Raw genomic sequence first — 57671 nt, 5'->3', positions numbered from 1 at the left:
AGTGCTGCGCTAAAGAAGCCATGGGAGTGAGGGATACAGGGCCCCATTGAGTAGCACTTGCAGCCTGCGTACCCGCAACCTGCTGAGATCCTATCGCATTAATATCTTTAACTTCATGCCCCCTCAGTTCTGCCAACACACGCTGAAACACTGACGAGTCAGATTTCAAATGCTCAAAATCCCCAGAGAAAGTTGCCAGCGTTGAATCCTGCGTAAATACGCCGCTCATTTTCAAGGATTCGCCACTCATGCCCACAGGCTGAGTACGACTTCCTGCAAGAGCCATAGATGAGGTCATCCCTGAACTAAATAGCGTTCCTCTTTGATCTGTGGCTGAGAGCCCAATTAAAGACGCTGGAGTTCGACCTATCGGATCCGCTTTAACAGTTTCCGCAGGAAAAATCACAGGAACAAACGGCGCGACAGCAGTCGGTGAAACGAGACTGTTCTGAGGCGTAGCGGCTAAGCCATCTTGACTAATAGGTGCTGAGTTAATCTCAGTATTTAACAGTGACGGAGATACTCCTGGTACAACAGGAGCAGCAACTGATACAACAGAAGAAGCAACGGGTGCAAAAGGCACTGAGTCAGAAAAATCACTATTAATATATTGATTTAAAAAGGTATCAGCATCATTGCCTAGAGCTTTTTCTGCACTCGGAGTCCACATAGCACTCTCTAGCGGAAGAGATTCCGCAGGCAATCCTATAGGGAATGCCAACAAGGTAAATGACTCAGATTTATCTTGATCAACTGCACTTGTCACTTTAGTCGTCAAGCTGGTATTTGTGCCAACAGGACGAGTTGAAAGAAGATCAGAGATCATCCAAAGCTCCACTTACTTGTGTTAATTGATAGGCTGCTAAACCTGGTTGTTGCGCCTTAAAGCGGCCCATTTCAGCGGCTAATTCATCACGAGCCAAGATCAACTCTTGCAGCACTTGGGAATGAACCCGCTTTAATTCTGCACGTGCCAATTTCTGCTCAATATCATGAGTCTCACCTGCCTGTTGCAGGGCTTTGATCAAAGCGATGTTCACTTTTCGGACGCTTTCCCAATCCTGAGCATCTGCATATTGGCGTAAAGCATTCGCAAAACGCGCCCACTGCTTAATTGAGATTTGTCCATCCTTCTCTGACATTGGTAATCACCTGAGTCACTGGAACTAGCGCTTCAGCACTGTTTTCGACACTGGCGCTGACAAGCTGACGGCTACAAAAGTCATAGAGACGATGTAAGCTCACGGCAACCTCACCACCATTTTCAAGGTCAAGCATAGAGTCCAAGCCATGCACGATATTAAGGCACTTATGGATACTCATTCCTTTCGCCTCAAACCTTTGGTATTCCATATGGCCAGCGGTCCGCTCTAGTTCTTCCAATAAACCATCAAGTAGCATACGCACCATGTCATGGGTTGTTGCTGCCGCTACTTGTGCATCTAAAGCGGTTTGCTTGTAGGCATTAAATGGATCGTACTCATTTAACATTTTTTACTGCTTCCTATGAAAACAACTGACTTGCAGAATTAAACTGGTTAATGGTGGATTCCATTGCCGTAAACTGGGTTAAATAAATCTGATACTTTTGATTCATTTGATAGTTATGGCGATCCATACTGTCATTCACACTTTTAATCTGCTTATTTAACGCTTCTTGTTTTTGATCGATATAGCCATTGAACTGCGTAAAAGGCTTTAATGTTTTCTCAACATTCTTGACGTAGCTACCTTCACCCGTAAACATGGCTTGCACTTTTTCGGGATCACTTTTAAAACTGTCAGTTAGCTTAGCATCATCAATTTTTAGTTTTCCGTCTCGTCCAATCTCAATCCCGATATCAGACAAACGCATGCCGTTAGCAGCCGTTGCAAATACAGAATCACGTAATTTAGACTGGAGAAGGCGAATAGAGGTATCCCCCTTCAACACACCAATTTGCGCTTCACTCACAGCGGTAGTTTTGTCTTCTTTATCTTTATCTTTATCCGAAGAACTCGAATCAGAGGTTTTAACGCCCATAGAACGGGTAAGTTGGTTGATTTGTGTCATTAAAGAATTAAATGAATCGACAAAATCTTTAACCGTTTTCTTATTCGCTTCAAAATCGTCTGTGACTTTAATCATGCTGCTTTCACCAGCCGCATGCACCTTGACTAATTCGAGGCTGACACCATCAACAACATTTTCTAGATAGTTACTGCTGCTGGTAATACTGATACCGTTTAATGTGAGTTCCGCATCTTGTGCTGCACGACGTTCTGTCATGCCCCAATCGGCACCGTTAAACTCTACCTTCACTTGATTCGCGACACCCGATTCCTTTGAAGACAGCATAAATTCGATTTGGTTACCTGTGCGCACTAATGACGCTTGTACACCAGGATTACCCACTTGTTTATTGATCACATCGCGTAACTGAGACACAGAAATAGCCGCACCGCCATTAACCGTTGCCAAATCAATTTCCATACGCTTAGTCGGATCACTACCGACTTGAATACTGATAATACCCGACGTTGGCAACAATTCACTTTCAGAGGAATAGGCTTTAGTCAGTTGATGTGCTTGCGCAAGTTTATGCACGCTCAAATCATAGTTGCCCTTTGGCGCATCAGATTTAACTGTAGCGGTCGCATTCTCGCCCGTAACCGTAGCAATTTTGCCTTTAGTTGCATTGCCACCCATTTCACTCAACTTAGTGGCCATTTTCTTCATATTATTTTCAAGCAACGTATAGGCATCTAACTGTGTTTTACTGGCAGTTAGCTTGCCTTTGTAAAGCGTATCTTTACCTGCGCGGTCTGCGCCAATCAGTTGCTGAGCAAATTGTGCTGCATTCATACCTGAAATCATGACTACCTCCACTCGTTCTACAGCAAAACGCATGCCAAAAACAAGCTGCTGTTTTTAAAGACATTTAAATAATTAACTGGCCCGAACACAGCTAAAAACTTCCGCATAAACACTTAAACAGGAAAACTATCTTCCACTTTGTGTTATCGAAAATTACCCACTAAAACATGAACCTTATAGGTTTCAATCTCGGGTTTAGCGACTACCGACCAATACATAAACCGTGGCTAAAATAAAAATGCCAGTCAGCGCAACTAACTGGCATTTTAGCTGTGACCAATGACATCACTTACCCAATAACATTAACGCAATAGACCCATCACTAAGCCAGTATTTTGGTTAGCTGAAGAAAGTACTGTTGTACCCGCCTGAACTAATAATTGGTTGCGCGTCATATTGGCAGATTCAACCGCGAAATCGGCATCCATAATACGGCCTGCAGCGGCTTTGGTATTTTCAGTTACGCTGGCAAGGTTAGCCGCTGTATGGCCAAGACGGTTAATGTTGGCACCTAAGGTTGAACGTTTAGTGCCAACTGCAGAAATAAAATCATCCACTAACTTAATTGCATCATTCGGGGTGCCTTCTAAATCGCCAGCTTTAAGAGCCGTAATGTCTGCCGTAAGCGCTGTAAGTTTAACGTTCAGAATTTCATCTTTACCTGCACCGATCTGGAAAGTTACATCTGTAAGCTTGGTAAAAAGGTCATTACCTGCATAAGTCGTTTTGGTAGCAATACGCTCGATCTCATCATTTAGCTCTTTAAACTCATCATTCAATGCTTTCAAATCATCAGTTGAGTTAACACCGTTTGATGCTTGAGTAGCCAATTCTTTCTGGCGATTGGCAATGGTCGTTAATTCTTCTAACGCACCATCAGCGGTTTGCAGCATAGAGGTCGCATCAGAAATATTGCGTGATGCTGTTTCCATACCTTTTACGTTAGCGCTCATGCGGTTTGCAATTTGCAACCCCGCAGCATCATCAGATGCGCTATTGATACGTAAACCCGTAGACAAACGCTCCATAGCATTAGTCAATAAGTTATTGCTTTTGTTAACAGCACCTTGAGCAACAATTGAAGCGTAATTAGTATGAACACCTAACATATCAGTTCTCCTGAAAAATAACGGTTATCTTGGCGATGCCTGAATCTCAGCATCGATCCATAACTAATTAAGGCGACAGCAACAGCACACAACTAAAACTTATTTAAAAATAGATGGGATCACCTCTATAAAAACAGACTGAAATGGCATGCTCAAAACGCCATAAAAAATGCCAGCAAGCTAAGCTCACTGGCATTAAAACTAACACTGACTAATTTAATAAAATTAGCGCAGTAACCCCATGACTAAACCTGTATTTTGGTTAGCTGAAGACAGTACTGTTGTACCCGCTTGAACTAATAATTGGTTACGGGTCATATTGGCAGATTCAACCGCGAAATCGGCATCCATAATACGGCCTGCAGCGGCTTTGGTATTTTCAGTTACGCTGGCAAGGTTAGCCGCTGTATGGCCAAGACGGTTAATGTTGGCGCCTAGTGTAGAACGTTCTGTACCCACTTTGGCTAAGAAAGTATCAACAGCGGTAATTGCAGCAGTAGCACCAGTGGTTAAGTCACCTGTTACAGTTGTTGAAATAGCGCCTAACTTCACATTCAGTGTTTCTGCTATTCCAGCACCAATCTGGAAGTCAACACCTTTAATAAGTACGCCATCAGTCGCATCTTTAAACAGGTTATTACCCGCATAGGTTGTGTTTTCAACAATGCGTGTAATTTCATCGTTTAACTGTACAAATTCATCATTCAGCGCAGTTAAATCATCAGCAGAATTCACACCGTTCGCCGCTTGAGTGGCCAATTCTTTTTGGCGGTTAGCAATGGTCGTTAATTCTTCTAATGCACCATCGGCGGTTTGCAGCATAGAGGTTGCATCAGAAATATTGCGTGAAGCCGTTTCCATGCCTTTTACGTTAGCACTCATGCGGTTAGCAATTTGCAAACCCGCAGCATCATCAGATGCGCTATTGATACGTAAACCCGTCGACAAACGCTCCATGGCGTTAGTTAGTAAGTTATTGCTTTTGTTAACAGCACCTTGTGCAACAATTGAAGCGTAATTAGTGTGAACACCTAACATATCAGTTCTCCTGAAAAATAACGGTTATCTTGGCGATGCCTGAATCTCAGCATCGCTCCATAACTAACTAAGGCGACAGCAACAGCACACAACTAAAACCTATTTAAAAATAGATGGGATCACCACTATAAAAGCAGACTTAAATAGCATGTACAAAACGCCATAAAAAATGCCAGTAAGCTAAGCTCACTGGCATTAAAACTAAACTGACTGGCTTAACTGTAATTAGCGCAGTAGACCCATGACTAAGCCTGTATTTTGGTTAGCAGAAGACAGAACCGTTGTACCCGCTTGGACTAATAATTGGTTGCGCGTCATATTGGCTGATTCAACCGCGAAATCGGCATCCATAATACGGCCTGCAGCGGCTTTGGTATTTTCAGTTACGCTGGCAAGGTTAGCCGCAGTATGGCCAAGACGGTTAATGTTGGCACCTAAGGTTGAACGGGCAGTACCAACTTTAGATAAGAAAGTATCTACAGCACCAATAGCGGTATTTGCTGCAGTAGCTAAGTCACCAGTAACAGTTTTATCAATAGCGGCTAATTTAACATCCATTGTTTCTAATGTCCCAGCACCAATTTGGAATTTAACTCCAGTACCCTTTACTAGCACACCATCTGTAGCTTCAAATAGTTTATTACCCGCATACGTTGTATTGTCAATAATACGGGTGATTTCTGAGTTCAACTCTTTAAACTCATCATTCAATGCTTTCAAATCATCAGTTGAGTTAACACCGTTAGATGCTTGAGTAGCCAATTCTTTCTGGCGATTAGCAATGGTCGTTAATTCTTCTAACGCACCATCAGCGGTTTGCAGCATAGAGGTCGCATCAGAAATATTGCGTGAAGCCGTTTCCATGCCTTTTACGTTAGCACTCATGCGGTTAGCAATTTGCAAACCCGCAGCATCATCAGATGCGCTATTGATACGTAAACCAGTCGATAAACGCTCCATGGCGTTAGTTAGTAGGTTATTGCTTTTGTTAACAGCACCTTGTGCAACAATTGAAGCGTAATTAGTATGAACACCTAACATATGTAGTTCTCCAGAAAATAACGAGCATTTGGGGTAGACCTGAACTCAGGGATAACTAACTAAGGCGACGGCAACAGCACACAACTAAAATAAAATCGATATTTAAAAATAGAGTGTATGGCACTGTAAAAACTAGACTGAAATGGCATGTTCAAAACACCATAAAAAATGCCAGCAAGCTACGCTCACTGGCATTAAAACTAACACTGACTAGCTGACTAATTAATTGTAATTAGCGCAGTAACCCCATGACTAAACCCGTATTTTGGTTAGCTGAAGACAGTACTGTTGTACCCGCTTGAACTAATAATTGGTTGCGCGTCATATTGGCAGATTCAACCGCAAAATCGGCATCCATAATACGGCCTGCGGCGGCTTTGGTATTTTCAGTCACACTGGCAAGGTTAGCTGCAGTATGTCCAAGACGGTTAATGTTAGCACCTAAGGTAGAGCGGGCCGTGCCCACTTCTTTAATATATGTATCAACGGCTGTTATTGCCGCTGTCGCATTCGCCGCTGAAGTTAGATCACCACCAACATCCGCAGGTTTTGCAATTAAAACATCTAAGGTTTCAGTAGTACCAGCACCAATTTGGAATTTAACACCAGTACCAGTACTTAATGTGGCGAATAAATCATTACCCGCATAGGTAGTCTTGCCCATGATACGAGTTGACTCTTTAATCAACGCCTGAAACTCATCATCCAATGCTTTCAAATCAGCTGTCGAGTTCACACCGTTCGCCGCTTGAGTGGCCAATTCTTTTTGGCGGTTAGCAATGGTCGTCAACTCTTCTAACGCACCATCAGCAGTTTGCAGCATAGAGGTCGCATCGGAGATATTACGTGAAGCCGTTTCCATACCTTTAACGTTAGCGCTCATGCGGTTAGCAATTTGCAGACCCGCAGCATCGTCAGATGCGCTATTGATACGTAAACCCGTCGACAAACGCTCCATGGCGTTAGTTAGTAGGTTATTGCTTTTGTTAACAGCACCTTGTGCAACAATTGAAGCGTAATTAGTATGAACGCCTAGCATATGTAGTTCTCCAGAAAATAACGAGCATTTGGGTTAGACCTGAGTTCAGGGATAACTAACTAAAGCGACCGCACAAGCGCTTAACTAAAACCGATTTAAAAATAGAGTACATGAACACTGTAAAAAAATCAGACTGAAATGGCATGCTCAAAACGCCATAAAAAATGCCAGCAAGCTAAACTCACTGGCATTAAAACGAAACTGAGTGACTTAACTGGAATTAGCGTAGTAACCCCATGACTAAACCCGTATTTTGGTTAGCTGAAGATAGTACCGTTGTACCTGCTTGAACTAATAATTGGTTGCGGGTCATATTGGCAGATTCAACCGCGAAATCGGCATCCATAATACGGCCAGCAGCGGCTTTAGTATTTTCAGTCACGCTAGCTAAGTTAGCTGAGGTATGACCTAAACGGTTAATGTTTGCACCTAAGGTAGAACGGGCAGTACCTACTGCCTTAATATACGCATCAACATCGGTTATTGCTTGAGTTGATTTAGCCGTATCTTTTAAATCGCCAGCAACTGCAGTAGGCTTAGCACTGGTTACAGTTAACGTTTCTGTAGTGCCTGCACCAATTTGAAACTGAACTCCCCCCTCCAACTTAGTAAATAAATCATTACCTGCATAAGTTGTATTAGTCATGATACGAGCCGACTCTTTAATCAACTCTTGGAATTCAGCATCAAGTGCTAACCTATCAGCATCAGAGTTAACGCCGTTCGCCGCTTGGGTCGCCAATTCTTTCTGACGGTTGGCAATAATAGTTAATTCTTCTAACGCACCATCAGCAGTTTGCAGCATAGAGGTCGCATCAGAAATATTGCGTGAAGCCGTTTCCATACCTTTTACGTTAGCACTCATGCGGTTAGCAATTTGCAGACCAGCAGCATCATCAGATGCACTATTAATACGTAAACCAGTCGACAAACGCTCCATAGCATTAGTTAAAAGGTTATTGCTTTTATTTACAGCACCCTGCGCAACGATTGAAGCGTAATTAGTATGAACACCTAACATAGTAGTTCTCCAGAAAATAACGATTGTTTTGGTTAGGCCTGAATACAGGCATAACTAATTAAGGCGACATGAAAAGCTCTTCACTGAAGCCAAATAGCTTATTTTCAAAAATTAAATAATCACACTTAGGGTTCGCTTCAAAAATTAGAGCAGCAGAGCGCTAACCTGTTCGCGGTTCGTATTTCCCTGCGCCATCAAAGATGTCACTTGATAGGCAAAAGGATAGGGTTGCATAAATTTATGCAAATGCTGGAGTTCAAATTTGGGCTGACTAGATGCGGTCAATTGCTTAACCTTCACCAGCAGTAAACGGTGGGATGCTTTAATATCATCAATTTGCACTGTGACTTTTTTATCTACCTTTGACACTTTAGCCAATGTCATTTTTAACTTTTCAATATCCGTAAAATTCCATTCACGGGGATCCTGCCAACTAAATTTCTCTTCTAATGGTATATTCCTCGGCTCACCCGCTGGCAACCTTTGCCCTTCGCCGACCATTAAAATCCCCCCATTGAGCTTCATCCAAGTCTCATGCGGTGCTGTAAACACTGTGTCATTGGTCGATAAGCGGTCGATACTTATCCCAATCGAAGCTAAAACAGGCTCTATGATATCTTGTAGCTCTAAGCGATTTTTATTGGCAGGCAAAAGCAAATGCAATGTTTGCTTCTCTGTAAAAAGCGTAATCCGCTCATCGCGATTCTTGGGTGATGTGAGATCGACTCGTCGGAACCTAAAAAAATGCAATGCCGCAGGCTGGGATGCTGAAATCAAATTCAAGTGATGATCGAGTAAACGCTTTCCTTGGTAATAAGGCCTAATCTCGATTAATTGTCTTCGACACTCTTCCGCTTTATGTAATGCATCTTCAACAACCGAACTTTTACTGAACAAGCAGGTTTGTAGCTGTTTGTTTAGTTGACCTAGGATACTTTTGGCTGAAATCAAGCTCTGTAACACCACTTGCGATGCACTAATATTATGTTGCTCTTGAGTCACCTTGGCCCAACGTCCATAGGCTTCCAATCTATGCTTAGGTATGGGCCTCGCTTTCGGTGCACTGCGGGGCACACCTGATATCGGAGCAACATAATGAGACGTTACCGTCTGACTTTGACGTAACTGACTAAGTGACTCACCTATCCCTTTGATCATTTAACTCATTACCTACATATGATTGAAAAGGGACAGCTGGCTTATCTGTACAAAAGTTTGCTGGGTAATTTTTAATGCGGTTAATTTGACATTGAACTCGGCAGTGGCAGCGGCATAATCGAGCTCCTGCGTTTCACCTATCACTTGTTTACTAAACAACACCATTTCTTCATGGGAGCTTTTAACTAACGCGAGATTATTTTGCTTGCCACCGAAATCGGTAATAGCTACACCTATGCTATCTAAGGTTTCACTTAACGCTGTTTGTATTCCACTCGCGGCCGCACTAAAAGCAGGATCGCTTGGTGATAAGCTTGGATCATTTAATACGTTAATATAGTCCATTGCTTGATTCAAAATATCTTGACCAGCATTGGAGAACAAGACTTTTTCGGCGGTGACATTAGCCGTAGTCCATGAAGAGCTAGACGTTTGTACCGTTCTCTCGCTAGCATCACCTTGATAGACGTATCGCCCAGCCGCATCCTTAACTACCGCAGCTTTCTCAATCGCATTACCGGAAAAGAGATAATTACCCGACTCATCAGTGGCGTTAATATTATCCACTAACCCCTTTAAGAGTTCTTCCATTTCAGAAGCATAGGATGCTCTATCCTCTTTCGAGAGATTCGAGCTATTAGTCGCAATACTGATTTCTTTCATCCGCTGCTGCGTCTCAACCATGCTGGATAAATATGTTTCAGCACGGCTCATATTGGTACTTAAGGAATCGATATTTTTAACATATTGCTGTACTAGTGCTAAATCACGTTGGTTATCCATTACCCGAACAACACCAATAGGATCATCCGAAGGCGATAGTATTGAAACACCTTTAGAGAGCATTTGATTCAAACGTGCCACATCATAGGTCGTGTTCTGCAAACTGTTTAAATTGTTAGTGTATAAATTTTGCATTGTTACACGCATGAATAAAGTCCTTAAAAGCTACTAAGCATAGTTTGAAACAGTTGATCTGCGGTGGAAATCACCTTAGCATTCGCCATATATGACTGCTGATAGATGATCAAATTAATCCCTTCTTCATCGGGATTCACACCACTGGTACTCGCCCATTGGGACTGCGCATCTTTTTGCAAATCTACACTGGTTTTAGCAAATGAAATCGCTTGGCGAGAAGCAGAACCTAACTGGCCAACCTTGCTGGAGAAGGATTCCGCTAAGCTTGTATTACTGCCAAGGCTAGTAAAACTCAGTTCTTTATTCGCAAGCTGTACTAAAGCTTTTAAATTTGCGTTATCGCCTTGGGTACCATCTTTACCAAAGGCAAGTTTATCAGGCGTAAAACCGGCCGTTAGAGATAAGCTTCCTCCTGGGTTATTAGCTTGATAAGTAAATAAATCCTGTGACGGTGTCGCACCATTTAAGTCAGTGCCAGAAGCAAGAATAGAATTAAACTCGGTCGCTAACATTACCGCTAATTCATCTATGTACTGTTGCGAATCCGCGAGCTGCACATCACGGTACGTAAGCAAGGCACCTAAACTGCCACCAGCGGTTTCATCAACATTAAACTGGCTAGCACCAAATTGGATAGTCACCAAATCGTTCTTAGGATTGGTGGGATCGGGATTACTCGTTAACTTAGCAGCAGTATTTCCCGTCAATAGCGGCTCACCTCGGGCCAGCGAGATATTGACCATGCCTTGGCTATCTTCAACAACCCGAATATCTAAAATCGCAGCTAAGTCATCAATCGCAGCATCTCGACTATCTTGCAGTGCAGGGGGGATCGTTCCTGTCACACTTGCCGCCTGAATGTCACGGTTGAAACTGGCAATAATATTAAGTTGTGAGTTGATCTCTTTAACGGATGAACCAAGCTGTCCATTGATCTGATTACGTTGCGAATCAATATTGTCGTTGATTGCATTCACTCTTTGGGCAACGGCTTTAGCCTCATTAAGTACACCTTGTCGATAGGCAATGAGATTAGGTTGTTCCATAGATGAATTGAGGGCGGCGAATAATTGATCTAGGCCTTTTGAGATATTATTCCCTTCGGCACCAAATACTTGTTCAGCCTGACGCAAATAACTACTTTGCACTTTAGAAAAACCAACAGCACTCGTGGTTTGCCATAACTGCGCGACTTCGTATTGATCAGAGATCCGTCTAACACCATCAACAAACACGCCCGCGCCGGAGCCATAAGCACCGCCACCAACCGAACTTAACATCACCTGCTGACGTGAATAGCCTGCAACCATAGCATTAGCAACGTTATTTGAGGTTGCATTCAATGCGGCCATGCTTGCCAATAAGCCAGACTTACCAATGTTCAACATGCTCATTTAAAATCCTTCACAACGGGCCGCATAATAAGTGCAGGCTGCATCGCTGTTGTTGTCATCTGTTGAGGATCAAAGGCGACCGGATCTTTCTCAGACTGAAATGAACGTGATAGCTGCTTAGTCATCACGTCAGCCAAGCCCATACCATTGACTTGGCTTAAACGACTTGCCAATTCCGCATCATGTAAATCTTGATAAAGGCCATTATTGCTTTTGGAGGTTAAAGGATTATCTTCATCGGCCATAGCGTCGGTGGCTGAGCGCATTTGCTTAAGTACCGTTTGCAGGAACTGCGCCTCAAATTGTTGACTGACTAATTTAAGTGCACCTTGCTCGCCATTCGCCTTAATCAAATCATCAGCATTCAGCTTATTTAAGTAACCGCCCGTATTTTCAACTTTCATTAAATCACCACCAAATCAGCTTCTAAAGAGCCCGCTTCCGCCAAAGCTTCTAGAATTGCCATCAAGTCCATTGGTGTCGCACCTAAGCTATTTACGGCACGCACGATTTCTTCAATTGCTGTGCCCTCGGGCCAAACAAACATACGTTTGTTACCTTGCTCGACCAATACTTGGCTATCATTAGTCACCACGGTTTCCCCTGCGGCATTACCAAGATAAGCGCCATTAGGCTGGCTCACGTTTTCACGTTCAACAATAGTCACTGTCAGATTGCCATGGCTCACAGCGGCTTTACGAACCACAACATCTCCCCCTAATACCACTGTCCCCGTACGGCTATTAAACACGATTCTAGGTGAACGTCGGCCTTGGTCAATCTTGAGTTCTTCAAGCATTGACATAAAAGTCACACGCTCTCGATTCGACTTAGGCGCGTGTATCAGGACCTTGGCATGATCTTGCGCACGCGCAACATCGGGTCCAAATAGTTCGTTAACAGCCCGTTCGATATTTCGGGCGGTTTTAAAGTTGGGATCCTTAAGGTTTAATATGATGTCTTCATTATCACTAAAGTTACTTTTGATTGGTGCCTCAAGTAAGGCACCATTGGGGATAGTGCCAACAGTTGGCACATTCACAGTCACAGATGATCCATTACGACCGGCGGCAGAAATACCGCCAACAACTAAGTTGCCCTGCGCTACCGCGTAAACCTCACCATCGACAGCCCTAAGAGGCGTCATTAATAAGGTTCCGCCCTGAAGACTTTTTGCATCACCAAGGGATGAAACCGTCACATCTAAGGATTGTCCTGGGCTCGCCAGAGAAGTAATAGTCGCATGCACAGCAACGGCGGCGACGTTCTTTAACTTAGGATCGGTTTTATCATCAATCTGTACACCAAACTGTTTAAGCATATTGACGACAGATTGACTGGTAAATTTAACTTGAGAGCGGTCACCCGTCCCATTTAACCCGACGACTAAGCCATAACCCACGAGTTGGTTATCACGCAGACCTTGCACATCGACAATATCCATCAAGTAGCGGCTTTGCTCTTCCGCTTGCAGTGTACCAGTAGCCAAAAGTAACAATAATAAACAACGTAGCATCAAAATATCCTTTGCTAGAGCGGGAACCATGGACTATTGAAATAGCGAGAAGCCCATCCCATAGCATTACTGTCAGCAATAGCGCCTTGACCACCATAGATAATTCGGGCATCGGCAATACGTTGCGACGATATCGTATTGTCATTACCTATATCATCAGCACGTATAATGCCAAGTAAGCGTAAATACTCATCGCCCTGATTCAATCGCAGCCATTTTTCACCACGTATCAACAAGGTACCATTAGGTAAAACCTTAGAAACAGTTACAGTGATTGAACCTGATAACTGGTTTTGCTGTGTACTTGAGCCTGCACCATTAAACCCTCTCGAAAAAGAGGTTTTACCGTCAGCATTGGCCGTTTTATCACCAATATTGCCCGCAAGTCCCATACCCATATCTTGTTCTTTGTTGGTCTTGGTATCCGCTTTCTTACTCGAATAGGTTTTTTCATCTAACGCGACGGTTAAAATATCGCCCTCACGGAAAGCACGTTTATCCTTAAAAAGTGTCAACATGAAACCGGGACGATAAAGACTGCCATCCTTTGCATCTGGCAGGCTGTAGTCAATCTCAGGCGGTGCCCACTCTTTAGTGCCAGGTTTAGTCTCCTTATCTGGAATATGCGACATACAACCCGATAACAGTGCAAACCATAAAAACCATAACCAACGCATGATTGCCTCTCTAAACCGATTGATTGAGGAACTTGAGCATATCGTCTGAGGCTGACACAACTTTGGCATTCATCTCATATGCTCTCTGCGTGGAAATCATTTCGACCATTTCTTCCACCACGTTGACGTTTGCGCCCTCTAGCGCACCCTGTCTTAAAGCACCTAAAGCTTGATCACCCGCCACACCTTCAACCGCCACACCCGATGCAGCAGTTTCACGGTAAAGGTTGTCACCGCGAGCTTCTAACCCTGCTGGATTAGTAAAGTTAACAAGCGTGATTTGACCTAAATCTTGAGGTTCAGCTTCACCCGCCATTTTCGCTGTGACTACACCATCGTTGGCAATAGTAACGGTTAGCGCATCTTCAGGGATCACGATATTGGGCACTAAAGGTAAACCTTGTGATGTGACCATCATGCCTTCGCTGCTGCGATAAAACTGACCGTCACGGGTATAAGCAAGATCGCCATTTGGCTCTTCTACTTGGAAAAAACCATGACCTTCGATCGCTAAATCCAACTGCTGACTGGTATTTTGCATATCCCCAGTAGTGAATATTTTTTGAGTACCAACGACTCTCGTTCCTGCACCTAATTGCAGACCCGATGGCAAATTATTCAGTGCATCAACCTGTCCACCTGGCTGACGTTGAACCTGATAAAACAGATCATTAAACGCAACACGGTCACGCTTAAAACCAGTGGTATTCACGTTTGCCAAGTTGTTGGCAATCGCAGTCATTTTCGTATCTTGTGCTGTTAGGCCGGTTTTACTTACCCATAACGCTGATTGCATACCAATAATCCTTAAACATTGCCCAGCAGACGATTACCAGCCTCGGCCAGCTTTTCTGCACTTTTCATTAACTTAACTTGAATCTCAAATTGACGACTCAAATCCATAGATGCAATAAGCTCTGACACGGCCTGCACGTTACTCGACTCAAGGAAGCCACTATCCACTAACACACCTTCATCTTGTGGCACTGCTTGGCCATCACGACGATAGAGCAACCCATCTTGCCCCTTTTGCATTAAGGCAAAGTCAGGATTCACTAGCTTTAATCGGCCCACTTCCTCAATGATCCCGCCTTCGGAGGGTAAAACACTGACGGTGCCGTCTTCACCCACAAAGACATCTTTATGCTCAGGCAGCGCTATCGGCCCATCAACGCCTAATACAGGTCGGCCATCGATAGTCAGTTGCCCCTCGGCATTTGTCTCGATTGCGCCCGAACGGGTATAAGCTTCTGCACCGTCAACAGCCACACTGAACAAGCCACGATCGCGGATCGCTAAATCCAATGAACGGCCCGTAGGATTGATCACCCCACTTTGCTGGCTAAAACCACTACTCTCAGTCTGTGCCATAACCCTTGTGTTCAAACTATTACCTTGAACAGCTAAAGGCACGGCATTCACGCGCTCAAGGTCTGCTTTAAATCCTGCAGTTTCAGCGTTAGCCAAGTTATTCGCGCGAATACTTTGCGCCTCAAGAATACGAACTGCACCACTGGCGGCGGTATAAAGCATCTTCTCCATGTCAGTGTCTCTTCTTAAATGGCATTAAGTAATGCTTGTTGCATAGTCGAGTTCACATCGAGAACTTTGGCGTTAGATTGATAATTACGTTGTGCCGACATGAGGTTAACCATTTCAGCGGTTGTATCCACATTCGAGCCCTCTAAATACCCCCCCGTTACAGTGCCCATAGTGCCTGTAGATGGCGCCCCCATAATCGCTTGCCCAGCGGTATTTGTAGCCACCCAAGCATTGTTACTCACGGCCGATAAACCGTTGGGATTACTAAAGTTTGCGAGGACGACCTGACCCTGTAATTGATCTTGGCCGTTAGTATAAGTGCCATACAACATGCCATTGTCATCCAGACGCACGCCTTTCAATTCACCCGAGGTGTAACCGTCTTGAGATAAACTCGAGTTGTTGTATTTGGCGGCATACTGAGTGCTTTTATCAAAATTGATATCAAATTTAAGCGGTGATGCCCCATTACCCAATGTAAGGTCGAAGGTATCCTTTGTCGTAGTTGGATCTAAAATGCCTTTTGAATCAAATTTTAATGTTGTTTGGTCTGGCAGAAGAGTCCCATCCAAGGTGTAATTAACCGTCCACTCATTCGGCGCTGTTTTTACATAATACTGAGTCACCACATGCTCTGTACCCAAAGAGTCGTAGACACTGGTGGTACCAATAGAGTGATAACTATCAATATTTTTAGGATCAAATGGCACGGCTGGGACAGCTGGAGGAATAACATCGACTCTCGCATCGAGATTTGAAACCATGCTGACATTCGTTGTGGCTTTGGCCGCTAAAGAAGCCGTTTGTACCTGTAAATCACCCGCATTACCTGTTTGCAATCTTCCCGTCGCATTCACAGAATATCCCTGTAAACGATTACCGACTGGATCGGTTATAAAGCCTTGATTGTCCTTATGGAACATCCCTGCTCTAGCATACATGGCGCCGCCATCATTCCCCTTGAGAACAAAAAAGCCTTCGCCTTGGATCCCCATATCAAGCTGACGCCCGGTATAAGTTAAGCTGCCACCTTTAGAGAAGTTTTGGCTCGTTGACATCACGCCAACGCCACCCGCCTGACCACCATTATAAATTGATGCAAATTCACTACGGCCACCGCGAAATCCACTCGTCGATGCGTTAGCAATGTTATTACTGATAGTGTTGAGATCTTGAGTCGTCGCCTGTAAACCACTTAAAGCTATGTTAAATGACATCTTAATATCCTATAAAAATAATTTACGAAACTTCAGAAATATTGAGCACAGAAACAACTCCAACACCATGGCCCATTTCAGCCATCATCATGCCGGATGCACTGGAGAAATGGATTCTCTCGATCGGTGCCTTAATATACGTTGGCGCAACTAAACTATTTTCACCTAGTGTCGCCTTAGCTTTGATTTCATATTGGCCTGCAGACAACCCCAGCTCAGCAGGATCGATAGAGAACCGAACATCACCAACATCCTGAGCACCGAGTTGAATAGTGCTAACGACCTGACCTTGTGCATCGATAATTTCAAGATCTAAGCCTTCAGCTGCATTCTCTAAATACACTTTGCCTTCAACCGCTTCACCATCGAGCTGAAACTCAGACGCCGGCACCATGGCATTCTTACCAATTAAAGATGCCGACTGCACTATGCCCAAATTTTCCATCATGACCATTTGGTTTGACTGATTTTTCCGCATGCCCTCTAAGCTTTCGACCTGCGAAAACTGCGCTAATTGAGAGATATACTCAGCACTGTTAAGCGGTTTGGTGGGATCTTGGTTCTTGATTTGCGCGATCATTAAGGTCATGAATTCATTTTTTAATGATGCAGCATCATTCCCAGGTGCCGCTAATGCACCTGCAGGATTCTGAACTGAGTTGTTACCAGAGCGGGCCAATTCCATTGCTATTTATTCCCTAGCTGCAATAAACCTTGCTGCATAGAGCGCGCACGATTCATGATTTCAACACTGGTTTCAAATGAACGACTTGCCGCCATCATGTCGGCCATTTCTTCAATCGTGTTCACGTTGGAGTAGGCGACATATCCTTGTTCATTGGCAAAGGGATGATTAGGCTCATAGCGCATATCTAATGGAGCATCCGCCTGCACTATGTCGCTCACCTCAATCGAGGCACCGATTGCGCCTTGTTGAGTAGAATCATAAATAGTCGCAAATACAGGCTTTAAGGCTCGATAGGCCGACTCAGGGTTTTCAGCGGCAGTTCCAGCGTTAGCTAAGTTACTCGCGACCGTATTTAAACGTATGGTCTGAGCATTCATGCCAGCACCCGCTATTTGATAAATATCGCCAAATGACATACAGGCTCCTAACGACCTTCAATAGCAGACTTTAGACCGGCTATTTTCATGTTTAAAAATGTCAAACTCGTTTGATAATCCATCGCATTCTGTGAATATCTTGCCTGTTCCTTACCGAGTTCCACGGTATTATCATCGGCAGAATTTTGATAAGGCATGCGATAAGCGAGGCTGTACTCTTGATTCATCTGCATGCCTGCTTCAACTTGCTTCATGGCCGCTTTGAAATCCAAATCCCTCGCTTTGTACCCCGGTGTTTCGGCATTGATTAAATTACTCGCTAATACCTTGCTTCTCTCCACTCTAAAATCGAGTGTCTGAGGATGTATTCCTAATGCTTTATCAAGGTTGATAGCCATCTCAACTCCTAGTACTGTATGCGCAATTAATTTAGATGGTCGAGCAGCTTACAATTAGCATGCCAATATACTTACTCATATAAAACAGTTGGTTAAATGAAATCGCTATTGATATACGGAAAGTTCTTTTCCCTCACTTTCTTACTGAGCATAGGGTTACTTCCGCTCAATGTGCACGCGAAAGGGAAGATCACGGCGACAGAACAAATATCTCAGCAAATGACAAACTCCGTAGCCGCAGAGATAGCTAAGTGGCAACAATCGCAAGAGATAAAAAAAGTCAGCAAAAAAATCACACTGCACATTCCTTCCAGCACTGCCAAGCTAAAAACGTGTAGCACAGCGCTCCAAGTCGAGGCTGCTAAAGGGCTCCCATTCGGTCGGATCCAACGAAAAATAAGCTGTGCCTCTGAAGGCTGGTCACTCTATGTTCGGGCCAAGGTTGCTCTCAGCGCCTACATTCCTGTTGCCAACAAAACGCTTAAGAGAGATGAAGTTGTCACATCAGAAAATCTACAATGGCAAATGCTGCCCTTAACTGCGTCAGATCAAGACATTATTACTGATGAAAAACACATTTTAGGGCAAGCGGTTGCCAGAAAAATAATCAAAAACAAACCCATAAGAGCAAGCAATTTAAGTGCACCAGAACTCGTGAGCATAGGAGATGAAGTGATTATTGAAGCAGTCAGTGCCACCTTTTATGCCAATATGATTGGGATTGCTATGGATGCGGGTAAACAAGGTGATGCCATTAGAGTGAGGAATAGTAGTTCAGGGAAAATCATTACCGCCTACCCCATAGCTAAGGGGAGAGTTGAAACCCGTTTTTAACATTCAGGTCACCTGAGGATAAATTTAAAAATTTATTTTAGATTTATCCTATTTAGGTCGCCTATATCTAATATCTAGCCATTTATGACGATGAACATCTATGGAAATTAATAAAATTAGTAGTGCCTTGAGCACTGAGTTCAGCACGAGTAAGAGCGCTAATACGCCCAGAAAGCCCGTTGAATCAGAAAATCTATCAACGCCAACACGACAAGATATTAGTCACGACTGGCAATTGTTAGAACAAACCCAGAAAGAGTTACATACCATCTCCGACGTTGACACAGATAAAGTTGCTGCTATACGTCAGGCTTTAAGTAATGGCAGCTTTGAGCTGAGCTTAGATAAAATTGCAGATAAGATATTGATACAGCATGGATAATAGTCAAGTAAATAAGCGCGAACTTGTTCAAAGTTTAATTCGCGATATTCGTCAAGATCTTGAGGGATATAGTCAATTAAAATCAATGCTTAAGCACCAACGTGAATTAATGCAACGCAGGGATAATGATGCGCTCTTAGCCCATAACGAGCGTCAAACTGCACTGTGTAACAAGTTAGCTTTGAGAGCCAAACAGCGAAGCGAAAATCTCGCGACACTAGGTTTTAATAGTGACAATAGTGGCATGAGACGCTTAATCACGGCGCTACCTGATCACCTAAGACCGCAAATAAAAATGTCGTGGGACAACTTACAGCTCTTAGTGAAAGATAGCCAAACAGCCAATGAAACCAACGGCAGATTACTCGTAATACAGCAAGAAACGATTAACCGTATCCTGAATCAAGATGGCCAACACCATGAAATTGATTACGGTGCCAAACGCTAGTCAAACTGAATTATTGAGAGTTACCAAAGCCCTCGCTCATGGGACATAGTTTAAAAGGTGGCTCTCAGCTGTAATGACACAGCGCCTATTGGCCTTTATTCTTGTAATAGAAACCCGCCATATCATCAACAACAGCCTGTTCACGGCGCGCCACTTGTGCTTGCTCTTGTATATGTGTTTGTTTTTCAAGCCACTTCAAACCTTGCTGACGCCCTAATTGCTTACGCCATAGGCGATCAATGCGCAGTTGTTCCTGTTGTAGAAAAACCTCCTTTTGAGCTAACTTCACCCGCATAGGCTCTAACACTTGCGCCATACTTGCGGAATTTTGCCAGAGCAAAACATTTGAGCCCTCTTTCGCACCACGATAAGTCAATATCATTTGGGTTAAGGCTTGATTTTGTTGTTGATTTAGTTGGACGCTTAGGCTGGAATCATCGCGTTTTTGCCCTAGCTGCGCTAATTTCTTTTCAGCTTGAACACGTAACTTAGAGAGATGACGCTGGCTCATATCCCATAACTCCCATCAACTGTTCCAATTGCACTAAACTTTCAGCCAAATTGACTTTACTGTGTGTAGTCTGGCGTAAAAATCGTGCCATTTCTGGATACACTCGCACAGCAAGATCCATTTCAGGATCTTGGCCCGCTTGGTAGCCACCTAAAGGTAATAAGTCTCTGACCTCATTGTAACGACTCAAAAGATGTCTAAAGATCTGACTCTGTTCAATACTGCTAGAGGTCGCTATGTGCATGGCTAAGCGACTCACAGACGCATTAAGATCAATCGCAGGGAAATGTCCTTGCTCGGCCAATTTACGACTTAGCACTATATGGCCATCTAAAATAGCTCTCGCTGCATCTGCAACAGGATCCTGCTGATCATCGCCCTCGGCCAATACGGTATAAAACGCGGTTAGCGTTCCTGTCGGATGCTCACCATTGCCCGCCATTTCCACCAGTCTAGGTAACTGTGCAAATGCCGATGGCGGATAGCCTTTGGTTGCTGGAGGCTCACCTAAACTCAAGGCGATTTCACGCTGTGCCTGAGCATAACGAGTCAATGAGTCGACTAATAGCAACACTTGCTTACCTTGATCTCTAAAAGCACAGGCAATGGAGTGGGATAACCGCATTGCACGTAATCGCATGAGCGGTGTGGTATCTGCAGGGGCTGCAATAATCACAGCCCGTTTACGCCCTTCTTCACCGAGTGTTTCTTCAATAAACTCCCTGACCTCACGGCCACGCTCACCAATTAAGCCAACCACCACGACATCTGCTTCAGTAAAACGAGTCATCATGCCTAATAACACACTCTTACCCACACCAGAGCCCGCAAAGAGCCCGAGTCGCTGGCCTCTACCAATGGGCAACAAACTATTGATAGCGCGAATACCGACATCTAGCGGCTGCCGAATAGGCTGGCGCAGCAAAGGGTTGTAACTCGTGTGAGATTGCGGGACTTGTGAAACACCGGTTAAATCACCCAATAAGTCGAGTGGTTGTCCAAGTCCATCAAGCACCCTGCCAAGCAAACCATCACCAATAGCAATTGTTTGCTCATCCGTAATAGGCAGCACTCTGGCACCTGGCATCAAGCCCTGTGTAGGCTCAATCGGCATAAGGCACAATACGTCCCGATGAAAGCCAACGACTTCAGCCTCAATTAAACGACCATTTCGCCCTTCAATCTGGCAACGATCCCCCATGCCAAGCTGACAGCCAACAGCCTCAAGCAATAGACCATTGACTCGAATGAGACGTCCATAAACCCTTGCAACTGGAACCTGAGGCCAATCGTCATGAAATACATCAGACTCCAATCTCAGCCTCATTCAACTTGGTTTCAACCTGCTTCATGCAAGCATCGAGTCGTGTCTCGACTGAAGCATCTGCATCGGATTTATCACTCACAATTCGACAACTGCCCGCTGAAATACTGCTATCAGCGATGAGATTCCAGCCACGGATTTTATCTTCCGAGAGCTCTTTTAATTTAGTCACGGCACTCGGCTCTAAATGGATTTTGATATCCGCTTGATCATCGGGCAACGCACTCAAGGTTTCTTCAACGAGTTTAAGTATTTGTTGTGGCTGCAGGGTTAGCTCGCAGCGAATCACTTGTTGTGACACTCGGCGTACTAATTCAAGGATCAAATTTTGCTGTTCACGAACCTGCTTTGCATGACCGTCTTCGAGTAGTTCTCTCAAGGCACCTAGCGGTACAAGTAAACTGTTGAGCTGCTCATCGATGGATGCTCTACCCGCTGACTGCCCATCTAACCGACCTTGATGAAAACCAGCTGCATGTCCAGCAATGCGTCCTTCTTCTATGCCAGCCTCATAACCCGCACTCTTACCTTGAATAACACCTTCGTCATAACCCTCATCGAATGCTTGTTGATAACTTTGAAAATCACTGCCCGCATCGGAATTTGATTCAACCGCATCGTGTAATGCAGGAAAACGATAACGACGAGCGAGATTGGTATTTAGACGCCAACGAGAATGCTTGTTTTCCATTAAACAACGACCTGTTCTTCAAATAGCTGCAATTCAATTTCACCTTCTTGCATTAATTGCTTCGCCAGTTCCATTATCTCTTTACGCGCCCCACTCGCTCGGCTAACAGGTACACCACCTAACGCTTCTATTTGCGTTTCAATCGCTGACGACATACGTTTAGGCAAGGCATTGAGCAAGGCATCTTTTAATTCAAAATCAATGCCTTTTAATGCTAACGATAGGGTTTCAGAAGGTACTTGTCCTAATAAGGTCTGCAACGTTTCTTGCTTTTGTCGCCCAAGAATAATGAAATCAAACATATTATCGGTGACATCGATCGCCATCTGCTTATCATGGAGTTTGATCATTTCCATCAGTTGTTCTCTATCGCCTTCGAAGCGATTGAGGATATCGGCAACCTGTTTGACACCCGCCACTTGCGTGTGACTTTTCTCCATTGCCATCAACATACAACGCTCAACCAGTTCTCGCAGTTCCTCAACAACGTTGCGGTCTAATTCGCCAAGTTGCGCGATACGAACGAGCACCTCATCTTGGCTATCAGTGGGCAACATTTTCAGAATTTTAGCGGCACTTTCTGGTGGTAATAATCCCAACAATACCGCTTGCAACTGGCAGTGCTCATGGGTGATTTCACGGGCAAGTAATTGTGGGTCAACCCATTCGAGACGCTTAACGAGCACTTTAATCTCATCACCATAAATACTATCGATAAGACTTTTAGAGACTCTGTCTCCCAAAGCGATATCGAGCGTCTTTTGCAAATAGGACCGTGAGGCTCTGGCGATACCCGATTGTTCTTTATAGCGTTGGAAAAAACGGCTGAGTACTGCCTCGGCTTCTTGCTGGGTAATACTCGATAACCGCGCCATTTTATGGCTTAAGTGTTGCACATCGTTACGATCCAAATGCGCCATGACCATGGCAGCACCTTCTTCTCCCATACTCAGTAATAACATGGCCGCTTGGGCGTAATTGTCCATCTTAATTTCGATTGAATTATTCACCGTCTTTATCGCCTATCCAATGAGCTATCACTTCTGCAACACGCGCGGGTTCTTTGTTTGCGAGCAAGGCTAAATGCTCCATTTTAACGGTCAAAGGTGAGCCGGGCTCGGGTAAACCTTGACTGCCTAGCCAGTCGGCACTCGGTAACTGATGTGCTTGATTTGGTAAAGTATCGGCGGAATGCCCATCGAGTGCAGCAGCGGAAGCGGCACTTAATGCAACGGGCTCAATTCTAGGCGCGGTAATTTGAGCGGTTCGGGTCAAGTGCTTAACCAGCGGCCTTAATACGAACAAAATAAGTCCAAAGCCAAGGATGCCGCCTATGATGTAGCGTAAATAAGCTTGGTAATTTTCTGATTGCCACCAAGGTGACGGCGTAAATTCGGCAGCGACGGTTGGGGTAAACTCAAAGGCATTAATGGTAAAACTATCACCTCTCGCCGCCGAAAAGCCGATGGCATCCTTAACCATATTGCCAAACTTAACCAGTTGGGCCTCTTCATTAAATGCTCCTTGACCCGTAGCACTATTAATAAGCACTGAAACTGAGAGGTTTTCGAGCTGCATTTGTTGATAACGAACATGACGCACAGAACGACCCACGTCATATTGACGACTTTCTTCCTGCTTCAAATTACGGGTCTTATCATTCGTCGCCTCTTTGCCTGCTTGGGGTGGCTTATTACTTAAAGCTCCGGGAATTCCCGCGGCAATACTATTACTTGAATCATCGACACTCGTACGCTCTTGAGTCACGACATTTTGCGGATCGAGTGACTCCTTAGTTTCTTCCACCTGATTGAAGTTTACTTTTGCAGTCACCCGCACTTGGAAATTATCTTGACCAAGCACAGGCTCGAGCATAGAGGCGGCATTAGCCACTAAGCTATTCTCAAGTTCACGCGTGTACTGTAACTGCTTGTTTCTAGACTGGCTAAGGTCTTGATTGCCTGAAATGTTCTCACTTAAATATCGACCATCTTGATCGACAACTTTGATATTACTGGCCGTTAGTCCAGTCACACTGCCAGCAACCAAATTAACAATAGCCTCAACTTGTGTTTCAGAGAGTCGAGTATTCGGGTCTAGCTGTAGCATGACGGAAGCCGTCGGCAGTTCAGGCTCCTGACGGATAAACAGAGTTTGTTTAGGTATCGCCAAATGAACTCTTGCGGCACGGACCGACTTTAACGACATGATAGTGCGAGCTAATTCACCTTCTAAACTATGGCGATACTTAGCTTGTTCCATAAATTGACTCGTGCCGAGCGCGGTATTGTCGAGTGCCTCCATACCCGAAGGTACTTTCGCTTTTACCCCTTTTGCGGCCAAAAGCATACGCGCATTACCGACTTGCTCTTCTGCAACGAGGACTGCCCCAGTATTAGCCTCGAGGCGATAATCAATGCCTTCTGCATCCAAGACATTTAACACTTGAGAGGTATCGACATTTTCTTGGCTGCCATATAAAGGTCGATACCCTGCAGTAGCAGTCCATAACATCAACACTATGACACTAGCGACAACCACCGCAAGTAAAGCTAAGGCGATAACTTGACGATCACCACGGTTAAAACGATGCCATTTTTGGGTCATGCCAGCAATGAATCCTGACGAAGATTCAGTCCCGGTAATATCCTGACCTGATTGAACAAAAGTGGTAGACATTCACACAATTCCTTAAATAGGCATCTTCATTACATCGTCAAATGCTTGCACAAGACGATTACGAATTTGGAGCATAGTCGCAAAGGACAAACTGGCTTTTTGCGAAGCCACCATAGCACCGACGAGGTCATCACTCTTACCACTATCGACTGCAGCCATCGCCATAGAGGATTGGTTCTGATCTTGGTTAACGGCAGAAACTTTACTTTTAATTAACTCAGTGAATGAGCCATAAGCCATACCATTGTCGGCTGGATTTGAAGTGATGTTGATCGCACCTTTAGCCACTTCACGATGAATATTTAAGGTTTCCATCAACATACTTGAGCTACCAATCGCTCCATTAGACATATTTCATTCCTATTTACTTTTTGATTGCTCTACGCTGCTTGATCTAATAACGTTTCGATATCAATCCCTGCTTCTCGCATTTGTACGAGACGATATCTTAAGGCTCTAGTCGTCATCCCTAGCGCCTGAGCACTTAACGTGCGTTGTCCATTAAAACGTTTAAGTACATCAATAATATATTGAAATTCTGCCTGTTGTTTTGAAGCTTTAAGCCCTTCTGTCGCGCCCAAAGGCTCTAACTCGAGCGTTTCTTCTTGAATGTTTAATCCAAGTTCAGCAACTTGAATTGCCTGACCTCTGCGCATCACTAATGCACGCTGAATACAATTTTCGAGCTCTCTAACATTTCCCGGCCAATCATAGGTCACAAGCACTTGCCTTGCGTGCTCACTGAAATAGCAGCGACTTGCGTTATCAGACTGACCATATAAACCTAAAAAATGCTCAGCTAAAGGGAGGATGTCAGCCTTACGTTCTCTTAAAGGCGCGATTTTTAAAGGCAACACATCTAAGCGGTAGAACAGATCTTCCCTAAAATGACCAAACTCAACGGCCTGTCTTAAGTCGCGATTGGTAGAAGCAATGATCCTGATATCCAGTGGAATAACATGCTGCCCACCGAGTCTTTCGACTTCACGCTCCTGTAACACCCGAAGTAATTTTGCCTGTAACGGCAAGGGCATTTCACCAATTTCATCGAGTAATAAAGTGCCGCCATTTGCCTGCTCAAATTTGCCTGCTTTATCGCAAATAGCGCCAGTAAAGGCGCCTTTAACATGACCAAATAAGACAGATTCAAGAATACTTTCAGGGATGGCGGCACAGTTAATCGCAACGAAAGGCTTATGAGAACGAGAAGAATGGCGATGAATATAACGAGCAAGCGGCTCCTTGCCGGTACCACTTTCACCCAATAATAAAACACTGGCCTCAGTAGTTGCAGCCCTATGGGCCAACATCAATAATTGCCGACTAACAGCAGCCGATACAACCAAACTAGAATCAGGTAACTCTAAACGGCGTAAACGTTGAATTGAGGCTAGCAGTTGCTCGGTTTCTACAGGAATTAATAGATAATCTTGTACACCAGCACGCATTGCCGCCGCGGCCAACTCACCTTGTTCTGGCGCTAATAACGCGACAATATTACGGCAAGGAAAACGGGCAAGATAAGACTTTACATCACACGGGCGACAATCTGATAAGTTAACGACTGTGAGCCAAGGCGATTGCATTGCATCATTCCACAGATAAAAATCTTCCTGTGCTATCGAGCATGCAAGTTCAGCAGATATGTTTAATCCTTCAATCCGTATACTTAGGCCACCCACTCGCCAACTCCCTCTCGTTTACAGTACATTAAATAACACCTTTATTTAGACCGATTAAGTATCTGTGCATGAATGTATATAAAAGCTATTACCGCTAATGCGCTATCATCTCGATAGAATGAGAGACTAATTACTAAGCCTCTTAAACAAATCAAGAAAAGACGAAACACAGGCTGAGGAAGAAAAACTTCCGCAACAGATATAAAAGCACGGACAAGACTCGTCACTCGATAACTAACATTCGCAACCCATAAAGGAATACCACTGTTTTAAATCAGGCAGAGATGTGTTCTTGCACAATTATCAATAGAAAATGTGACCACCAGCAACATTTAATGCGCCATATTCAAAAAATAAGCTCCCATCAATTTAAATTGCAGTAAAACACTTGGAAATATAAATATTACCTGTAAAAAAGTGATACATATAACTTAGGACTGACTTATACCAAATATATTTGTAAAATAACATATCATAATGATAAAAATACAACGCCGTTAGTTTTCATTATGATGAGAAACTTGGGGACTACGCCTTTTGGTTAAATAAAGTGCAGACCGATAATTACAAAAAACGATAAAAATCAAAAACAAAAACAAAACCCATACAAATCCATCATTAATGGTAAACATGTAAGCGCTAGCATTAATACCTTTACGCCAGAATATCGACAAACGTCAAAATAACACCTGCCCGACTATTTATTGACGCTGAAATATAAGACTAAAAAGCATTAATATCTTCTTATACAATCTCAAAATAAACATTTTATTTACAAACTCCGTTGGCCTAGAATTCTATTCACATATATTTCAGCTTTTCTTATAATTATTATTGAATACTTTAGCGTTATTACCTTATCATCCTCGTCGTTTAAAACAGCTTTCAACCTTATGATCATGTGATAGGACGCTTAACTGTTTTAAGAAATTCATTAATCCTTAACGATAAAGAAATAAAAAATTAGGCTCTCTGTTTGTGTATGTTTTTCATACACCAACTGAATCGCGGAGGTCGCCAAGCAGTATTCTAGCGGGAAAAATACGTTTAATAGGAAGTAAAATGAAGACGACAGCGAAAGCTAGGCTTATAAAATCAAATTCTGATGAAATAATTAGACCTATTATGCTAGTTCAAGAAAAGCTAGCAAGAACGCGATTATTGCAACAGCTAGAAAAGCTACATCGTCCACTTATCGATGCCATAAATAATATCCTATCTCCGCTACTAAGACAGGGTCATCCCGCTGTTTCAGGGTCAACGTTAACAGAACCTAGAACACCTGTCGTTCCAGAACATTGCTATGCATGGTTTGTATTAAAACATCATCAAAATACCCTCGGTTATTGGAGAATTGATCGCTGTACGCTCGATCAATTGGCGAGTAATTATTACGGTAATACCTCAACACCATTAAGTTCTCCTTTGAGAACCCCCAGCCAATCTGAATTTAGGTTAGCCAAAAAGTTGCTACTTTCCGTGGTGGTGGAGCTACCTAATAGCACGATCGTAACCAATAATCTTGAAGTTGAGCTTATAAAAGGCCATATGCCACTCGCAGTATCGGCAGTATGGTCGTTCAATTTTACCAATGGCCCACTAACCCCTCCAATGCTCTTTTGCTTAACTGAGCATTTACTGGGGCATCTGGCCGAACAGCCTAAGAAATCTGAAGTATCTGCGGATTTACCCGCAAAACTAGCCGTCTGGCTAAAAAGTCTCCCCATAAAAATGCAGCTGACATTAGGGCAACATAGCATCCCGGTGCAATCACTCAGTCAGCTAAAAACTGGAGATATTTTACCCATTAATTTATATCCAAAAACGTTGTTATCAATCGGAAACACGACTCTATTCCATGCCTCTGTGCATAGTCATGAAGGACAAATGGTAGCGAAATTGACTCAAGATGTTTATCAAAATGAGGAGCAGGACATTGGCTGAACAATCTATTTTATCGGATGATGATTTTCTATTAGAGGACGATATTTTCTCTGAAAACGCATTTTCAAAACCAGATAACCGTAAGGTGAAAAAAAATAATAACTTTTTCCAACAACTTCCCGTACAGGTCACCCTTGAACTCGCCAGCGCTGAGATGTCTTTGGGTGAGTTAAATCGGATGGGTGAAGGTGATGTTATTGCACTCGACCGTATGGTGGGTGAGCCGCTGGATATTAGGGTCAATGGAGCCTTACTCGGAAGAGGTGAAGTTGTAGAAGTGGCGGGCAGATATGGCGTACGTTTGCTGGAAATAGAGAGCATTACTCTCGATGGGACAAGTAACGAATGATAGTTCGGGTATTGTTACTGGCGATTCTATTGTTTGCTCCCCAAGCCCTCGCATCGGAAGGACTGACCTTATTCACACTGGATAGCGCTCAAGACAGTCAAGCAGTTAACATTAAACTCGAAATTTTAGCGCTCATGACGGCCATTAGTTTCTTGCCCATCATGCTGATGATGCTAACCAGTTTTACTCGTATTATCATTGTATTAGCAATTCTCCGACAAGCTCTCGGACTACAACAAAGTCCCCCAAACCGAGTGCTTGTTGGGATAGCATTAGTACTCACTATCTTTATTATGCGCCCAGTGGGAGACAAAATTTATAAGGAAGCTTATTTGCCCTATGACCAAGGTAAGATCGAATTGATGGAGGCTGTCTCAATAGCCAAAATCCCTTTAACTCGATTTATGCTGGCGCAGACAAGAGAAACTGATCTTGAGCAAATGCTGAAAATAGCTAACGAACCCACACACATGAAAGCAGCAGAGGAAGTCCCCTTTTTTGTCCTTATGCCCGCATTTGTACTGAGTGAACTCAAAACAGCTTTCCAAATTGGCTTCTTACTTTTCTTACCTTTCTTAGTTATCGACTTGGTTGTCGCAAGTGTCCTCATGTCTATGGGGATGATGATGTTGTCACCGTTAATTATTTCTCTCCCATTTAAACTGATGGTTTTTGTATTAGTCGATGGTTGGGCTATGACGGTAAGCACCTTAACCGCAAGTTTTGGGTAGCTAGATGGACATCAATGAACTGACCTCGCTCTTTGCTGACTCAATGTTTCTCGTCATCATCATGGTTTCTGTGTTGGTGACACCGGGACTCATTCTAGGCTTAATCGTTGCGGTATTTCAGGCTGCGACACAGGTCAATGAACAAACCTTGAGTTTTCTGCCAAGGCTTATCATTACTCTACTTATGGTTCTGTTTTCAGGCCATTGGCTCATACAACAGCTAAGTGATTTATTTGACAGGCTGTTTATGAATATTCCTCATATTATCGGTTGATATGCTTTCCCTCACCTCAACCGAACTCAGCATGTTAATCGGCAGCCTTTGGTGGCCATTCTGCCGGATCATGGGGGCATTTATGATAATGCCCTTGTTAGGTAATTCTTATGTGCCTGCAACAGTAAGAATTTTTCTTGCCTTAAGTATTGCAGCGCTTATTGCACCTATGCTGCCACCCGTTCCCGCTGTCGATGCGCTCTCGCTTGGATCATTATTTTTAGCCATAGAACAACTACTGATTGGATTTATGCTCGCGCTATTTTTAACCATTTTAATCCATGTGATGACCATGCTTGGCACTATTATGTCGATGCAGATGGGTCTAGCGATGGCGGTGATGAACGATCCTGCTAATGGCGACACCAACCCCATTCTCAGTGAATGGTTACAAATCTTTGGTACCTTGATTTTTCTGGCTCTTGACGGTCATTTAGTCGGGCTCAACATCATTGTTGATAGCTTTCGTTTATGGCCAATTGGGAATGGGATTTTTGACTTACCGCTAATGGGATTGGTTAGTCGAATGGGCTGGCTATTTGCTGCATCGCTGATGCTCGCCATACCCGCAGTACTCGCTATGTTAATGGTTAACATCACTTTTGGTGTATTAAGCCGCGCTGCGCCGTCATTAAACATCTTCTCGCTCGGGTTTCCCATGACCTTATTGATGGGCTTGATTTGCGTCTTCCTTTCGTTAAGCGGCATTCCAACTCGTTACAGTGATCTGTGCTTAGACGCATTAACTGCAATGTACCAATTTATCGGAGGGATCTCATGAGTAAAACGCCCCAAGAAGATAAAACAGAAGAAGCTACACCGCAGAAAAAGCGCAAAGCGAGAGAAGAAGGCCAAGTTCCACGATCTAAAGATCTTGCCTCCGCAGCACTGGTTGTTGGTTGCTCTGCCATGCTGACCAGTAATGCGGATTGGTTTGCGACGAGAGTCAGTGGATTAGCTAAATACAATATGCTGCTCACCCGAGCAGAGTTAGATCAACCAGACATCATGATGCGCCATCTTGGCGCCAGCCTAGTCGAAATGCTAAGCATCTTAGGGCCACTATTCATCATGGTTGCTCTGTTGGCCGCAGTTGCAGGAGCCTTACCTGGGGGGCCGATATTTAATTTTGGAAATGCTAATTTTAAGTACAGTCGTATCGATCCTCTTGCCGGTGTCGGAAGAATATTTTCCGCTCAATCTCTTGTTGAGTTACTCAAATCATGCCTAAAGATTGTGTTACTGATCGGAATTATGTTGGTTTTCTTGAATGGTCACTTACAAGAACTACTTAGCTACAATCAACGCCCTATTGATGAAGCAGTTCGTGATGGCATCAATCTACTGTCGCAAGGCATGTTTTATCTTGGTACTGGGCTGCTCGTGATCGCCTTTATTGATGTGCCTTACCAATATTGGCATAACAGCAAAGAATTACGTATGTCACGTCAAGAAGTAAAAGACGAGCATACCCAGCAAGAAGGTAAGCCAGAGATTAAAGCTAAAATCCGCCAAATACAGCAACGAATGGCTCGCTCTCGGGCAGATACCACCATTCCAAAAGCGGATGTTCTCTTGGTTAATCCTACTCACTATGCCGTGGCATTAAAATACAATCCTGACTTAGCGGATGCGCCTTACGTCATCACTAAAGGCACCGAAGAACTCGCCCTCTATATGCGAGAACTCGCTAAAAAACATGATATTGAAATTATTGATATCCCACCGCTCACGCGGGCTATTTATCATTCAACGCAAGTCGATCAACAAATACCCAGTGCCCTTTTTATCGCCATAGCGCACGTATTAAGTTATGTCATGCAAATAAAAGCATCTCGTAAGGGCTTACAGCAGAAACCTGACCCTTTACCACATTTTTTTATTCCCCCTAATTTACGTCACGATTAAAGGATTGCTTAACCTATGAATTGGCTTTCTCGCACCTTTTCAGGAAATTACAGCTATATCGGCATTCCCGTCATGCTGCTCGCTATTCTGGCAATGGTGATTTTACCGCTGCCTGCATGGCTACTGGACATTTTGTTTACATTTAACATCGTCCTTGCCGTCATGGTGCTGCTGGTGAGCGTATCGATCAGACGACCGTTAGAGTTTTCTGTATTCCCAACCTTATTGCTCCTTGCGACCTTAATGCGTTTAACCTTAAACGTTGCATCGACGCGCGTAGTACTCATTGAAGGTCATGAAGGAGGCGATGCTGCGGGTAAAGTGATCCAAGCCTTCGGTGAAGTCGTCATTGGCGGAAACTATGTCGTCGGTGCTGTTATCTTCTTAATTCTAATGATTATTAACTTTGTTGTAATCACTAAGGGTGGCGAGCGGATTTCTGAAGTATCGGCGCGATTTACATTGGATGCCCTACCGGGTAAACAGATGGCGATCGATGCCGATCTCAATGCTGGCACACTCACACACGAACAAGCCAGCCTACGTCGCCAAGATGTCGCCAGAGAAGCAGACTTTTATGGTTCCATGGATGGAGCCTCAAAATTTGTGAGAGGGGATGCCATCGCAGGACTCTTGATCTTAGCCATCAACATTATTGGCGGGATCAGCATAGGCATCTTTATGCATGATCTGGGTGCTACAGAAGCCTTTAAAACCTATGCGTTATTAACCATTGGTGATGGTCTAGTTGCACAAATTCCATCATTACTACTCGCCACTGCTGCCGCAATTATTGTGACTAGGGTATCTGATGCAGAAGAAATGCCGACCCAATTGAGTCGACAGTTACTGGCTAACCCGAGAACCTTAGCCACTGCAGCCATTGTGATGGCGATTCTCGGTATCACCCCAGGCATGCCAGCACTGGTATTTTTATCTTTTGCAATACTACTAGGCTTTGCTGCGTGGAAACAAAACCAGAATAAGGCCTCCTTTACTGAAGAGAAAACTGAAGAACTCATAGAAACTAGCCTGACAGAACCTTCAGCGCCAAGCTGGGAATCCCTGCCTTTTACCGACATCATCGAAGTACGATTAGGCTATAGATTGGTTCATCTAGTCGAAAAAACGAAAGGAGCAGAATTACAAAAACGCCTAACAGGGATCAGACGTACCCTTTCAGAACAAATCGGATTTCTGCTATCGGAAGTGAGAGTGCGCGACAATTTAGCCTTGGCACCACATGCATACCAAATTAACTTTATGGGCACTCAAGTGGCTATCGCCGAATTAGAGCCTGATCTACTGTTAGCAATAAAAAGTGGTCCTGTATACGGCAAAATTGATGGGATTTTAACTAAGGAACCCGCTTACCAAATGGATGCGATTTGGATTACGCCTGAACTAAAAGCCAAAGCACTCAATTTAGGTTATTCGGTCGTCGATAATGCCACGATCATTGCCACTCATGTCAGTAAATTATTACGTGAGTCTCTGCCTGAATTATTGCAACATGATGATATTATGCAATTAACTGACAGGCTCAGTAAGCAAGCCCCCAAACTGGCGGAATCACTCAGTACCTGTTTAACCCCCATTCAGTTACTCAAAGTTTTCCGCTTGTTACTCAAAGAGCAAGTGCCGCTAAAAGACATACGCACCATAGCAACGACCTTACTGGAATGCAGCGAGCAAACCAAAGATCCCGTTCTACTCGCCGCCGATGTGCGCTGCGCTTTACGCAATAGTATTTTGCATCAAATCGCAGGCAGCAGTCCGCAGTTGAATGTACTCACTCTGACCGCAGAATTAGAACAGACTTTAATGACAGCGTTAAATCAATCGCAGCAACAGGGCCGAGTAGCATTGGATAGTTTCCCTATCGAACCTAATCTACTGGCGCAGCTACAACAAAGAATGCCCCAATTACTCGCGGAGACAAAAGAGAAAGGCTATAACCCTATCCTACTTGTTTCTCCACAACTCAGGCCTTTCCTCGCGCGTTATGCATTAGCCTTCGCCCGTGGACTTCATGTTTTATCCTATAATGAAGTCCCTGAAACAAAAGAACTTATGATTGCGGGACAACTCGGGTAATCAAACGCATTAAGCCCTATCGCTTTATTAAGTTTTCATTGTGCAAGAAGCATCAATGACAGAATGCTAACCAGCGTTCGACATTGGTGCCACATGCACTTAGCACTATTTTACGCAGTCAGGATGAAAAGATTGGAAGCTGAACTTAGCGCTTAATAAACGTTAGCATTTCGGTATGACCCGACATTGCGCTTATCACTTCATTCATTTTTACATCGGTATGTTAATCACATTTTCACAATAGTATGAGCTGCATCAGGTGCTAGGAGACAAATGTCCTCTGGCATTCCCTCTTCCCTCCCTATAATCCACGCCATGACTTCGTAACTCGGTGCTTGAGCCTCTGGTTTTGGCTGCATGGCGGCACCGTTTCCTCTCAGGAGCTAGCTAATGAACATACTCGTGCTAAACGGGCACCCCAACTTAACCCAGTCTGTGGCCAATGCCAGCATACTTGCCCTTGAGGCTGAGCAACTGGGCTGGCATATCAATTCAGTGGCTCAGTTTGATGGGGATATAGCCACGGAGCAGCGACTGTTGCTTGATGCCGATGTGATTGTGGTGCAATTCCCGCTCTATTGGAGCACCTACCCCGCCGTGCTCAAACATTGGATTGATGAGGTATTTACCTATGGTTTTGCCTTTAGCCCTAATGGTAGCCAGCTCCAAGGTAAACCTGTCCTGTTTTCTATCACTGCGGGGGCGACTGAGGACTCCTACAGCGAAACAGGCTTTAACTTTTTACCCTTTAACGTATACCAACAAGCTTACGAACACCCATTTCGCGCAGCCGCTGTCGAGATTATCGATACCATTATTAGCTTTGAGATGAACTCCACTGCCGCCGAAGGTGGTAACAAATCCAACACCCTTTCCCTTGCAAAGGCCCACGCTGAGCGTGTGATTGCAGCCATTAATTCATATAAGGACCACTCAGTATGATCCAGTCCATCCTCGGCATTTTTGTACTCTTAGGCGTAGGTTTGCTGTTTTCTGACAACCGCCGTTTGATCAGCTGGCGTGCCGTTATCGGTGCGTTTGGCATTATCATCGCGCTAGCTTTTTTTGTACTGGCAACCGAGATTGGTGCCGATGTGCTGCTGGCCGTATCGAATACCGTAGGCAAAGTCTTTGGTTATGGTACTGAAGGGATTAAATTTGCCTTTGGCAGCTTAGTTAATTTCAGCGTTGAAGGCATAGGTTTTGTCTGGGCGTTACAGGTATTACCGCAAATCATCTTTACTGCCGCACTCACCTCTTTGCTGTACTACTTAGGCATTATGCAGTGGTTTGTTTTAATTATTGGCGGCAGCTTGCAAAAGGTGCTCGGCACGTCACGGGCGGAGTCAATGAATGCGGCGGGCAATATTATTCTCGGTCAAACCGAAGCACCGTTACTGATCAAGCCCTACCACCGCGTTCTCACCCGCGCGCAAATTTTTGCGGTAATGGTCGGTGGATTGTCTTCGATTGCAGGCTCCATTTTAGCGGGCCTTGCGGGGATGGGCGTTGCACTTAACTATCTGATTATGGCTTGCTTTATGTCAGCTCCAGCGGGGTTGATGTTCGCTAAGTTGCTTATCCCAGAAACCGAGCCAACCGTTAATGAAGTGCCAGAATTACCCGATGATGAAAAGCCCAGTAGCTTTATTGATGCCATAGCCAAAGGCGCTATTGCTGGAATGGGAATCGCTGCCATCGTCGGCGCAGTCATTATTGCCTGTATTGGCCTCATGGCCTTGTTGAACGGCGGATTGGGCGCAATTGGTGAACTGTTTGGCATGCCAACCTTAACCGTGGATATGATCCTCGGCACCTTATTTGCGCCAGTGGCATGGTTGATTGGTATTCCTTGGGCCGAAGCAAGCACTGCAGGCGCCTTCCTTGGCCAAAAAATCGCCATGAACGAGTTTGTTGCCTTCGCCAATATGGGCAATGTGGAACTCTCTGCACGTAGCAATGCCATTATGACCATTGCCCTTTGCGGCTTTGCCAATATCGGCTCAGTGGCCATGGTGTGTGGCGCCCTGAGTCAAATGATACCGCAACGCGCGGGGCTGATTGGTCAACTCGGGATGAAAGTACTGCTAGCGGCGACGTTAGCAAACTTGATGAATGCTGCAATTGTCAGTTTGTTTATCTAAGTTTTCCCTTCGCGGTAGCCCGATACCATTCGGGGCTACCGCCAAGCTAAGTAATTGATAAAGGTCAACAATGAGTATTCAACCCCATATTCTCGTCGCGCCCCATCAAGTCAGTGAAAAAGCCGTCGTCTGCGGCGAACCCAATCGAGTCAACCGCATCGCGGCGCATCTAACGGATGTCGAATCCTTGGCGGATAACCGCGAGTTTCGACTGATGCGTGGCCGTTATGGCGACACTATAATCACCGTTTGCAGCACAGGTATTGGTGCTCCCTCGGCGATCATTGCCCTTGAGGAACTGTATCAATGCGGTGTTAAACAACTTATCCGCATCGGCTCCGCCGGTGCGCTACAACCGCAGATAGCGATAGGTGATGTGATTATTGCCGAGGCTGCAGTGCGTGATGATGGCGGCTCTGCCAGCTATGTAAAGCCCAGCTTTCCGGCTTGCGCCAATCATCGTTTGGTCGGCAAACTGCAAGCATACTGCGCGCAGTATCATATTATTGCCCATAGCGGCGTAGTGCGCTCCCACGACAGTTTTTATACCGATCAAGAACAGGAGCTCTGCCACTATTGGCATCGCCAAGGCGTGCTCGGGGCCGATATGGAAACCGCTGCGTTATTCACCGTCGGCCGACTGCGCCAACTTGAAGTGGCAGCGATACTAACCAACGTAGTGCTATTTGAGCAGGATGTTAAAGCAGGAGTTAATGACTATGTTGCATCGTCCAAAGCAAGCGCCCAAGGTGAGCAACATGCCATTTTAGCCGCACTCAACGCACTGTGTGATTAGAGCTTGTTGAGGTTAATAGCAGTAAGCCTTGCCGATAAATGCATCCAGATAACGACCAAGTCATCCTCTTAATGGCGCAGCCAATGCGCCATCATTCTCACTAAAGTTCACATTCAACACCGACCTGTCATAACACACGTTTGCAGCGTCACAACAACGGCGACACACAATGCGAACGACCATCTACCGCCGCCAAAGTGCCAGCCCTCACGCAGGGATTTACATATTTTATGATCGAATGAGTATCAATCTTGCAGCGAAATGCGTACCTTAATCGCATCAATATCCACAACTATCATCAACATGCAGTTACATCCTGAACTCTCTAGCCGCTTTGGCGACACATTAAGCGAGCAGCGCGAACTCTTTAAGCAGGCCTTATTTCAGTGCCAAACGGCCAGCCGCCAATTTGCCCCCGGTGATATCATGTTGCAACAGGGGCAAAATGTGCGTGAGCTTTATGTCGTGTCCGTAGGAAAAGTCGCCATGTATACTAGCGCCCATAATGGTCGGCGCTTTCAGTTAGGTGAGCTAAATTGTGATCAGCATATTTTTGGCGAAATTGAGTTTTTTACCAAACTGCCCTGCCAGTGGACAGTGATGGCCGAAGATCAGATGGAAGCCGAGGTAATTTGTGCCGCCAAACTGCAGCAATGCGTAGTCACTCAACCGCAACTAGCGCTCTTTTTTGCCTCAGCGCTGGCATGGGATTATCAAGACTCAATGGCAATCTACACCAACCGCCTATTGCACCCCATCGCCGTCAATATCGCCCTCGATCTGCTACAACGCAGTCAAAACAATATCGCCCTCGGAGCCTTTAACAAAGTCGAGCAAGAAGCCGAACGCTTTGGCACCAGCAGTCGCGTCTACCGCCGCGCACTCAACTCCCTCATTGAACTCGGCCTTGTCGAAAAACGCGATCAGCAGGTGCATATTATCGACCCAAAGGCGCTAGTAACTTTTATTGCGGAGTAGATCAAAAGAATGCTGCATCAAGCATAGGGCTATGCAGGGATTCATAGGCAAACCACCCAATTTGCATCAGCTTTGCCATCGACAAACTGCATCAATCAGCACATTTATCGTTAAGGGCGATAAATCCAATCCTAAATATGGAGAGCCATAATCCGAGCGGGTGGAGCTAAAAAATGTTAGATTTTGATAATAAATGAATCAGACTTGCCTAATCTGGTTCACGCCCTGAACACCGTCATTTTGCGTTAGCTTTGGGCTAACACGTTTTATGCCCTGTCGTTAGCGGCCAAGTTAAGTTGTCAGTACCGCGGCGTCGTAGTGATAGTGGGTTGTGCCCTCATCACAGCGCTCGCGTATCAGCAGGCCCCGCCCGTCATAGTCGAACTAGTGGCGGTCAATATGTTATCCACCAATTCAAAACCTGACACACCCATTGTTAAGTAATTGGGGTACTCAGAAACAGGAATACGCCTAATCTCTTCCTCGCCTTTATACAAACCGCCTGCATAATTAAATATTTTCAACCTTTCTTTTTCTTCAGTTAAATTAACATGGTCAATTATTTTCCACATCCCGTTACTAATATTTTGGTTTCCAGTAAATAAAACTTGTGTTTTTTTGCCGAATTTTTCAACACAGATGGGAGATAAAAGATCATCATTGACAAATGAATTATCATTTTGAATAGAAAGCACGCAAAAAGAAATTATATTTTTAAACTTCTTTTTTGGTGAAAAAACAACCTGACAAATGGCATGGTTACTATTGCTTAGAGGGATAACAAAAATGTCACCTTCTCTATATTTTATTTTCATAAACCATAATCGGGTAGCCGGAGGTATCTAGCCTCCAGCCCCCACACCACCCTGCATGCGGCTCCGCACAGGGCGGTTCATTTAGAACGCCTAACTCACTTTCTGGTTAGGATAATGAACTGCAATCCATCCATCTCTCAGTGAACATAAACCTGCTTTCTTGAGATACTCATTACTCAGCGCTTGCTGTATCCCTGGTGTTTTCGAGCTTCGCCACGGCCCTTTGCTTGTAATTCCACAAGCAACGGCCGCTTGGATCCTGACGCCACGTTTGAGTAAGTTTTGTACCTTAGTCCGTGGCTTTCGCCATTGACGCCAGTAGCACATACGCACTCGACGACGGATCCAGTGGTCTACATCGACACACTCTTGGTAAGCGTTGGCTATGCCAAAGTAGTTGATCCAGCCTTGCATGTATTGCCGCACTTTAAACAATTGATAGCTCATGCTCACGCCCCAATTGCGGTTTGTCAGTCGCCTTATGTTTTGTTTGAAGATGTGCAGTGTTTTGACATGCCACTGGATCTTTCCGCGGTTAAAGGTAAACCCTAGGAACTTGCTTTGATCGACCTTAACCACTTGGCTTTTCTGCTCATTAACGGCCAGTTTTAGCTTAGTGGCAAGATAGCGAGTAATACTCTTGAGGACACGTTCACCCGCTCGTTGAGACTTGACCAAGATGATAAAGTCATCCGCGTAGCGGGCAAAGTGATGCCCTCTGCTTTCCAGCTCTTTATCCAGACTATCCAACATGATGTTTGATAGTAATGGTGAGAGTGGGCCGCCCTGAGGTACACCTTCGAAGCTTGCTTCAAATTGGTCGTTGATCATCACGCCTGCACGCAGGTATTTACCAATAAGCGCCAGCAGACGCTTATCCTGTACCTTGATCCTCAATTGAGTCATCAACAGGTCGTGATTTACTCGATCAAAGAACTTGGACAGATCAACATCGACGGCAAATTTGCGCTTCTGTTTGATGATATCTCTGACTTGCAAGACCGCTTGTTTGGCATTCCTATTCGGTCTAAAGCCGAAGCTATTAGCCGAGAAGAAAGGGTCAAACAACGGCGTGAGAATTTGAGCAATAGCTTGTTGTATCACACGGTCAATGACGTTAGGGATACCCAGTTTGCGTTTACCGCCATCGGGTTTGTCGATCTCTACGCGTCTGACTGCTGAGGGTTGATATTCACCTAACTCAAGTTGAGATTTACACTGTTGCCAACCGCCTTGTTGCATCCAAAGCGGGAAGGTTTCGATAGTCATGCCATCGATGCCAGCCGCGCCTTTATTGGCTTTCACTTGGCGCCATGCTCGATGTAAATTCTCAGGCTGGAGCAGTTGTTGAAATAAATCGCTGTTGAAGGCCGGTTGCATATCAATACGCTGCCGATAGTAATCGTCTGGCGACGTAGTGGGTATCGACAAGTTTGACAAGACTCCTCCTTCTTCTAAATGTTCAGGCCTTCACCATGTACCCACAACGCTAACGCGGGGTATGTTATCCCATCCATTACGATGGGCGTTAGGCTACTATGCCGTCTGCTGACTTCTGCTTAATCACATGCCGAGTTGCCCCGTCATGCGCTATCGGTTTTCATCTGGTTCGCTCTTTTCTGTCGATGACACTGAAAAGCCAAGGCACTTGTAAACCACATTTACGGTGGCCATTAGATCACGTGGTTTCGTCGTCTTGTGCCAACTCACCTCTAGCCTACGCCTCATATGATGTTCTTGTTCATCAGCTCGCAAATTTGCTAGCGGCTTCCTTCAGACCAATCCTCGCGGATAAGCCCTTGCCATTCGCTAGTAGTTAACGTTTAATTACAGGATGTTATTGAACGGTGACCTTCCTACAGAGGACTTTCACCTCATTAGTTCATGCCCATGCTGGGCGTACACAAAGCACTGCTACGGAAAATTTACTCGCTAGCGCTCGCAAAATTCCGCAGAGTGCAGCGTTATCTCCATAGAAATTTTAATCCGAAACTAATGGATTTGAGTAAAAAATCTAACTCACTTATGTCCAAAAATGAGCTAGTGAATCACTCTACACCAGACTGATTCACGTCAACCGCTAAAACCCGCCCTCGCGCCTCGTTTTTGGCTCTTTGAGGGCGGTTTTTCCCCCTTAAGATGAATCAAATCTCCAGAGAATTGATTCAACGCCAACTTGATAAGGTTACAAGGCCAAAATAACGGGCTAGATATCTGGGCTTCCTGTTGCTTGTAGCTCAGAACAATCAGATAGCCTTCCTTCTATTTGACTCCATTTATGTGACTGGTACTGCAAAACCTGACTATTTCAGTCAGGATTAGTTGCCACAAAATAAAGCTGCAAATAATATGAATGTAACTTTATTGCTGCTCTGGAGCTACTCATGTCTGCTACTTCTGTCTCAAAAGATGCACAACTCCCACCCCATGGGCTTAATTCTCAACACAATCGTTGGCTAGAACGAAAAATTGGTGAGCTAGTGGCAGAAGACTTTCGCCGCGCACATGTGTTTAGTCAATTTGGTATCGATTTTTGTTGTGGCGGGGGTAAATCACTGGCGGTCGCCTGTGAGCGTGCAGATGTAGATCCCGCAAAAGTGGTTGCTGCGCTGAATGCCGCAACACTTACCGGTAGCAAAGAAGATGAATTAAATCAATTACCCTTAGATCAACTTATCGAATATATAGAATCAACGCACCATCAATACGTGCGCGAAAAAGCCCCTTTATTGGTCGAATATTCCGAGAAAATGATTCGCGCTCACGGTGAGCACTATGCCGAAATCGTTCCCTTTGCGGGTTGGGTACGAGCCTTAGTTGAAGACTTAATGCCGCATTTAATGAAGGAAGAAAAAATACTGTTTCCGGCGATCCGCGCCATGAGTCATGGAGAGCAGGTTGAGGCTTGCTTTGGCCATATTGGCAACCCCATCAATGCGATGCAACATGAGCATGAAGAAGTCGGTTTGATTTTACAAAAATTACACGAGCTCACTAACGACTTCACACCACCTGAATATGCGTGCACTACATGGCGTGTTTGTTATGCCACTCTGGCGGAATTTGAGGCGGACTTACATCAGCATATTCACTTAGAAAACAATATTCTATTTCCTAAGGCATTGGGTCTCACCCAATAATTGATTAAATGTTTATCCCGTAGCGGCTCCAAATTACAGATTTTCCGCTTAACCTTGAGGCCAGACCTAAGTCTGGCCTTTCAATTATTGACGTGCTACAACAAGTCATGTGTCGCTGACGGATAAGCTGCCATGACATTTCAATCATTTGCACTCGATGATATTGCCAATTTGCACGAATCGGCCCAAGTAGAATTTAAACTCGCAGGTGGCCGCGATGGCCAAGGTCAATTACCCGAAGACATTTGGGCTACTTATAGCTCTTTTGCCAACACTTTGGGTGGCGAGATCATCCTAGGTGTGCGGGAAGAGCGTGGCCATTTCAGTATTGAAGGCATTCCCAACCCCCTTCCCGTCTTGCAAGAATTTTGGGAAATCCTTGATGACCCGAGTCGCACGAGTCACAATCTTTTAGCGATCTCGGATGTACAGATTATTGAAATTATGAACAAAAAACTCATTCGTATCCGCGTACCGCTGGCGCCTGAGCAGCTAAAACCTATCTACGTAGGCAGCGATCCTTACACTGGAAGTTATTTTAGGGTGGGAGATGCCGACATGCACGCGAGCCGTCGGCAAGTCAATCTACTGCTACGCCGCGCCCATCTTTGCATGAAGCAACTCAAGGCACGTTAATCCAGTAAATCTAACATCCTGTTATTACGTTAAAAACCTGCTAATAGATAGCCGCCCATGGCCGCAATCGCTACGCCAGTAACGCGCATTAAATTGCGTTGCCCTGTCATCCGCTGCATTCCAAGGCCTATCATTACGCCGCCTAAATGGATGACTGCTGTACCAAATAAAAACCCTAGGGCATACAGGACTGGGCTAGCCAATTCCGGCATTTCAGCGCCGTGGGCATGCCCGTGGAAAATCGCGAATACGCCCACAAAGGCCATGGCGAATAACAGCGGAATTTGACGATCGAAGGCGATAGCAAGACCGAGCAACAACACTGAGAGGGCAATACCTATTTCGACAAAGGGAACGGCAATCGCATATAAACCTAAAATCCCGCCCACTAACATAAAGGTGACAAATGCTAAGGGTACAGTCCAAATCGCGCGGCCACCGAGCTGGGTGCTCAACATGCCCACACTCAACATAGCCAGCAAGTGATCGAAGCCCAATACGGGATGATTAAAACCCGACATGAAACCGCCACCTGAATGGATCTCATGGGCCGATACCGGCGCGATCCAACATAAAGTGAGCAGTAATAACAACCCGATACGCGCCATAAAATAGCCTTAGTCAGTGACTTTAGTGATATAAAACTTAACTTTAGTGCAAATTTGGCTGGCAAACCTTGATCTCAATCACCCAAAGATACAGATTAAAAATGCACGCTAAGTTAGTTTACGTCGATAGCCAATACTTTTGTCAAAGCGTCGAGGGAGGCTATTTCTAAATGGGGCAACAAGGCGGCTATCGGTAAGGAATCGACTCGACCAAAACTGGGATTTAGCCACACAGACTGACACCCCGCCAATCGAGCACCACGAACGTCGGCATTCATACTGTCGCCAACATGCAGTAAATGTTGCGGTGCAATGTTTAATCGCGAGCAGGCCAATTCGAACATGTCTTTAGCGGGTTTCATATGCACGCCATTACCTGGATGCAACACAAACTCGAAGGCATCACCTAAACCAATCCGCTCGGCATCCACATTGCCATTGGTGATCCCGACTAATCTAAAATGCTGCGATAAGCGCTTGAGTAATAAGAGCACTTCGTCAGACACTTGAAAATGGCTGCGATAAAAATAAAAGCATGCTAATCCTTGCTCGGCGCCGCGTTCGGCTTCAGTCGACGAATACCCTAATTGTATTAGACCTTGGCGAAGCGTAGCTAAACGTGCTGCGCTGGTGTCGTGGGCGAGCTCACGATTTTGTTGCAAAAGTTGCAGTTTTAGCCTGCGCCAATCATGGGGTTGCCACGCCTGCGATAATGGATAAGTCTGCAACAGAAACGTCGCCAGCTCAGCCTCGGCATTTAAAATATGCGGCAGATTGTCGTACAAGGTATCGTCGAGATCGAAACTGATCGCTTGAATATGTTGAGGCCTAAGATAGCAACGCATTATTTATCCTGTGTTTTTTTCGCTCTAGGATGGGCGTTATCATACACCTTAGCTAAGTGTTGGAAATCCAAACTGGTATAAATTTGTGTGGTCGCTAGGTTCGCATGACCCAATAATTCTTGTACCGCCCGCAAGTCGGCGCTCGCTTCTAACATGTGAGTGGCAAAGGAATGACGCAGCTTATGGGGATGTACTCGCACCGATAATGCCTGCTCTTGACCCCATTTAGCCATGCGCGCCTGAATACTGCGATGGGAGAGTCGCTTGCCTTTTTCAGTCACAAATAAGGCGTTATCTTCACAGGGGATCTGCTTTCGGCAATTGAGCCAATTCTGCAGCGCAGTAATCGCTAAACGACCGACTGGGACGATACGCTCCTTATTGCCTTTACCTAAGACTCGCACTTCTTTCAAATCGTATTGCACACTGGATAAATTGAGCGCGGCGAGTTCTGCTAAACGTAAGCCACTGGAATAAAACAACTCCATCATGGCTTTATCCCGCAGACTCAGCGGATCTGTACCTTCAATGTCGAGCAAGTGACTGATAGCATCGACATCGATATTCTTCGGCAGAGGTTTGGTTTGTTTGGGGGCACTTAAGCCTTTGGCGGGATTAAGCTCAATCACGCCTTCGCGCAGCAAAAATTCACCCCATTGTTTTACCGCCGATAAACACAGAGAAAGCGATCGCGGGCTTAAACCTTTGCGGTGCAATTTGGCTAATACTTGCTGCCAATGCTCACGGCTCACATTGAGTAAATGCACGCCTTCGGGCAAGAGATCGCTACCGCGATTAAGCTCATAAAGGTAATTACGTACTGTATGGGCAGACAACTGTCGCTCGGTACTCAGATAACGTTCAAAGGTTTGTAACCATTGAGTATTTAATGCCGACACTTCGCCTGTTTGCGTACTCATATCGGTTTCCTCATGGGTTTTGCCAAGCCTTGGGTGAGCACTATAGCTCAACGGCCGTTACAGCTTGGCAAGCATATGCGCCAGTAAACGCCGCAACTGTTCCAGCAGCATGTTATCCATATCAGGATGAAAATGGGTGACATCTTGGCTAGCAATGGCAAAAATCACCGGGTTGTCTTCCGACAATTTAGTCAGTGCCACCGAACCCACTTCGCTACCAAATAACCGTTTGGCTTCTTGCTGCGTTAGCCGACCAAAATAGTGACCTTTATGCAGCCTTTGATCCCATATTGCCTTCATATCGGCATCGAGAACGCTGATCAAACGCACATGACTGAAATTAAACTGTAATTTTAAACTGTCGGCTAAGATTTCTTTGAGTGACACTAGATCGGCACAATTCAGTAGCTGGAAGGATAACTCAGTATTGAATTGGTAAATTTTCTCGTTGCGCGCCGCCATCGTTAACAGACTGGTGATCTCTTCTTCCAACTGGCTGACTCGCTGGCGCAGCATTTCTTGACGACGTTCCACTAAAGAGATAGCGCCGCGCTCCAGGTGGGGCAGACGCATTGCCAGCAATAGTTCGGGATAGCGATTGAAAAAATCAGGATTATCCAGCAGATACTCGCGAATAATCAACTCATCAAAGGGCACATTCGTCTGCGGCATCAAGGGCTCTGTCATAACTGAATTTGTCCATCATAAACGTGTTGCGCTGGGCCCGTCATCCACAAAGGTTTCCCCTCGCCTTCCCAGTTGATGGTTAAAGTACCGCCGGGTAAATCCACCCGCACTTGCTGGCCGAGCTTTCCTTGCACTTGACCCACAACTACAGCTGCACATGCGCCTGTACCACAGGCCAAGGTTTCGGCCGCGCCGCGCTCATACACCCGCAGCTTAATGTGACCAGAGTCCACGACCTGCATAAATCCCACATTCACACCACGGGGAAAACGCTCATGCTTAGTGAGCATGGCACCAATTTCAGCAACGGAGGCGCTCGCCACATCTTCAACGTCGAGCACGCAATGGGGATTACCCATAGAAGCCGCGCCACATAAAAAGGTTTGCAGCGGTGTTTGCAGTAAATAGGTTTTCTCAGCTTTCTTAGCTTTAAAGGGTATCTGGCTCGGTTCGAGGATCGGCACGCCCATATTCACGGTAACTGTACCGTCTCGCTCTAAGCGCAGAGTCATCTTACCAGACGAAGTACTAACACGGATTTTGCTCTTGTTAGTCAGGCCTTTATTACGCACAAAACGGGCAAAACAGCGGGCGCCATTGCCGCATTGTTCGACTTCAGTGCCATCTGCATTGAAGATGCGATAATGAAAATCTAAATCGGGATCATAGGGCGGCTCAACTAAGAGTAGTTGGTCGAAACCTATGCCAAAGTTACGGTCGGCTAAACGGCGGATTTGCTCAGGCGAAAAGAACACGTTCTGCGTGACCCCATCGACCACCATAAAATCGTTGCCCAGTCCGTGCATCTTAGTGAATTGGATCAAGATACTTATCCTTTAAGCCGAGGCGCTGCTCATAAAGTATGAAACCAAGCGCCTGAATCAATATAATTTTTCTAGTTTACGGCAGGAGTTGCTCACCTTGCCAGAGCTGAGACAACTTTTCTCGCTCACGCACTAAGAAAGCCTGCTCACCATCCACCATAACTTCAACCGCACGAGGACGAGTGTTGTAGTTAGAGGCCATAGCAAAACCATAGGCTCCACTCGAACGCACCGCCAGTAAATCACCCGCGGCTAACGCGAGCTGGCGATCTTTACCTAAAAAGTCACCGGTTTCGCACACTGGGCCAACAATATCAAACTCATAGGCCTCTGAATCCCTTGGCACGACTGGGATAATATTTTGCCATGCACTGTAAAGTGCGGGACGAATCAAGTCATTCATCGCGCCATCGACAATCGCAAAACGTTTGTCGCTGTTTTCTTTCAGATAAAGCACCTGAGTAACAAAAATCCCCGCATTGGCGGCAATCGCACGGCCCGGCTCGAAGATCAGCTTCAGTTGACGGTCGCCCAAACGCGCCAATATGGCGGCGGCATACACATCAGGATGTGGCGGCGTTTCGGCATCATAGGTCACCCCTAAACCACCACCCACATCGAAATGCTCAATAACGATACCCTGCTCGGCCAAACGGTCGATTAACGCAAGCATACGATCCATCGCATCGAGGAATGGTTTGATTTCAGTCAGTTGTGAGCCGATATGGCAATCGACACCTTTCACTTTTAAATGTGGCAACGCATGGGCACGGGCGAAAACGATTTCAGCCTCATCCATAGCAATACCGAATTTGTTTTCTTTAAGGCCAGTCGAAATGTAGGGATGGGTTCCCGCATCAACATCGGGATTAATCCGCAGGGACACAGGCGCCACTTTACCTAAACGACCTGCGACCAGATTTAACTGCTCAAGCTCAGCACTCGATTCAACGTTAAAGCAATAAATGCCCAGATTAAGTGCCTGTTCCATTTCCGCCGCAGTTTTACCTACGCCAGAGAACACCACTTTAGCGGGATCGCCGCCCGCTTCCATCACTCTGGCTAACTCACCGCCCGACACGATATCAAAACCACTGCCTAAACGTGCCAGCACATTCAGTACAGCCAAGTTCGCATTGGCTTTAACCGCGTAACAAATCAAATGTGGATGATCTGCCACGGCATTATTAAAAGCATGCCAATGGCGCTCTAGCGTGGCGCGGGAATAGATATACAACGGTGTGCCATAGGTTTGAGCTAAATCGGCAACCTGGCAGCCTTCGGCGTGCAGGGCATTTTGTTGGTAGAGAAAGTGATCCAATGTCTGATTCCTTACTGCGCTTTATCGCTGCGATAGTGATAGTCGTTGTAGTTATAGCGATTGTTATTACTGTGTTTTTTGTGCTTCGATGGCTCTAATTTCGGTTTTAATCTCTTCCACTTCAGGCACAGTTTTAGCTTCATCAACCTTTTTAGGTTGATTCACCTCTGTGGCGGGCGATCGATAGAGGGGGCCCTTCTGGCCGCATGCCGTAATGAATAGGCTACCAAGCAATAACAATAAAAACAGTCTCATTTTTCTCAACATCTGTGCATCTGGTGACTAATGGCCTTATAATCGCACCCATCTTGACGAAAGCAAAGGACAGAAATGCATGGCCATTACAGATACAGAATTTCACCAGCTCGCCGATGACATGTTCCAAGCCATAGAAAATGCGATTGAAACTGCGATTGATGAGCAAGATGCCGATGTTGATATCGATGCCAGTGGCAACGTATTGCAATTAGAATTTGTTGATGGCTCTAAGATAGTGATCAACAAGCAAGAACCTTTGCATGAGATTTGGGTAGCCACACGTTTTGGTGGATATCATTTTGGTTTTGTTGAAGGTAAATGGATGGACGGACGTAATGGCGGCGAGTTTATGCCATTCGTGCAAGAGTCTATCGAGCGCCAAGGCGGAATTAAGCTTAGCTTTTAATCTAATCCAGTCGTAGCGCAAAGCCATAATAGTGCAAAACAATAATGGGAGCCTTAGCTCCCATTATTTATGTTAAAAAACCAGCTTAAAACTCAGTGTCTAGGTCACTCATATCTATGCCGAACGGCGCCACAGTTAACTCCCCTGCCACTCGTACTAGATGGAAAAACTGCGGAATATTGAATCGTGCCCGTGAAGCATAATGCTCATCGAACACATAGTGATGACTGACTTTATTCACTAACTCGGCCATGTTTGATCCCGCCTGCACATAATGACTCAGCTGGTTTTCCTCATCGAGAATAAATACATCCAAGTTATCGACTCGTTGGCGTAGAAAATATTGAATCGCCCCTTTCGCCGCATAGTTCTGCACCACTTTCGGCATACTCGAAAAGGGATCGTCACCTAATTCAGGCCGCGGCAATAGTACAAGATGACTGCGGGATAACTGTTGATAAAATGACTTGGCATCGCTCAAGTCCTGATAAGCCATACCTAAAGGATTAAAAAAGATCCCATAGCGAGTACGACTTATCTGCAGTGGCTGCACTAAGGTGCTGGATTGCTGCACTTGTTGGCACAAACGCATAGTTTGTTTTAGTAGATTTTTCACTGCTAATTTAAGCTGTGGGCGTAACTTCTGTGAACAGCTGATCACATCCATATCCACAGGTAAACTGGCCCGTCTTAGCCCCGGCGTCACAAAGGCTAAAGCTTGCAATACCGCGGTATCGCCTTCGAAGCGATGACACTGCCATTCACCCCAACTATTCAAGCAAATCGCATCTAACGCACCAAGCATATTGGCTTTTTTACGCCCGAGTGAGAACACGTTCGCATTCATCACATCGACCATCATTTCCTGTCCTTGCCATTCAATGGTGGGATCGCAATCCAGATTGAGCACGAAAATCAGCTTACGAAAATGCCATGGCTGACATAAGTCACGTTTAGATACACGCCAATCGTGGTCGATAAAATTCAGTAACCGCTTAGAAGCTTCGGTAAGCCGTTTCGACTTTGCCTTACTCTGACCATATTCATGCCATTGAGTACTCGGCGTCGAGATCCCATTTAAACATGCCCAAATCATTAAAGCTGAAGGGGTTTTTCCCTTACATATTGCCGACTCGCCTAACAAATTTTGTGGCTGAGGCCCTTGTCGATACAGATAATATTGACGCTCGCGGGAGCTTGAGACCATAGTCACTTCGGACTCAGCGACTGAAGCACTCCACAGCAGATTCAGCTTAGCGATTTGGTCTTCATCTTGACTAAAATAGGTATGCAACTTGCGAGTCAGCATTCCCAAATCTTCAATCCGCAAACCTTCATTTAACTCATGTGTCGATGCGAAGCGTAATAAGGTTTGGTAGCTCGCTAATAACAGTTCATTAAGTTGCTCGTTAAACCAATTGAGCTGGCCACTATGCCAATGTTCACAATTGTCTAAAGTGCTAATCAGACTATCTGGCCATTGCCAATCCTGCACCAGCTTTTGCAATTTAGGATAACGCCAATCTTTGCCCTCTTGGGTTCGACTCAAGTGCACGCCACATTTTAAATAGAAGCAGCGCCGCACTATCTCTAGTCGGCGAGTATCATTCTGCTTAAGTAAATAGGTTTCGATAATCTCATAGATAGAGTAATAGGCATCATTCGACGTCGAAAAATCACCGGCGAGCGTTTTCTGCCATAAGTGATCACAAAGCAGAGTTGAATGGGGATAATCACTGGCATAAGCCTCGAGTAGCAATACTTTAATCAGCGCCTTATGGGGCTTTTCTAAGCCCTTGTAGAGCTGCCATAACGAAGCACCAAAGTACTCACTCGCAGGTAATTCATGTACATCGCCTAAGGACAAGAGCGCAGGATTGAGTTTAGCGTCTGGCCACCATGCAATTGTTTTACCCGCCAAACGAATTTGGCTGCGATAAAACTCTTCAAGTAATAGCCAATGCTGCATACTACCGCTATGCTCATGGGCCATTGCGGATTGACATCCACGAACGGCTTTACCGCCACAAAACTGCTGCGGATGAACTAAGTAAAAATTCACCTCAAACTGATACTCGGCAAACCAAGCAGTCAATCGAGTCGCTTTAATCTTGATTAGCGCCAAATCCTCAGAACACAGATCAGCCCTATGTACTAACCAAACATCGACATCGCTCTTGGCATTTTGGCCAAAACTGCCAGTACTCCCCATCGCATAAACGCCTTCAAAGGCATTGATATCCGCTTCTTGAGTAGTAAAAGGCAGAGAGAACACATCGCAGGCCTGGGACTCAGTCTCACCAACCTGATACTCGTTGATTCCACAGGGCGTATTGGCGGCATGATAGCCAGGATACTGAACACCGTTCTGGTGAATTAAAAAAGGGATCAAATGGAATAAGTGTTTTTGTAGCGGCGATAGCAAAGCTAAGGCGCGTGCAATACGTACCTTATTAAGTCTTTCTGCTATATCAGGAAACTGTATTTGCCGATCCATTCAAAAACACAACACTTAAGCACTTATGGGAAATGTGCTCATGTTAACACTTTTACAAACTCGAGCAACTAAACGTGAAGCCCGTCACGCTTTCACGGTATCTAGAACATCGCCAACTTCAAAGAATCGATACGGCTTCCTTACATAAACGATTTGCCAATGTTAGCATTGGCGCAACTAAGATCTTTGATGGAAACTAGGCATGTCTGAGAACCGCATACGTATCGCAACCCGCAAGAGTCCGCTGGCCATGTGGCAAGCTGAATTTGTTAAAGCCGAATTAGAACGCATTCACCCCGGTATTGTGGTGGAATTGCTGCCAATGAGCACTAAGGGCGACGTTATCTTAGATACGCCGCTAGCCAAAGTGGGCGGTAAAGGGTTGTTCGTCAAAGAGCTTGAAGTCGCCATGTTAGACGATCTTGCCGATATCGCTGTACACTCAATGAAAGACGTGCCAGTCGATTTCCCCGAAGGTTTAGGCCTTGAAGTTATTTGCGAGCGTGAAGATCCCCGCGATGCCTTTGTATCGAATTTATATAAATCGATCAGCGAATTACCATTAGGCGCAACTGTGGGCACCTCGAGCCTACGTCGTCAATGCCAACTGCGCGCATCACGCCCTGACCTTATTATCAAAGATTTACGCGGTAACGTAGGCACTCGTTTAGCCAAACTTGATAACGGCGAATACGATGCCATTATTCTTGCCGCTGCAGGCTTAATTCGCCTGAAATTGTCTGAGCGTATTGCCAGCTTTATTTCTGCCGAAGAGTCCTTGCCCGCCAACGGCCAAGGCGCTGTGGGTATCGAATGTCGCACCAACGACGCACGCGTTAAGGCACTACTGGCACCATTAGAACATTTAGAAACGCGCTACCGTGTGATTGCCGAGCGCGCGATGAACACGCGCCTAGAAGGTGGATGCCAAGTGCCGATTGGCGCATTTGCCGAAATCAATGGTGATGAGATGATATTACGCGGCCTAGTCGGTAACCCTGATGGTAGTGAAATCATCGAAGGCGTGATCACAGGTCCAAAAACCGACGCCACGCAATTAGGGGTTGCCCTTGCCGAAGAGCTATTGAGCAAAGGCGCAAAAAGCATACTCGACGCTGTTTACGCTAAAGCATAAGTCGATGAAAGTCTTACTGACGCGCCCAGAAGGGCGCAATCAGTCCATGATCGATGCCTTGAATCAACAAGGCATTAGCCATTGGGTTACACCTCTACTGTGTGTCGAAGCAACGCCGCCCATCACAACGAATAACTCGCACCCACTGGCACACGCCGATATGATTATCTGTATCAGCGCTAATGCAGTCAGCTTTGCCGACTATGCCTTAACAACCGCTCATTCTCGAATAAAAGGCTGGCCTCAAGCTCAATATTTCGCAGTAGGTCATGCGACTTGGGAAGCATTAAATCAGCTCGGCATTGAAGCCCTCGAAGCCCCAGATGATTGTCAGCAGACCGAAGGTCTACTCACGCTCGCGCCTTTGCAAGATATTAAAGGTAAGCAGATTACGATCATACGTGGCGTTGGTGGCCGTGAAGCCTTAGCTGAACGACTGGCTGAGCGCGGGGCAACAGTGCGCTATTGGGAAGTATATCAACGGGCTTGTCCACCACTCAATGGACAACAGATCGCACAACAATGGCAAGAGTTTGGCATCGACACTATTGTCGTCACCAGCGGTGAAGTACTGGATAACCTGATTAATCTAGTGCCAAAAGAGTTATTTGCATGGCTGCGCTCATGTCATATCATAGTCCCAAGTAACCGAGTAGAAGCTCAAGCTCACGCCTTTGGTATAACCCAAGTCACCAATGCCAATGCCGCCAACAGCAAAGCCGTGCTAAACGCCCTTAAACTCTAAGCGCTATTTAGCCCGATTTAACTCGAATTTCGGCAGTAGCATGTTTTCAAGGACTGTTAAATGGATAACAACAAGCACGACGCAAAGAGCCCTGAATCACAGGCTACCTCTATTATTGAACCATCAATAACGACTGATGACACGCCCATAACTTCAGCGCCATCAACTGAATCCCAAACAGCCAAAGCCACACCTTCAAGCACGTCGAGTCAAACGCCAGCATCCAATAGAAGCTCGTGGGCGATTCGCTTTGGGGTGTTATTAGCGCTGGGTTTAACCGCTTGCACCCTTGGCGGCGGTTTTATGTTATACCAACAGATGCAACAGCAACTGCTGGCGCAGGATGCGAAAAATATCGCCCTGCAGGACCAATTACAGCAAGCCCTGCTACAACCCAATCAACGTATTGGCCAGCTTGAACAGCAACAACTGAATGATGCTAAGACCTATCAAGAATTAACAAAATTGGCAGAAGACCAAAATCAACTGCAGGACAGGATCAATAAACTTGCCCAGCGCAGTCCAACGCATTGGATGGCGTCAGAAGCCGAATATCTAGTAAACATGGCGGGCCGTAAACTTTGGTTAGAAAAAGATCCCCGCACCGCCACCGATCTATTAAAGTCGGCGGATGAAACCATCGCCGCCATGAACAATCCCGCTTTGCTACCTATTCGTAAGGCTCTGGCAAAAGATATCGCCGCGACTGCAAGTATTAAAACCACAGATATTGATGGTAGTGTATTAGCCCTCGATGCCTTAATTGAGCAACTCGATAAACTACCCCTTAATCGCACCGATGCAGAAACCGATGCCCCTGAAGATACAAACATTACTGGCGATTTAAATGACTGGCAGAGCAACTTAGGGAAGACGTGGAAAGCGTTAACCCAAGACTTTATCACCATACGCCATAGAACCGCCGATGCACCCGCTTTACTTGCTCCTGAGCAACAGTGGTATCTGGTTGAAAATATTCGTCATAAACTGCTGCAATCTCAACTTGCGTTATACCGCTACGACAGAGCCGCTTATCACCAATCATTAATGATGGTGCGTAAGTGGATTCAAACCTATTTTGATACTCAAGATCACAGCACTGCTGAAGCCATCGCCAAAATCGATACATTGGCGACATTAGAACTTGATCCTATTACTCTGAAATCCTTTGCTGCAAAACCTCTGCTATTACAGCTGACAAGCTATGGTGAGCTGACCTCATCAGAGGATGTGCCATTATGATCAAGATATTAATTTTCTTAGGAATAATACTAATAGGGCTCTGCATTAGCCCTTGGTTGGTGGGCAACACAGGTTATGTATACATTGCGGCAGGTGACTACCAGATTGAGACCAGTTTAGTTTTTGGGATCATTGCCTTAATTGTATTTTATGCCATGTTCCAAGTACTAGAATGGTTGGTGATTAGCGCCATTAATCTCATGCTGCGTAGCCGTTTTATTCCTCGCCACTGGCGCCGTCGCTCCGCGAAAAAGCATACCTTAATGGGTGCACTGGCTCTGGCAGAAGAAGATTGGCCAGCAGCAGAACGCGCTATGATAAAAGGCGCCGATAATGGCGAACTCCCTGCACTTAATTTACTTGCAGCGGCTCGTGCTGCCCAGTACCAACAGAAAATAGCAGAGCGTGATCAATATCTTGACCGTGCAGCAACACAACCGCTGGCCGCGAATGCCGTCGCAACCACGCGTACTCGATATCTGTTAAAACAAGGTGAGTTAGCTTTAGCCCGCACCGAGCTCGATAAATTAGCCCCCACAAGTAAGAGCAAAGCACCGGTACTCAAACTCGCCCTCGAGTTATATCGAGCGCAAGAGGATTGGGATGCGCTCAAGCTATTATTACCTATTTTGAAGAAACGCCAGATCCTAGATGACACCCAGCTAAATGAACTCAATGTAATCACTCACTGCGCTTTACTCAAAGCCGCAACCATTAAAGGCGAAGAAGCCTTAGAACAATGCTGGCAGTGGTTATCTCGCAGTGAGCGCAATCAGTCTGAGTTTTTGGCGATTTATGCTGTGGGTTTATGCCGCTTTAATCGCAAAGAGCAAGCGCTGAAGCTACTCTCGAAAAAATTACGCACTGCTCCTGAATCTGCACTTTTAGAAGTCATTCCAGAAATAACGACAGCCCAAGATACAGAAATCCGTAAGCAGTTACTCAAGCATGAAATCACCCATGAGAATAATGCCGACTACCAGATGTGCTTAGCTAAACTTTATCAGCAAACACGGGATATGAAAGAAGCCAGAACCTGCTGGCAAAATGTTTGCCGACTCGAACCCACAAAAGCCTCTTGGTTGGCGCTTGCACGGATTCAAGAACAGTTAGGTGAACAAGGTAACGCAAATCAAAGTTATCGTCAGGCGGTTAATCTGTAGTTCTACAATGCCTGCAACCTAGTAGCCGTGATTTGAGTAACGAAAGATCACGGCACTTGCCAATGCTGGCATATTAAAACCCACTTAACTTGCCAAAAATGTTAAAAACTAGATCGTGTCGCTTCTTTTCCGTAAAAACCACTCCCCCAATCCAGATTAATTTCTTATAACGATGCTTAATCTTAGAGTTAAAAAGTACTAAATACGGCCCTTTTTATAGATATAACTACTACATCTAGTTACAGTTCTAAAAATTGTCACTTTTGCGCATTAAGATCCGTAAAACCGCATAAGAACAGGCAACACAAGCGCGTCAAAAAATTGACTCAAGTCGTTTCGTTAGCTAAAATTCCACCACTTGTATCACAGTGCGACATATTTGTTGGACTTGTGCGTCTATGGATTAACACACTTTGGCTGTTGGGAGCTTACTATGGGATCGGTAATTACATCAAAGAAAGGTTTGCTTAAGTTAGTAAAAGGGCAAATCAATGTCGAAGTTGATGGTTCAAATCAACCCGCTAAGGATGGCGAACAACTCCCTAAAGGTGCTGTGCTCCATATTGGCGAAAACGCAACCTATGAAATTACCTTCGATGATGGCACTAAGCTATCAAATGAAGTCGCGCCCAGCGAAACTACTGCAGCAGCCTCTGGCACAGCTAACGAAGCAGCCCTAGATGAAATTCAAGCATTACAAGATCTTATTGCATCCGGTGAAGACCCAACTCAGAACCTACCAGAAACCGCAGCAGGTAACACACCAGGCAGTGATGGTAACTCGGGCTATGTCACTCTAGCCCGTAGCGGCACAGAAACCATTGCAGCTTCAGGCTACTCAACAAGCGGCCAAGCACTGACTGGAACGACGGTTAATATTCCACAATTCACCATTGCAGCAGACTCACCTTCAGCACTTGCTAATGACAGCAACACTTCCAATGAAGATACTGTAGCGACTGGCAATGTGCTCGATAACGACATTGATGTGGATTCAACTCTAAGTGTTGTGAGCTTCGAAATCAGCGGTACCACCTACGCAGCAGGCACAGAAGTGACTCTCGAAGGTGGTGTTTTAGTTTTAAATAGCGACGGCTCTTACACCTTCACACCGAATGAAAACTGGAATGGCCAAGTACCTGTCATTACCTACACAACCAACACGGGCTCAACTGCAACGCTAACCATTAATATCAGCCCTGTCGATGATCCTTCCATCCTTGCAAATGACAGCGCCACAGTTGCAGAAGACACTGCAGCAACTGGCAATGTGCTTGATAATGATTCCGATATCGACAGCACCCTTTCCGTTGTCAGCTTCACCGTGAACGGCGATACTGTTACCGCCGGCACCACCGTTTCCTTAGAAGGCGGCAGCTTAGTCATCAATGCCGATGGCTCTTACACCTTCACGCCAAATGCAAACTGGAATGGCCAAGTACCAGTCATCACCTACACCACTAACACTGGCTCAACAGCCACATTAACCATTAATGTGACCCCGGTTGATGATGCCTCTGCGTTAGCCAACGATACTAATACCGTTGATGAAGATACCGTTGCCACCGGTAACGTGCTCGCCAATGACAGCGATGTGGATAACACCTTATCAGTCGTTAGCTTCACCGTGAACGGCGATACAGTTACCGCCGGCACCACCGTTTCCCTAGAAGGCGGCAGCTTAGTCATCAATACCGATGGCTCTTACACCTTTACGCCTAATGAAAACTGGAATGGCCAAGTACCTGTCATTACCTACACCACTAACACAGGCTCAACTGCCACATTAACCATTAATGTGACCCCGGTTGATGATGCTTCTGTGTTAGCCAACGACACCAATACCGTTGCTGAAGACTCGATTGCCACAGGCAACGTGCTCGCCAATGATAGCGATGTGGACAACACCTTATCGGTCGTTAGCTTCACCGTAAACGGCGATACCGTGGCCGCAGGCACCACAGTTGAACTTGAAGGCGGCAACTTAGTCATCAATACCGACGGCTCTTACACTTTCAGACCAAATGAAAACTGGAATGGCCAAGTACCTGTCATCACCTACATCACTAACACAGGCTCAACTGCCACATTAACCATTAATGTGACCCCGGTTGATGATGCTTCTGTGTTAGCCAACGACACCAATACCGTTGCTGAAGACTCGATTGCCACAGGCAACGTGCTCACCAATGATAGCGATGTGGACAACACCTTATCGGTCGTTAGCTTCACCGTAAACGGCGATACCGTGGCCGCAGGCACCACAGTTGAACTTGAAGGCGGCAACTTAGTCATCAATACCGATGGCTCTTACACTTTCACACCAAATGAAAACTGGAATGGCCAAGTACCTGTCATCACCTACACCACTAACACAGGCTCAACAGCAACGCTAACGATTGAAGTTACCCCAGTGAACGACGCACCCGATGCCATCGATGACACTTACGAGGTTGCTGAAGGCGGCAGCGTCACTGGCAACATCATCACTGACCTACTCGGACGCGATACCGACGCCGATGGCGATACGCTGACGATCACCCAAATCAATGGTCAGCCCGTCACCTTCGTGAATGGCGTGGCCACGGTGGCGGTGGCAGGCGGCTCTTTGGTCATCAACCAAGACGGGACTTTCACCTATACCCACAATGGCAGCCAACCGGC

Annotated in this window: 60 protein-coding genes (1 of these 60 running past the window's edge); 22 read left to right on the top strand and 38 right to left on the bottom strand. The window is 45.4% G+C overall.

Annotated elements, in window-relative coordinates:
* From L5M71_RS18725 to flgB, 21 genes are all read right to left on the bottom strand, one after another.
* Positions 1–826: the 5' portion of a flagellar hook-length control protein FliK gene (locus tag L5M71_RS18725; RefSeq protein WP_263208959.1), read on the bottom strand. Its footprint begins 383 nt before the window's first position; only the first 826 of its 1209 coding nucleotides appear in the window; its start codon is at positions 824–826; its stop codon lies off the left edge, out of view.
* Positions 816–1142 carry a hypothetical protein gene (locus L5M71_RS18720; protein ID WP_168825871.1) on the bottom strand — a complete coding sequence of 109 codons (327 nt, stop codon included), beginning with the start codon at positions 1140–1142 and terminating at the stop codon, positions 816–818. Before L5M71_RS18720 ends, L5M71_RS18725 begins: the two co-directional genes overlap by 11 nt.
* Positions 1111–1491, bottom strand: coding sequence for a flagellar export chaperone FliS (fliS, locus tag L5M71_RS18715; RefSeq protein ID WP_113940812.1), 381 nt, complete (start codon positions 1489–1491; stop codon positions 1111–1113). The genes L5M71_RS18720 and fliS overlap by 32 nt, the downstream gene beginning before the upstream one ends.
* A 13-nt stretch (positions 1492–1504) precedes the next feature.
* Entirely contained in the window at positions 1505–2857 is a 1353-nt protein-coding gene (gene fliD / locus L5M71_RS18710; RefSeq protein WP_263208957.1) for a flagellar filament capping protein FliD, read from the bottom strand.
* 302 nt (positions 2858–3159) lie between these two features.
* Positions 3160–3966, bottom strand: coding sequence for a flagellin (locus L5M71_RS18705; RefSeq protein WP_261272820.1), 807 nt, complete (start codon positions 3964–3966; stop codon positions 3160–3162).
* Positions 3967–4191: 225 nt separating this feature from the next.
* On the bottom strand, positions 4192–5004 hold the full coding sequence (locus L5M71_RS18700; protein WP_261272821.1) for a flagellin: 813 nt from the start codon (positions 5002–5004) through the stop codon (positions 4192–4194).
* Between the two features lie 225 nt (positions 5005–5229).
* Positions 5230–6045, bottom strand: coding sequence for a flagellin (locus L5M71_RS18695; protein WP_263208953.1), 816 nt, complete (start codon positions 6043–6045; stop codon positions 5230–5232).
* A gap of 232 nt (positions 6046–6277) precedes the next feature.
* On the bottom strand, positions 6278–7084 hold the full coding sequence (locus L5M71_RS18690; RefSeq protein ID WP_248068743.1) for a flagellin: 807 nt from the start codon (positions 7082–7084) through the stop codon (positions 6278–6280).
* 220 nt (positions 7085–7304) lie between these two features.
* Positions 7305–8105: a flagellin gene (locus tag L5M71_RS18685; protein WP_248068746.1), complete on the bottom strand. Its 801-nt coding sequence runs from the start codon at positions 8103–8105 to the stop codon at positions 7305–7307.
* 144 nt (positions 8106–8249) lie between these two features.
* A complete protein-coding gene (locus L5M71_RS18680) occupies positions 8250–9263 on the bottom strand; it encodes a hypothetical protein (protein WP_263208948.1) in 1014 nt (337 codons plus the stop codon).
* Between the two features lie 12 nt (positions 9264–9275).
* The gene (gene flgL / locus L5M71_RS18675) at positions 9276–10193 is read right to left on the bottom strand and encodes a flagellar hook-associated protein FlgL (protein ID WP_173496198.1); all 918 of its coding nucleotides are present in this window, start codon (positions 10191–10193) and stop codon (positions 9276–9278) included.
* 11 nt (positions 10194–10204) lie between these two features.
* On the bottom strand, positions 10205–11578 hold the full coding sequence (flgK, locus tag L5M71_RS18670; protein WP_113940818.1) for a flagellar hook-associated protein FlgK: 1374 nt from the start codon (positions 11576–11578) through the stop codon (positions 10205–10207).
* Positions 11575–11982, bottom strand: a complete 408-nt coding sequence (locus L5M71_RS18665) for a rod-binding protein (RefSeq protein WP_113940819.1) — start codon at positions 11980–11982, stop codon at positions 11575–11577. Before L5M71_RS18665 ends, flgK begins: the two co-directional genes overlap by 4 nt.
* On the bottom strand, positions 11982–13094 hold the full coding sequence (locus tag L5M71_RS18660; protein WP_113940820.1) for a flagellar basal body P-ring protein FlgI: 1113 nt from the start codon (positions 13092–13094) through the stop codon (positions 11982–11984). The genes L5M71_RS18665 and L5M71_RS18660 overlap by 1 nt, the downstream gene beginning before the upstream one ends.
* 14 nt (positions 13095–13108) lie before the next feature.
* Positions 13109–13771: a flagellar basal body L-ring protein FlgH gene (flgH, locus tag L5M71_RS18655; protein WP_113940821.1), complete on the bottom strand. Its 663-nt coding sequence runs from the start codon at positions 13769–13771 to the stop codon at positions 13109–13111.
* A gap of 10 nt (positions 13772–13781) precedes the next feature.
* Positions 13782–14567: a flagellar basal-body rod protein FlgG gene (gene flgG, locus L5M71_RS18650; protein WP_006083393.1), complete on the bottom strand. Its 786-nt coding sequence runs from the start codon at positions 14565–14567 to the stop codon at positions 13782–13784.
* An 11-nt stretch (positions 14568–14578) separates the two neighbouring features.
* Positions 14579–15313: a flagellar basal body rod protein FlgF gene (locus L5M71_RS18645; RefSeq protein ID WP_263208945.1), complete on the bottom strand. Its 735-nt coding sequence runs from the start codon at positions 15311–15313 to the stop codon at positions 14579–14581.
* A gap of 14 nt (positions 15314–15327) precedes the next feature.
* A complete protein-coding gene (flgE, locus tag L5M71_RS18640; RefSeq protein ID WP_113940823.1) occupies positions 15328–16530 on the bottom strand; it encodes a flagellar hook protein FlgE in 1203 nt (400 codons plus the stop codon).
* Between the two features lie 22 nt (positions 16531–16552).
* Positions 16553–17215, bottom strand: a complete 663-nt coding sequence (locus tag L5M71_RS18635; RefSeq protein ID WP_263208943.1) for a flagellar hook assembly protein FlgD — start codon at positions 17213–17215, stop codon at positions 16553–16555.
* 2 nt (positions 17216–17217) lie between these two features.
* A complete protein-coding gene (flgC, locus tag L5M71_RS18630) occupies positions 17218–17634 on the bottom strand; it encodes a flagellar basal body rod protein FlgC (protein ID WP_006083397.1) in 417 nt (138 codons plus the stop codon).
* Between the two features lie 8 nt (positions 17635–17642).
* Positions 17643–17993, bottom strand: coding sequence for a flagellar basal body rod protein FlgB (flgB, locus tag L5M71_RS18625; protein ID WP_113940826.1), 351 nt, complete (start codon positions 17991–17993; stop codon positions 17643–17645).
* Positions 17994–18089: 96 nt separating this feature from the next.
* On the opposite strand from flgB, the gene flgA reads away from it, so the two are divergent.
* The 3 genes from flgA to L5M71_RS18610 all read left to right on the top strand — a co-directional run bounded on the left by flgA (position 18090) and on the right by L5M71_RS18610 (position 19657).
* The gene (gene flgA / locus L5M71_RS18620) at positions 18090–18827 is read left to right on the top strand and encodes a flagellar basal body P-ring formation chaperone FlgA (RefSeq protein WP_131523391.1); all 738 of its coding nucleotides are present in this window, start codon (positions 18090–18092) and stop codon (positions 18825–18827) included.
* 100 nt (positions 18828–18927) lie between these two features.
* Positions 18928–19209: a flagellar biosynthesis anti-sigma factor FlgM gene (gene flgM / locus L5M71_RS18615; protein ID WP_113940828.1), complete on the top strand. Its 282-nt coding sequence runs from the start codon at positions 18928–18930 to the stop codon at positions 19207–19209.
* Positions 19202–19657, top strand: a complete 456-nt coding sequence (locus L5M71_RS18610) for a flagellar protein FlgN (protein ID WP_028761850.1) — start codon at positions 19202–19204, stop codon at positions 19655–19657. The genes flgM and L5M71_RS18610 overlap by 8 nt, the downstream gene beginning before the upstream one ends.
* Positions 19658–19742: 85 nt before the next feature.
* Here the strand turns inward: L5M71_RS18610 and L5M71_RS18605 are convergent, their stop codons facing one another.
* The 7 genes from L5M71_RS18605 to L5M71_RS18575 are packed head-to-tail and all read right to left on the bottom strand — an operon-like array spanning position 19743 to position 26544.
* Entirely contained in the window at positions 19743–20168 is a 426-nt protein-coding gene (locus tag L5M71_RS18605) for a hypothetical protein (protein WP_263208940.1), read from the bottom strand.
* Positions 20146–21495, bottom strand: coding sequence for a FliI/YscN family ATPase (locus L5M71_RS18600; protein WP_113940831.1), 1350 nt, complete (start codon positions 21493–21495; stop codon positions 20146–20148). Before L5M71_RS18600 ends, L5M71_RS18605 begins: the two co-directional genes overlap by 23 nt.
* The gene (gene fliH, locus L5M71_RS18595; protein WP_113940832.1) at positions 21473–22183 is read right to left on the bottom strand and encodes a flagellar assembly protein FliH; all 711 of its coding nucleotides are present in this window, start codon (positions 22181–22183) and stop codon (positions 21473–21475) included. Before fliH ends, L5M71_RS18600 begins: the two co-directional genes overlap by 23 nt.
* Positions 22183–23169 carry a flagellar motor switch protein FliG gene (locus tag L5M71_RS18590; RefSeq protein ID WP_251073491.1) on the bottom strand — a complete coding sequence of 329 codons (987 nt, stop codon included), beginning with the start codon at positions 23167–23169 and terminating at the stop codon, positions 22183–22185. Before L5M71_RS18590 ends, fliH begins: the two co-directional genes overlap by 1 nt.
* Before the next feature lie 16 nt (positions 23170–23185).
* Entirely contained in the window at positions 23186–24862 is a 1677-nt protein-coding gene (gene fliF, locus L5M71_RS18585; protein ID WP_219255430.1) for a flagellar basal-body MS-ring/collar protein FliF, read from the bottom strand.
* A 12-nt stretch (positions 24863–24874) separates the two neighbouring features.
* Positions 24875–25213, bottom strand: a complete 339-nt coding sequence (fliE, locus tag L5M71_RS18580; protein WP_261272829.1) for a flagellar hook-basal body complex protein FliE — start codon at positions 25211–25213, stop codon at positions 24875–24877.
* Between the two features lie 29 nt (positions 25214–25242).
* Positions 25243–26544 carry a sigma-54 dependent transcriptional regulator gene (locus tag L5M71_RS18575; RefSeq protein WP_263208934.1) on the bottom strand — a complete coding sequence of 434 codons (1302 nt, stop codon included), beginning with the start codon at positions 26542–26544 and terminating at the stop codon, positions 25243–25245.
* Between the two features lie 1062 nt (positions 26545–27606).
* Here L5M71_RS18575 and L5M71_RS18570 point away from each other — a divergent pair.
* From L5M71_RS18570 to L5M71_RS18520, 11 genes are all read left to right on the top strand, one after another.
* Entirely contained in the window at positions 27607–28488 is an 882-nt protein-coding gene (locus L5M71_RS18570; protein WP_263208932.1) for a FliM/FliN family flagellar motor C-terminal domain-containing protein, read from the top strand.
* Positions 28481–28837: a FliM/FliN family flagellar motor switch protein gene (locus tag L5M71_RS18565; RefSeq protein WP_263208930.1), complete on the top strand. Its 357-nt coding sequence runs from the start codon at positions 28481–28483 to the stop codon at positions 28835–28837. The genes L5M71_RS18570 and L5M71_RS18565 overlap by 8 nt, the downstream gene beginning before the upstream one ends.
* Positions 28834–29568 carry a flagellar type III secretion system pore protein FliP gene (gene fliP, locus L5M71_RS18560; protein WP_131523383.1) on the top strand — a complete coding sequence of 245 codons (735 nt, stop codon included), beginning with the start codon at positions 28834–28836 and terminating at the stop codon, positions 29566–29568. Before L5M71_RS18565 ends, fliP begins: the two co-directional genes overlap by 4 nt.
* Before the next feature lie 4 nt (positions 29569–29572).
* Complete coding sequence (locus L5M71_RS18555; protein WP_006083412.1) at positions 29573–29842, top strand: flagellar biosynthetic protein FliQ; 270 nt, start codon at positions 29573–29575, stop codon at positions 29840–29842.
* Position 29843: 1 nt separating this feature from the next.
* A complete protein-coding gene (fliR, locus tag L5M71_RS18550) occupies positions 29844–30623 on the top strand; it encodes a flagellar biosynthetic protein FliR (RefSeq protein ID WP_168825895.1) in 780 nt (259 codons plus the stop codon).
* Positions 30620–31750 (top strand): flagellar biosynthesis protein FlhB, encoded by a 1131-nt coding sequence (gene flhB / locus L5M71_RS18545; protein ID WP_263208928.1) that lies wholly within the window; start codon positions 30620–30622, stop codon positions 31748–31750. The genes fliR and flhB overlap by 4 nt, the downstream gene beginning before the upstream one ends.
* A gap of 15 nt (positions 31751–31765) precedes the next feature.
* Positions 31766–33847, top strand: a complete 2082-nt coding sequence (flhA, locus tag L5M71_RS18540; RefSeq protein ID WP_219235561.1) for a flagellar biosynthesis protein FlhA — start codon at positions 31766–31768, stop codon at positions 33845–33847.
* Between the two features lie 390 nt (positions 33848–34237).
* Positions 34238–34789: an NAD(P)H-dependent oxidoreductase gene (locus L5M71_RS18535; RefSeq protein WP_263208926.1), complete on the top strand. Its 552-nt coding sequence runs from the start codon at positions 34238–34240 to the stop codon at positions 34787–34789.
* On the top strand, positions 34786–35991 hold the full coding sequence (locus L5M71_RS18530) for a NupC/NupG family nucleoside CNT transporter (protein ID WP_219251938.1): 1206 nt from the start codon (positions 34786–34788) through the stop codon (positions 35989–35991). The genes L5M71_RS18535 and L5M71_RS18530 overlap by 4 nt, the downstream gene beginning before the upstream one ends.
* A gap of 70 nt (positions 35992–36061) precedes the next feature.
* Complete coding sequence (locus L5M71_RS18525; RefSeq protein WP_263208923.1) at positions 36062–36787, top strand: nucleoside phosphorylase; 726 nt, start codon at positions 36062–36064, stop codon at positions 36785–36787.
* 261 nt (positions 36788–37048) lie between these two features.
* Positions 37049–37765, top strand: coding sequence for a Crp/Fnr family transcriptional regulator (locus tag L5M71_RS18520; protein WP_263208921.1), 717 nt, complete (start codon positions 37049–37051; stop codon positions 37763–37765).
* A gap of 356 nt (positions 37766–38121) precedes the next feature.
* Here L5M71_RS18520 and L5M71_RS18515 read toward each other — a convergent pair whose 3' ends face one another.
* Both L5M71_RS18515 and ltrA read right to left on the bottom strand, forming a co-directional pair.
* A complete protein-coding gene (locus L5M71_RS18515; RefSeq protein WP_263212512.1) occupies positions 38122–38580 on the bottom strand; it encodes an immunity 26/phosphotriesterase HocA family protein in 459 nt (152 codons plus the stop codon).
* 90 nt (positions 38581–38670) lie between these two features.
* The gene (gene ltrA, locus L5M71_RS18510) at positions 38671–40020 is read right to left on the bottom strand and encodes a group II intron reverse transcriptase/maturase (RefSeq protein WP_263208919.1); all 1350 of its coding nucleotides are present in this window, start codon (positions 40018–40020) and stop codon (positions 38671–38673) included.
* A 944-nt stretch (positions 40021–40964) separates the two neighbouring features.
* Here ltrA and ric point away from each other — a divergent pair.
* Together ric and L5M71_RS18500 are read left to right on the top strand one after the other, a co-directional pair.
* Positions 40965–41720: an iron-sulfur cluster repair di-iron protein gene (ric, locus tag L5M71_RS18505; RefSeq protein WP_263207598.1), complete on the top strand. Its 756-nt coding sequence runs from the start codon at positions 40965–40967 to the stop codon at positions 41718–41720.
* A 132-nt stretch (positions 41721–41852) separates the two neighbouring features.
* Positions 41853–42356, top strand: coding sequence for a helix-turn-helix domain-containing protein (locus tag L5M71_RS18500; protein WP_105250431.1), 504 nt, complete (start codon positions 41853–41855; stop codon positions 42354–42356).
* Positions 42357–42385: 29 nt separating this feature from the next.
* On the opposite strand, the gene L5M71_RS18495 is transcribed toward L5M71_RS18500, so the two are convergent.
* The 7 genes from L5M71_RS18495 to lptM form a co-directional block, all read right to left on the bottom strand.
* Positions 42386–42964, bottom strand: a complete 579-nt coding sequence (locus tag L5M71_RS18495) for a HupE/UreJ family protein (protein WP_105250432.1) — start codon at positions 42962–42964, stop codon at positions 42386–42388.
* Between the two features lie 113 nt (positions 42965–43077).
* Positions 43078–43809, bottom strand: coding sequence for an HAD-IA family hydrolase (locus tag L5M71_RS18490; protein ID WP_168825913.1), 732 nt, complete (start codon positions 43807–43809; stop codon positions 43078–43080).
* The gene (gene xerC / locus L5M71_RS18485) at positions 43809–44729 is read right to left on the bottom strand and encodes a tyrosine recombinase XerC (protein ID WP_131523372.1); all 921 of its coding nucleotides are present in this window, start codon (positions 44727–44729) and stop codon (positions 43809–43811) included. Before xerC ends, L5M71_RS18490 begins: the two co-directional genes overlap by 1 nt.
* 57 nt (positions 44730–44786) lie before the next feature.
* Entirely contained in the window at positions 44787–45416 is a 630-nt protein-coding gene (locus L5M71_RS18480; RefSeq protein WP_173496192.1) for a DUF484 family protein, read from the bottom strand.
* On the bottom strand, positions 45413–46240 hold the full coding sequence (gene dapF / locus L5M71_RS18475; RefSeq protein WP_263207596.1) for a diaminopimelate epimerase: 828 nt from the start codon (positions 46238–46240) through the stop codon (positions 45413–45415). Before dapF ends, L5M71_RS18480 begins: the two co-directional genes overlap by 4 nt.
* A gap of 76 nt (positions 46241–46316) precedes the next feature.
* Entirely contained in the window at positions 46317–47561 is a 1245-nt protein-coding gene (gene lysA / locus L5M71_RS18470; RefSeq protein ID WP_263207594.1) for a diaminopimelate decarboxylase, read from the bottom strand.
* Positions 47562–47627: 66 nt separating this feature from the next.
* Positions 47628–47816 (bottom strand): LPS translocon maturation chaperone LptM, encoded by a 189-nt coding sequence (lptM, locus tag L5M71_RS18465; RefSeq protein ID WP_263207592.1) that lies wholly within the window; start codon positions 47814–47816, stop codon positions 47628–47630.
* 79 nt (positions 47817–47895) lie between these two features.
* On the opposite strand from lptM, the gene cyaY reads away from it, so the two are divergent.
* Positions 47896–48225, top strand: a complete 330-nt coding sequence (gene cyaY, locus L5M71_RS18460) for an iron donor protein CyaY (protein ID WP_006083426.1) — start codon at positions 47896–47898, stop codon at positions 48223–48225.
* An 85-nt stretch (positions 48226–48310) separates the two neighbouring features.
* Here the strand turns inward: cyaY and L5M71_RS18455 are convergent, their stop codons facing one another.
* On the bottom strand, positions 48311–50722 hold the full coding sequence (locus tag L5M71_RS18455) for a class I adenylate cyclase (RefSeq protein WP_263207589.1): 2412 nt from the start codon (positions 50720–50722) through the stop codon (positions 48311–48313).
* 202 nt (positions 50723–50924) lie between these two features.
* On the opposite strand from L5M71_RS18455, the gene hemC reads away from it, so the two are divergent.
* The 5 genes from hemC to L5M71_RS18430 form a co-directional block, all read left to right on the top strand.
* On the top strand, positions 50925–51857 hold the full coding sequence (gene hemC, locus L5M71_RS18450; RefSeq protein WP_263207587.1) for a hydroxymethylbilane synthase: 933 nt from the start codon (positions 50925–50927) through the stop codon (positions 51855–51857).
* 4 nt (positions 51858–51861) lie between these two features.
* Positions 51862–52602: a uroporphyrinogen-III synthase gene (locus tag L5M71_RS18445; protein WP_263142975.1), complete on the top strand. Its 741-nt coding sequence runs from the start codon at positions 51862–51864 to the stop codon at positions 52600–52602.
* Positions 52603–52662: 60 nt separating this feature from the next.
* The gene (locus tag L5M71_RS18440; RefSeq protein ID WP_263197086.1) at positions 52663–53844 is read left to right on the top strand and encodes a uroporphyrinogen-III C-methyltransferase; all 1182 of its coding nucleotides are present in this window, start codon (positions 52663–52665) and stop codon (positions 53842–53844) included.
* Positions 53841–55007 (top strand): heme biosynthesis HemY N-terminal domain-containing protein, encoded by a 1167-nt coding sequence (locus tag L5M71_RS18435; RefSeq protein WP_168825925.1) that lies wholly within the window; start codon positions 53841–53843, stop codon positions 55005–55007. The genes L5M71_RS18440 and L5M71_RS18435 overlap by 4 nt, the downstream gene beginning before the upstream one ends.
* Positions 55008–55440: 433 nt before the next feature.
* Positions 55441–57671 (top strand): beta strand repeat-containing protein (locus L5M71_RS18430; protein ID WP_263220675.1); only part of this gene is annotated, 2231 nt, incomplete at its 3' end.

Origin of the sequence: Shewanella sp. SW1, from assembly GCF_025653545.1 — a bacterium.
GTDB lineage: Bacteria > Pseudomonadota > Gammaproteobacteria > Enterobacterales > Shewanellaceae > Shewanella > Shewanella oncorhynchi.
This window is presented reverse-complemented; position numbering and strand designations above follow the sequence as displayed.

What these genes read in the sequence shown, in the direction of transcription:
- L5M71_RS18720 (WP_168825871.1), bottom strand. Translation starts at nt 1,142, where the DNA reads ATGTCAGAGAAGGATGGACAAATCTCAATTAAGCAGTGGGCGCGTTTT.
- fliS (WP_113940812.1), bottom strand. Translation starts at nt 1,491, where the DNA reads ATGTTAAATGAGTACGATCCATTTAATGCCTACAAGCAAACCGCTTTA.
- fliD (WP_263208957.1), bottom strand. Translation starts at nt 2,857, where the DNA reads ATGATTTCAGGTATGAATGCAGCACAATTTGCTCAGCAACTGATTGGC.
- L5M71_RS18705 (WP_261272820.1), bottom strand. Translation starts at nt 3,966, where the DNA reads ATGTTAGGTGTTCATACTAATTACGCTTCAATTGTTGCTCAAGGTGCT.
- L5M71_RS18700 (WP_261272821.1), bottom strand. Translation starts at nt 5,004, where the DNA reads ATGTTAGGTGTTCACACTAATTACGCTTCAATTGTTGCACAAGGTGCT.
- L5M71_RS18695 (WP_263208953.1), bottom strand. Translation starts at nt 6,045, where the DNA reads ATGTTAGGTGTTCATACTAATTACGCTTCAATTGTTGCACAAGGTGCT.
- L5M71_RS18690 (WP_248068743.1), bottom strand. Translation starts at nt 7,084, where the DNA reads ATGCTAGGCGTTCATACTAATTACGCTTCAATTGTTGCACAAGGTGCT.
- L5M71_RS18685 (WP_248068746.1), bottom strand. Translation starts at nt 8,105, where the DNA reads ATGTTAGGTGTTCATACTAATTACGCTTCAATCGTTGCGCAGGGTGCT.
- L5M71_RS18680 (WP_263208948.1), bottom strand. Translation starts at nt 9,263, where the DNA reads ATGATCAAAGGGATAGGTGAGTCACTTAGTCAGTTACGTCAAAGTCAG.
- flgL (WP_173496198.1), bottom strand. Translation starts at nt 10,193, where the DNA reads ATGCGTGTAACAATGCAAAATTTATACACTAACAATTTAAACAGTTTG.
- flgK (WP_113940818.1), bottom strand. Translation starts at nt 11,578, where the DNA reads ATGAGCATGTTGAACATTGGTAAGTCTGGCTTATTGGCAAGCATGGCC.
- L5M71_RS18665 (WP_113940819.1), bottom strand. Translation starts at nt 11,982, where the DNA reads ATGAAAGTTGAAAATACGGGCGGTTACTTAAATAAGCTGAATGCTGAT.
- L5M71_RS18660 (WP_113940820.1), bottom strand. Translation starts at nt 13,094, where the DNA reads ATGCTACGTTGTTTATTATTGTTACTTTTGGCTACTGGTACACTGCAA.
- flgH (WP_113940821.1), bottom strand. Translation starts at nt 13,771, where the DNA reads ATGCGTTGGTTATGGTTTTTATGGTTTGCACTGTTATCGGGTTGTATG.
- flgG (WP_006083393.1), bottom strand. Translation starts at nt 14,567, where the DNA reads ATGCAATCAGCGTTATGGGTAAGTAAAACCGGCCTAACAGCACAAGAT.
- L5M71_RS18645 (WP_263208945.1), bottom strand. Translation starts at nt 15,313, where the DNA reads ATGGAGAAGATGCTTTATACCGCCGCCAGTGGTGCAGTTCGTATTCTT.
- flgE (WP_113940823.1), bottom strand. Translation starts at nt 16,530, where the DNA reads ATGTCATTTAACATAGCTTTAAGTGGTTTACAGGCGACGACTCAAGAT.
- L5M71_RS18635 (WP_263208943.1), bottom strand. Translation starts at nt 17,215, where the DNA reads ATGGAATTGGCCCGCTCTGGTAACAACTCAGTTCAGAATCCTGCAGGT.
- flgC (WP_006083397.1), bottom strand. Translation starts at nt 17,634, where the DNA reads ATGTCATTTGGCGATATTTATCAAATAGCGGGTGCTGGCATGAATGCT.
- flgB (WP_113940826.1), bottom strand. Translation starts at nt 17,993, where the DNA reads ATGGCTATCAACCTTGATAAAGCATTAGGAATACATCCTCAGACACTC.
- flgA (WP_131523391.1), top strand. Translation starts at nt 18,090, where the DNA reads ATGAAATCGCTATTGATATACGGAAAGTTCTTTTCCCTCACTTTCTTA.
- flgM (WP_113940828.1), top strand. Translation starts at nt 18,928, where the DNA reads ATGGAAATTAATAAAATTAGTAGTGCCTTGAGCACTGAGTTCAGCACG.
- L5M71_RS18610 (WP_028761850.1), top strand. Translation starts at nt 19,202, where the DNA reads ATGGATAATAGTCAAGTAAATAAGCGCGAACTTGTTCAAAGTTTAATT.
- L5M71_RS18605 (WP_263208940.1), bottom strand. Translation starts at nt 20,168, where the DNA reads ATGAGCCAGCGTCATCTCTCTAAGTTACGTGTTCAAGCTGAAAAGAAA.
- L5M71_RS18600 (WP_113940831.1), bottom strand. Translation starts at nt 21,495, where the DNA reads ATGAGGCTGAGATTGGAGTCTGATGTATTTCATGACGATTGGCCTCAG.
- fliH (WP_113940832.1), bottom strand. Translation starts at nt 22,183, where the DNA reads ATGGAAAACAAGCATTCTCGTTGGCGTCTAAATACCAATCTCGCTCGT.
- L5M71_RS18590 (WP_251073491.1), bottom strand. Translation starts at nt 23,169, where the DNA reads ATGGACAATTACGCCCAAGCGGCCATGTTATTACTGAGTATGGGAGAA.
- fliF (WP_219255430.1), bottom strand. Translation starts at nt 24,862, where the DNA reads ATGTCTACCACTTTTGTTCAATCAGGTCAGGATATTACCGGGACTGAA.
- fliE (WP_261272829.1), bottom strand. Translation starts at nt 25,213, where the DNA reads ATGTCTAATGGAGCGATTGGTAGCTCAAGTATGTTGATGGAAACCTTA.
- L5M71_RS18570 (WP_263208932.1), top strand. Translation starts at nt 27,607, where the DNA reads ATGAAGACGACAGCGAAAGCTAGGCTTATAAAATCAAATTCTGATGAA.
- fliP (WP_131523383.1), top strand. Translation starts at nt 28,834, where the DNA reads ATGATAGTTCGGGTATTGTTACTGGCGATTCTATTGTTTGCTCCCCAA.
- L5M71_RS18555 (WP_006083412.1), top strand. Translation starts at nt 29,573, where the DNA reads ATGGACATCAATGAACTGACCTCGCTCTTTGCTGACTCAATGTTTCTC.
- fliR (WP_168825895.1), top strand. Translation starts at nt 29,844, where the DNA reads ATGCTTTCCCTCACCTCAACCGAACTCAGCATGTTAATCGGCAGCCTT.
- flhB (WP_263208928.1), top strand. Translation starts at nt 30,620, where the DNA reads ATGAGTAAAACGCCCCAAGAAGATAAAACAGAAGAAGCTACACCGCAG.
- flhA (WP_219235561.1), top strand. Translation starts at nt 31,766, where the DNA reads ATGAATTGGCTTTCTCGCACCTTTTCAGGAAATTACAGCTATATCGGC.
- L5M71_RS18535 (WP_263208926.1), top strand. Translation starts at nt 34,238, where the DNA reads ATGAACATACTCGTGCTAAACGGGCACCCCAACTTAACCCAGTCTGTG.
- L5M71_RS18530 (WP_219251938.1), top strand. Translation starts at nt 34,786, where the DNA reads ATGATCCAGTCCATCCTCGGCATTTTTGTACTCTTAGGCGTAGGTTTG.
- L5M71_RS18525 (WP_263208923.1), top strand. Translation starts at nt 36,062, where the DNA reads ATGAGTATTCAACCCCATATTCTCGTCGCGCCCCATCAAGTCAGTGAA.
- L5M71_RS18520 (WP_263208921.1), top strand. Translation starts at nt 37,049, where the DNA reads ATGCGTACCTTAATCGCATCAATATCCACAACTATCATCAACATGCAG.
- L5M71_RS18515 (WP_263212512.1), bottom strand. Translation starts at nt 38,580, where the DNA reads ATGAAAATAAAATATAGAGAAGGTGACATTTTTGTTATCCCTCTAAGC.
- ric (WP_263207598.1), top strand. Translation starts at nt 40,965, where the DNA reads ATGTCTGCTACTTCTGTCTCAAAAGATGCACAACTCCCACCCCATGGG.
- L5M71_RS18500 (WP_105250431.1), top strand. Translation starts at nt 41,853, where the DNA reads ATGACATTTCAATCATTTGCACTCGATGATATTGCCAATTTGCACGAA.
- L5M71_RS18495 (WP_105250432.1), bottom strand. Translation starts at nt 42,964, where the DNA reads ATGGCGCGTATCGGGTTGTTATTACTGCTCACTTTATGTTGGATCGCG.
- L5M71_RS18490 (WP_168825913.1), bottom strand. Translation starts at nt 43,809, where the DNA reads ATGCGTTGCTATCTTAGGCCTCAACATATTCAAGCGATCAGTTTCGAT.
- xerC (WP_131523372.1), bottom strand. Translation starts at nt 44,729, where the DNA reads ATGAGTACGCAAACAGGCGAAGTGTCGGCATTAAATACTCAATGGTTA.
- L5M71_RS18480 (WP_173496192.1), bottom strand. Translation starts at nt 45,416, where the DNA reads ATGACAGAGCCCTTGATGCCGCAGACGAATGTGCCCTTTGATGAGTTG.
- lptM (WP_263207592.1), bottom strand. Translation starts at nt 47,816, where the DNA reads ATGAGACTGTTTTTATTGTTATTGCTTGGTAGCCTATTCATTACGGCA.
- cyaY (WP_006083426.1), top strand. Translation starts at nt 47,896, where the DNA reads ATGGCCATTACAGATACAGAATTTCACCAGCTCGCCGATGACATGTTC.
- L5M71_RS18455 (WP_263207589.1), bottom strand. Translation starts at nt 50,722, where the DNA reads ATGGATCGGCAAATACAGTTTCCTGATATAGCAGAAAGACTTAATAAG.
- hemC (WP_263207587.1), top strand. Translation starts at nt 50,925, where the DNA reads ATGTCTGAGAACCGCATACGTATCGCAACCCGCAAGAGTCCGCTGGCC.
- L5M71_RS18445 (WP_263142975.1), top strand. Translation starts at nt 51,862, where the DNA reads ATGAAAGTCTTACTGACGCGCCCAGAAGGGCGCAATCAGTCCATGATC.
- L5M71_RS18440 (WP_263197086.1), top strand. Translation starts at nt 52,663, where the DNA reads ATGGATAACAACAAGCACGACGCAAAGAGCCCTGAATCACAGGCTACC.
- L5M71_RS18435 (WP_168825925.1), top strand. Translation starts at nt 53,841, where the DNA reads ATGATCAAGATATTAATTTTCTTAGGAATAATACTAATAGGGCTCTGC.